Annotated in this window: 51 protein-coding genes and 3 pseudogenes; 36 read left to right on the forward strand and 18 right to left on the reverse strand. The window is 51.6% G+C overall.

Annotated elements, in window-relative coordinates; all coding sequences use genetic code 11:
- The 11 genes and pseudogenes from O71_RS27085 to O71_RS05220 form a co-directional block, all read left to right on the forward strand.
- Positions 1 to 332 (forward strand): annotated as a pseudogene (locus tag O71_RS27085) (gamma-glutamyltransferase); the annotation flags it as partial.
- A gap of 256 nt (positions 333 to 588) precedes the next feature.
- Entirely contained in the window at positions 589 to 1,665 is a 1,077-nt protein-coding gene (locus O71_RS05195; protein ID WP_040573701.1) for an efflux RND transporter periplasmic adaptor subunit, read from the forward strand.
- 2 nt (positions 1,666 to 1,667) lie between these two features.
- Positions 1,668 to 1,865: a hypothetical protein gene (locus O71_RS27090; RefSeq protein ID WP_369750886.1), complete on the forward strand. Its 198-nt coding sequence runs from the start codon at positions 1,668 to 1,670 to the stop codon at positions 1,863 to 1,865.
- The gene (locus O71_RS05200; RefSeq protein ID WP_369750887.1) at positions 1,844 to 2,926 is read left to right on the forward strand and encodes an ABC transporter permease; all 1,083 of its coding nucleotides are present in this window, start codon (positions 1,844 to 1,846) and stop codon (positions 2,924 to 2,926) included. Before O71_RS27090 ends, O71_RS05200 begins: the two co-directional genes overlap by 22 nt.
- Before the next feature lie 26 nt (positions 2,927 to 2,952).
- Positions 2,953 to 3,632: pseudogene (locus O71_RS05205) on the forward strand (ABC transporter ATP-binding protein).
- A gap of 147 nt (positions 3,633 to 3,779) precedes the next feature.
- Complete coding sequence (locus O71_RS05210; protein WP_007654005.1) at positions 3,780 to 4,979, forward strand: anhydro-N-acetylmuramic acid kinase; 1,200 nt, start codon at positions 3,780 to 3,782, stop codon at positions 4,977 to 4,979.
- A 52-nt stretch (positions 4,980 to 5,031) separates the two neighbouring features.
- Entirely contained in the window at positions 5,032 to 5,646 is a 615-nt protein-coding gene (locus tag O71_RS26325; protein WP_202800201.1) for a carboxypeptidase-like regulatory domain-containing protein, read from the forward strand.
- The gene (locus tag O71_RS26330; protein ID WP_202800202.1) at positions 5,634 to 7,118 is read left to right on the forward strand and encodes a TonB-dependent receptor plug domain-containing protein; all 1,485 of its coding nucleotides are present in this window, start codon (positions 5,634 to 5,636) and stop codon (positions 7,116 to 7,118) included. The genes O71_RS26325 and O71_RS26330 overlap by 13 nt, the downstream gene beginning before the upstream one ends.
- Positions 7,115 to 8,041 (forward strand): TonB-dependent receptor domain-containing protein, encoded by a 927-nt coding sequence (locus O71_RS26335; protein WP_202800203.1) that lies wholly within the window; start codon positions 7,115 to 7,117, stop codon positions 8,039 to 8,041. The genes O71_RS26330 and O71_RS26335 overlap by 4 nt, the downstream gene beginning before the upstream one ends.
- A gap of 27 nt (positions 8,042 to 8,068) precedes the next feature.
- Positions 8,069 to 8,452, forward strand: coding sequence for a hypothetical protein (locus O71_RS24560; RefSeq protein WP_202800204.1), 384 nt, complete (start codon positions 8,069 to 8,071; stop codon positions 8,450 to 8,452).
- A gap of 23 nt (positions 8,453 to 8,475) precedes the next feature.
- A complete protein-coding gene (locus O71_RS05220; RefSeq protein ID WP_202800205.1) occupies positions 8,476 to 9,384 on the forward strand; it encodes a RagB/SusD family nutrient uptake outer membrane protein in 909 nt (302 codons plus the stop codon).
- An 87-nt stretch (positions 9,385 to 9,471) separates the two neighbouring features.
- Here O71_RS05220 and O71_RS05225 read toward each other — a convergent pair whose 3' ends face one another.
- Positions 9,472 to 9,993, reverse strand: a complete 522-nt coding sequence (locus O71_RS05225) for a GAF domain-containing protein (RefSeq protein ID WP_007654006.1) — start codon at positions 9,991 to 9,993, stop codon at positions 9,472 to 9,474.
- A 292-nt stretch (positions 9,994 to 10,285) separates the two neighbouring features.
- Here O71_RS05225 and O71_RS05230 point away from each other — a divergent pair, with 292 nt between their 5' ends.
- The gene (locus tag O71_RS05230; protein WP_007654007.1) at positions 10,286 to 10,966 is read left to right on the forward strand and encodes a hypothetical protein; all 681 of its coding nucleotides are present in this window, start codon (positions 10,286 to 10,288) and stop codon (positions 10,964 to 10,966) included.
- Positions 10,967 to 10,978: 12 nt separating this feature from the next.
- Here the strand turns inward: O71_RS05230 and uvrA are convergent, their stop codons facing one another.
- Positions 10,979 to 13,522 (reverse strand): excinuclease ABC subunit UvrA, encoded by a 2,544-nt coding sequence (uvrA, locus tag O71_RS05235; protein ID WP_007654009.1) that lies wholly within the window; start codon positions 13,520 to 13,522, stop codon positions 10,979 to 10,981.
- Positions 13,523 to 13,760: 238 nt separating this feature from the next.
- Between uvrA and O71_RS05240 the strand changes: the two genes are divergently transcribed.
- The 3 genes from O71_RS05240 (at position 13,761) to O71_RS05250 (ending at position 15,855) form a co-directional block, all read left to right on the forward strand.
- Positions 13,761 to 13,940, forward strand: coding sequence for a DUF1059 domain-containing protein (locus tag O71_RS05240; protein WP_007654011.1), 180 nt, complete (start codon positions 13,761 to 13,763; stop codon positions 13,938 to 13,940).
- A 261-nt stretch (positions 13,941 to 14,201) separates the two neighbouring features.
- Positions 14,202 to 15,353 (forward strand): zinc-dependent alcohol dehydrogenase, encoded by a 1,152-nt coding sequence (locus O71_RS05245; RefSeq protein WP_007654013.1) that lies wholly within the window; start codon positions 14,202 to 14,204, stop codon positions 15,351 to 15,353.
- A gap of 13 nt (positions 15,354 to 15,366) precedes the next feature.
- Positions 15,367 to 15,855: a hypothetical protein gene (locus O71_RS05250; protein WP_007654015.1), complete on the forward strand. Its 489-nt coding sequence runs from the start codon at positions 15,367 to 15,369 to the stop codon at positions 15,853 to 15,855.
- Between the two features lie 63 nt (positions 15,856 to 15,918).
- Here the strand turns inward: O71_RS05250 and O71_RS05255 are convergent, their stop codons facing one another.
- Positions 15,919 to 16,287 (reverse strand): hypothetical protein, encoded by a 369-nt coding sequence (locus O71_RS05255; protein ID WP_007654017.1) that lies wholly within the window; start codon positions 16,285 to 16,287, stop codon positions 15,919 to 15,921.
- A gap of 86 nt (positions 16,288 to 16,373) precedes the next feature.
- Entirely contained in the window at positions 16,374 to 17,219 is an 846-nt protein-coding gene (locus tag O71_RS05260; RefSeq protein WP_040573710.1) for a hypothetical protein, read from the reverse strand.
- Between the two features lie 224 nt (positions 17,220 to 17,443).
- Here O71_RS05260 and O71_RS05265 point away from each other — a divergent pair, with 224 nt between their 5' ends.
- Positions 17,444 to 18,382 (forward strand): DUF389 domain-containing protein, encoded by a 939-nt coding sequence (locus O71_RS05265; protein WP_007654021.1) that lies wholly within the window; start codon positions 17,444 to 17,446, stop codon positions 18,380 to 18,382.
- Position 18,383: 1 nt separating this feature from the next.
- Here the strand turns inward: O71_RS05265 and O71_RS05270 are convergent, their stop codons facing one another.
- Genes O71_RS05270 through O71_RS05280 form a run of 3 tightly spaced genes read right to left on the reverse strand, consistent with a single transcriptional unit; the run spans position 18,384 to position 24,161 of the window.
- The gene (locus O71_RS05270) at positions 18,384 to 19,802 is read right to left on the reverse strand and encodes an efflux transporter outer membrane subunit (protein WP_007654030.1); all 1,419 of its coding nucleotides are present in this window, start codon (positions 19,800 to 19,802) and stop codon (positions 18,384 to 18,386) included.
- Positions 19,803 to 19,812: 10 nt separating this feature from the next.
- Positions 19,813 to 22,989, reverse strand: a complete 3,177-nt coding sequence (locus tag O71_RS05275; protein WP_007654038.1) for an efflux RND transporter permease subunit — start codon at positions 22,987 to 22,989, stop codon at positions 19,813 to 19,815.
- A 29-nt stretch (positions 22,990 to 23,018) separates the two neighbouring features.
- Complete coding sequence (locus O71_RS05280) at positions 23,019 to 24,161, reverse strand: efflux RND transporter periplasmic adaptor subunit (protein ID WP_007654040.1); 1,143 nt, start codon at positions 24,159 to 24,161, stop codon at positions 23,019 to 23,021.
- Between the two features lie 547 nt (positions 24,162 to 24,708).
- On the opposite strand from O71_RS05280, the gene O71_RS05285 reads away from it, so the two are divergent.
- From O71_RS05285 to O71_RS05295, 3 genes are all read left to right on the forward strand, one after another.
- The gene (locus O71_RS05285) at positions 24,709 to 25,212 is read left to right on the forward strand and encodes a hypothetical protein (protein ID WP_007654042.1); all 504 of its coding nucleotides are present in this window, start codon (positions 24,709 to 24,711) and stop codon (positions 25,210 to 25,212) included.
- A gap of 74 nt (positions 25,213 to 25,286) precedes the next feature.
- A complete protein-coding gene (locus O71_RS05290; RefSeq protein ID WP_007654044.1) occupies positions 25,287 to 26,006 on the forward strand; it encodes a hypothetical protein in 720 nt (239 codons plus the stop codon).
- Positions 26,007 to 26,276: 270 nt separating this feature from the next.
- Positions 26,277 to 26,732, forward strand: coding sequence for a PepSY-like domain-containing protein (locus tag O71_RS05295; protein ID WP_007654045.1), 456 nt, complete (start codon positions 26,277 to 26,279; stop codon positions 26,730 to 26,732).
- 94 nt (positions 26,733 to 26,826) lie between these two features.
- On the opposite strand, the gene O71_RS25225 is transcribed toward O71_RS05295, so the two are convergent.
- The 3 genes from O71_RS25225 to O71_RS25235 are packed head-to-tail and all read right to left on the reverse strand — an operon-like array spanning position 26,827 to position 29,251.
- Complete coding sequence (locus tag O71_RS25225) at positions 26,827 to 27,981, reverse strand: outer membrane beta-barrel family protein (RefSeq protein ID WP_369750889.1); 1,155 nt, start codon at positions 27,979 to 27,981, stop codon at positions 26,827 to 26,829.
- Positions 27,915 to 28,322, reverse strand: coding sequence for a hypothetical protein (locus O71_RS25230; RefSeq protein WP_237717718.1), 408 nt, complete (start codon positions 28,320 to 28,322; stop codon positions 27,915 to 27,917). The genes O71_RS25225 and O71_RS25230 overlap by 67 nt, the downstream gene beginning before the upstream one ends.
- Positions 28,319 to 29,251: a carboxypeptidase regulatory-like domain-containing protein gene (locus O71_RS25235; RefSeq protein WP_237717719.1), complete on the reverse strand. Its 933-nt coding sequence runs from the start codon at positions 29,249 to 29,251 to the stop codon at positions 28,319 to 28,321. Before O71_RS25235 ends, O71_RS25230 begins: the two co-directional genes overlap by 4 nt.
- A gap of 320 nt (positions 29,252 to 29,571) precedes the next feature.
- On the opposite strand from O71_RS25235, the gene O71_RS05305 reads away from it, so the two are divergent.
- The 9 genes and pseudogenes from O71_RS05305 to O71_RS05345 all read left to right on the forward strand — a co-directional run bounded on the left by O71_RS05305 (position 29,572) and on the right by O71_RS05345 (position 39,559).
- Positions 29,572 to 30,048, forward strand: a complete 477-nt coding sequence (locus O71_RS05305; RefSeq protein ID WP_007654047.1) for a DinB family protein — start codon at positions 29,572 to 29,574, stop codon at positions 30,046 to 30,048.
- 65 nt (positions 30,049 to 30,113) lie between these two features.
- Positions 30,114 to 30,482, forward strand: coding sequence for a hypothetical protein (locus O71_RS05310; RefSeq protein WP_007654049.1), 369 nt, complete (start codon positions 30,114 to 30,116; stop codon positions 30,480 to 30,482).
- A gap of 99 nt (positions 30,483 to 30,581) precedes the next feature.
- On the forward strand, positions 30,582 to 31,943 hold the full coding sequence (locus tag O71_RS05315) for an HTTM domain-containing protein (RefSeq protein WP_007654051.1): 1,362 nt from the start codon (positions 30,582 to 30,584) through the stop codon (positions 31,941 to 31,943).
- A gap of 118 nt (positions 31,944 to 32,061) precedes the next feature.
- On the forward strand, positions 32,062 to 33,516 hold the full coding sequence (locus tag O71_RS05320; protein WP_007654053.1) for a S41 family peptidase: 1,455 nt from the start codon (positions 32,062 to 32,064) through the stop codon (positions 33,514 to 33,516).
- 14 nt (positions 33,517 to 33,530) lie between these two features.
- A complete protein-coding gene (locus tag O71_RS05325; RefSeq protein ID WP_007654055.1) occupies positions 33,531 to 33,740 on the forward strand; it encodes a hypothetical protein in 210 nt (69 codons plus the stop codon).
- A gap of 105 nt (positions 33,741 to 33,845) precedes the next feature.
- The gene (locus tag O71_RS05330) at positions 33,846 to 34,463 is read left to right on the forward strand and encodes a hypothetical protein (RefSeq protein WP_007654066.1); all 618 of its coding nucleotides are present in this window, start codon (positions 33,846 to 33,848) and stop codon (positions 34,461 to 34,463) included.
- A 79-nt stretch (positions 34,464 to 34,542) separates the two neighbouring features.
- Positions 34,543 to 36,290, forward strand: a pseudogene (locus O71_RS05335) (ABC transporter ATP-binding protein).
- 270 nt (positions 36,291 to 36,560) lie between these two features.
- Positions 36,561 to 38,768: an acylase gene (locus O71_RS05340; protein ID WP_007654067.1), complete on the forward strand. Its 2,208-nt coding sequence runs from the start codon at positions 36,561 to 36,563 to the stop codon at positions 38,766 to 38,768.
- A gap of 170 nt (positions 38,769 to 38,938) precedes the next feature.
- Complete coding sequence (locus O71_RS05345; RefSeq protein WP_007654068.1) at positions 38,939 to 39,559, forward strand: hypothetical protein; 621 nt, start codon at positions 38,939 to 38,941, stop codon at positions 39,557 to 39,559.
- Between the two features lie 61 nt (positions 39,560 to 39,620).
- On the opposite strand, the gene O71_RS24225 is transcribed toward O71_RS05345, so the two are convergent.
- Positions 39,621 to 39,797, reverse strand: coding sequence for a hypothetical protein (locus O71_RS24225; RefSeq protein ID WP_007654069.1), 177 nt, complete (start codon positions 39,795 to 39,797; stop codon positions 39,621 to 39,623).
- A 163-nt stretch (positions 39,798 to 39,960) separates the two neighbouring features.
- Here O71_RS24225 and O71_RS05350 point away from each other — a divergent pair, with 163 nt between their 5' ends.
- Positions 39,961 to 40,314: a DUF6152 family protein gene (locus O71_RS05350; protein ID WP_007654071.1), complete on the forward strand. Its 354-nt coding sequence runs from the start codon at positions 39,961 to 39,963 to the stop codon at positions 40,312 to 40,314.
- Between the two features lie 23 nt (positions 40,315 to 40,337).
- Positions 40,338 to 40,802 carry a DUF6644 family protein gene (locus O71_RS05355; RefSeq protein ID WP_007654072.1) on the forward strand — a complete coding sequence of 155 codons (465 nt, stop codon included), beginning with the start codon at positions 40,338 to 40,340 and terminating at the stop codon, positions 40,800 to 40,802.
- Positions 40,803 to 40,815: 13 nt separating this feature from the next.
- On the opposite strand, the gene O71_RS05360 is transcribed toward O71_RS05355, so the two are convergent.
- From O71_RS05360 to O71_RS27095, 3 genes are all read right to left on the reverse strand, one after another.
- Positions 40,816 to 41,949: an ATP-binding protein gene (locus O71_RS05360; RefSeq protein ID WP_007654074.1), complete on the reverse strand. Its 1,134-nt coding sequence runs from the start codon at positions 41,947 to 41,949 to the stop codon at positions 40,816 to 40,818.
- Positions 41,950 to 42,010: 61 nt separating this feature from the next.
- Positions 42,011 to 42,835 (reverse strand): proline iminopeptidase-family hydrolase, encoded by an 825-nt coding sequence (locus O71_RS05365; RefSeq protein WP_007654076.1) that lies wholly within the window; start codon positions 42,833 to 42,835, stop codon positions 42,011 to 42,013.
- 14 nt (positions 42,836 to 42,849) lie between these two features.
- On the reverse strand, positions 42,850 to 43,026 hold the full coding sequence (locus tag O71_RS27095; protein WP_369750888.1) for a hypothetical protein: 177 nt from the start codon (positions 43,024 to 43,026) through the stop codon (positions 42,850 to 42,852).
- A gap of 127 nt (positions 43,027 to 43,153) precedes the next feature.
- On the opposite strand from O71_RS27095, the gene O71_RS05370 reads away from it, so the two are divergent.
- The 3 genes from O71_RS05370 (at position 43,154) to O71_RS05380 (ending at position 45,228) form a co-directional block, all read left to right on the forward strand.
- Positions 43,154 to 44,293: a DUF3616 domain-containing protein gene (locus O71_RS05370; protein WP_007654078.1), complete on the forward strand. Its 1,140-nt coding sequence runs from the start codon at positions 43,154 to 43,156 to the stop codon at positions 44,291 to 44,293.
- Positions 44,294 to 44,401: 108 nt separating this feature from the next.
- Complete coding sequence (locus tag O71_RS05375; protein WP_007654079.1) at positions 44,402 to 44,722, forward strand: helix-turn-helix transcriptional regulator; 321 nt, start codon at positions 44,402 to 44,404, stop codon at positions 44,720 to 44,722.
- Positions 44,719 to 45,228, forward strand: a complete 510-nt coding sequence (locus O71_RS05380) for an SRPBCC domain-containing protein (RefSeq protein ID WP_007654080.1) — start codon at positions 44,719 to 44,721, stop codon at positions 45,226 to 45,228. Before O71_RS05375 ends, O71_RS05380 begins: the two co-directional genes overlap by 4 nt.
- Positions 45,229 to 45,351: 123 nt before the next feature.
- Here the strand turns inward: O71_RS05380 and truA are convergent, their stop codons facing one another.
- Positions 45,352 to 46,137 carry a tRNA pseudouridine(38-40) synthase TruA gene (gene truA, locus O71_RS05385; RefSeq protein WP_007654081.1) on the reverse strand — a complete coding sequence of 262 codons (786 nt, stop codon included), beginning with the start codon at positions 46,135 to 46,137 and terminating at the stop codon, positions 45,352 to 45,354.
- A gap of 12 nt (positions 46,138 to 46,149) precedes the next feature.
- Positions 46,150 to 47,712 (reverse strand): alpha,alpha-trehalase TreF, encoded by a 1,563-nt coding sequence (gene treF / locus O71_RS05390; protein ID WP_007654083.1) that lies wholly within the window; start codon positions 47,710 to 47,712, stop codon positions 46,150 to 46,152.
- 187 nt (positions 47,713 to 47,899) lie between these two features.
- Between treF and O71_RS21455 the strand changes: the two genes are divergently transcribed.
- The 3 genes from O71_RS21455 to O71_RS21465 are packed head-to-tail and all read left to right on the forward strand — an operon-like array spanning position 47,900 to position 51,878.
- Positions 47,900 to 49,309, forward strand: coding sequence for a hypothetical protein (locus tag O71_RS21455; RefSeq protein ID WP_051017707.1), 1,410 nt, complete (start codon positions 47,900 to 47,902; stop codon positions 49,307 to 49,309).
- 11 nt (positions 49,310 to 49,320) lie between these two features.
- Positions 49,321 to 51,399: an Eco57I restriction-modification methylase domain-containing protein gene (locus O71_RS21460; RefSeq protein WP_051017708.1), complete on the forward strand. Its 2,079-nt coding sequence runs from the start codon at positions 49,321 to 49,323 to the stop codon at positions 51,397 to 51,399.
- A gap of 56 nt (positions 51,400 to 51,455) precedes the next feature.
- Positions 51,456 to 51,878, forward strand: coding sequence for a TaqI-like C-terminal specificity domain-containing protein (locus tag O71_RS21465; RefSeq protein ID WP_007654084.1), 423 nt, complete (start codon positions 51,456 to 51,458; stop codon positions 51,876 to 51,878).
- Positions 51,879 to 52,025: 147 nt separating this feature from the next.
- Here the strand turns inward: O71_RS21465 and O71_RS05400 are convergent, their stop codons facing one another.
- Together O71_RS05400 and O71_RS05405 are read right to left on the reverse strand one after the other, a co-directional pair.
- The gene (locus tag O71_RS05400; RefSeq protein ID WP_007654085.1) at positions 52,026 to 55,430 is read right to left on the reverse strand and encodes a DEAD/DEAH box helicase; all 3,405 of its coding nucleotides are present in this window, start codon (positions 55,428 to 55,430) and stop codon (positions 52,026 to 52,028) included.
- A complete protein-coding gene (locus tag O71_RS05405; RefSeq protein WP_007654086.1) occupies positions 55,427 to 56,257 on the reverse strand; it encodes a Hachiman antiphage defense system protein HamA in 831 nt (276 codons plus the stop codon). The genes O71_RS05400 and O71_RS05405 overlap by 4 nt, the downstream gene beginning before the upstream one ends.
- Between the last annotated feature and the right edge of the window lie 50 nt (positions 56,258 to 56,307).

Raw genomic sequence — 56,307 nt, forward strand, 5'->3', positions numbered from 1 at the left:
AACGGCCAACTCCACCTGATCATCGGCAGCATGGGTGGGTCCACTATCATCACCACCGTGTACCAGATCATCCTGAATGTGACAGTGCATAACATGTCGATGCAGGGGCTGTAAACGCCGGTCGCTTTCACCACCAGTGGAAACCAGACTGGATACTCTGCGAGTGGGGAGCACTGGGCTTTGGCACAGGACTGAAGATGTGGTGGAGAGGACACAGAATTGCCCCCAAATCAGGAGGAATAGGCAGGGCGGCAGGTATACTGGTGCGCCCGGATGGCAGATTGGAGGGTGGGGCAGACCCCAGAGGGGATGATGCGGCGGCTGGTTTCTGAATATCCTTATCTGTTAAATAGAGAAGCTAAAAGCAGGGCTGTCAGGAGATGAAACAGGGAGCAGCTTTTTTTGAGATAATTTTGAATTAATCTGGCTGACCGGAGTGCATTGCTCTTCTGAATGCCTTACATTTGAAGCGTAACACGAGCCTGTTAAGATAGGCCGGGGATACCCTTGCAGCGGCCACTAATCTGCTTTCTGGTAAAGCGTGAGTCCGCCTGCAACTATGTCCACTACGCACAAAAAATCAAGACAATGAAACGGTACTTTCAACTGGCCTTTCTATTGGTTTGCCTTGCCTCCTGCGGCGGGGATAGGGAAACGACTCAGCCCACGGTGGAGGATATTACAGAGTCGGTCTACGCATCGGGTGTGGTGAAGAGCCGCAACCAGTACCAGGTATACCCGGTGGTGAGCGGCATCATAGAGGAGATACTGGTGACCGAGGGAGATACCGTGCAGCAGGGGGAGGTGCTGGTGCGCATCGGCAATGAGGCTGCCCGGCTGAGTACCGAAAACGCCCGCCTGGCTGCTGAGTACGCCCGTGTGAGCGCCAATGCTGAGAAACTGGCCGAGTTGGAGGAAAATATCGAGCTGGCCCGTAGCCGTATGCGCAACGACTCCCTGCTGCTCGTGCGCCAGCGCAACCTCTGGGAAAACCAGATCGGAACCCGCGTGGAACTGGAACAACGGGAGCTGGCCTACAAAAACTCCGCTACAGCCTACCGCTCCGCACGCCTTCGCTACAACGACCTTAAAAAGCAGCTCGATTTTGCCGCCCGTCAGTCACAGAAAAACCTGCAGATCAGTCAAAGCCAAAGCAGCGACTTTACCGTGCGCAGCGAAACCAACGGCAAGGTATACAGCATGCTGCGCGAGAAAGGAGAACTGGTGAGTCCGCAGGTGCCTATTGCCGTGCTGGGCGATGCCGAGGAGTTTATACTCGAGCTGCAGGTGGATGAATACGACATTGCCCGTGTGAAGCCCGGACAGCAGGTGCTGCTCAACCTAGACAGCTACCGGGGACAGGTGTTTGAGGGGCGTATCACCAAAATAAACCCGGCTATGAATGAGCGTACCCGCTCCTTTACCGTGGAGGCCGAATTTGTGACCATGCCCGATGCGCTCTACCCCAACCTCACCACAGAGGCGAACATCGTCATTCAAGCTAAAAAGGATGCCCTCACCATACCCCGCGACTACCTGGTGGACGGCGCCTATGTGCTGAAAAGCAAAGACGAGCGGGTGCCGGTGAAGACTGGCCTGAAAGACTACCAGAAGGTGGAGATAGTGGAAGGTTTGTCCAGAGAAGATGTGATTGTGAAGCCGTAGCGATGAATTTCAGACTGATATTCAGTATTGCAAAATCCTTGTTGCTGGCCCGCTGGCGGCAGACGCTGGTGGCAGCCGTGGGTGTGACCTTCAGCATTGCCATGTTCGTGACGCTGCTCGGTTTTATGAACGGTCTCAACGACATGCTCGACAGCCTGATCCTGAACGTACCCCGCATGTGCGGCTCTACAACGAGATAAAACCCAGCGAGAATCAGCCGGTGAATGAAGTCGACCAATACAAAAACTCCTACAATTTTATCAGTTCAGTGAAGGCAGGCATCACCCGGCAAGAGATCTATAACAGCGGCCCTATCCTGCAGACTGTGAAAGCTGATGAGCGGGTGCTTGGCGCTACTCCCAAGCTGCTGGCCCAAGTCTTTTACAATGAAGGCACCATTGATATCACCGGCGTGATCAACGGGATAGATGTGGAGGAGGAAAGCCGCCTGTTCAATTTTCAGGAATACGTAACATCCGGCGATGCCATCGATGCAAAGAACGTAGCCAATAGTATCATACTCGGCAAAGGTCTGGCAGAAATACTGGTAGCCGATATAGGCGATGTAGTGCAGGTAACCACGGCACAGGGGGAGCGATTTCCGCTGAAGGTGGTAGGCTATTTCCAGTCAGGTATACAGGAGATCGACAAGGTACAGAGCTATGCCTCCATCGCTACTACTCAAAAGCTGCTGGGGAAGCCTGCCAACTACATGACCGACATCCAGGTGAAGCTGCATGATCTGGAGCAGGCTCCGGTCGTGGCCCGCGAGTATGCGCAGCTTTTTAAGGTTGATGCCGAGGACATACAGACCGCGAACGCCCAGTTCGAAACAGGCAGCAACGTACGCTCGCTCATATCCTATGCCGTGGGTGTGACGCTGCTGATCGTGGCGGGCTTTGGCATTTTCAATATCCTCAACATGATGATCTATGAGAAGATGGACTCCATTGCCATACTCAAGGCCACTGGCTTTTCTGGTCGGGATGTGAACCTGGTTTTCCTGGTCATTGCTATGAGCATCGGCTTTTTCGGCGGTATGATGGGGCTACTGTTCGGCTTTATTTTCTCCGCCATCATCGACAGCATCCCCTTCAACACCTCCGCATTGCCTACCATCGAAACGTACCCGGTTAACTACGATCTGATCTACTATTTCATTGGTGGGTCTTTCTCGCTAATCACGACGTACTTTGCCGGTTTCTTCCCGGCCCGCAAGGCAAGCAAGGTAGACCCGGTTGAGATCATCAGAGGCAAATAAGAGGCATGAAAGGCAGAGACGAAAACATGCAGGAAGTCATACTTGAAGCGCGACACGTCAACAAGGCGTTTCATGACCCTGTGACGGTGCAGGTGCTGCGCGATATCACTTTTACAATAAATAAAGGAGAGTTTGTGTCGGTAATCGGAAAGTCGGGCTGCGGCAAGTCCACGCTGCTCTACATCCTTTCCACCATGGATACCGACTATACCGGCGAGTTGTACATAGACAATGAACTGATGTCAGGCCGCCCGGACCCCGAACTGGCCCGTATCCGAAACGAGAAGATTGGCTTCGTTTTCCAGTTTCACTACCTGCTCAACGAGTTCACGGTGCTGCGCAATGTCATGCTGCCTGGGCTGAAACTGGGCAGGTATAGCGAGCAGGAGGTAGAGCACCGCGCCATGGAGCGGCTCAAAATGCTGGGTATAGACCAACTTGCCAAACAGTCGGCCTACCGCATTTCAGGAGGGGAGAAGCAGCGGGTGGCCATTGCCCGGGCTCTCATCAACGACCCCATATCATCATGGGGGACGAGCCTACCGGTAACCTCGACAAGCGTAACAGCGACATCGTTTTCAATATCTTCAAGGAGCTTACCGAGGAGCACAACCAAACCCTGCTCATCGTGACCCACGACCCGGAATTTGCCGAAAATACACACCGTATCATCGAAATGGAGGACGGGCGGATTATCCGGAGTTAAGAAAACAGGTCAGAGCAATAGCCTATTTGTGAGTTTCTGCATGATTATGCTGAAATTCGCTCCCATATATATTACCTAAGCCTTATATATTTCGTATGAAGAATCTATGGTTCTTTAGGCTGTTAACACCCTTATGTTAAATTAATTATGAACAAAATGCTGGAGCAGCTTTTCAAAGTTGCTGGTAAAGAGAAAAGAACCATTATTGGCCTGATGTCAGGCACTTCCTTGGACGGCCTCGATATTGCACTCTGTGAGTTTGAGGGAAATGGTACTCAAACCCGCATGAAGCTGCGTGAATTTGTAACCATGCCCTACGATGAAACTTTTAAGCGGGAAGTAAAGGCAGTCTTTTCTAAAAGGGAAGTTGACCTGGAGCGGGTTTGCCTGCTGAACGCCTACATCGGGCGCTTCCACGCCGACCTCATCAACAAAAGCCTGCAGACGTGGGGAGTGGAATCTGCTGATGTGGATGTGATTGCCAGTCATGGACAAACCATTTACCACGCACCAGCTTCGCTGCATGGTGTAGCAGGCATGCCAGATGCGACACTCCAGATTGGCGATGGCGATCATATTGCGATGGGTACAGGCATCATCACCCTGAGCGACTTCCGGCAGAAGCATGTGGCGGCAGGGGGCGAGGGCGCACCACTGGCGGTGTACGGAGACTACCTGCTCTTCTCGGAACAGGACCAGAACCGGATCATGCTCAACATAGGGGGTATAGCCAACTTCACGTTTCTGCCAGGCGACCTCGATACGAGCCGTATCTTCTCGACCGATGTAGGACCTGGCAATACGCTGATGGACGCTTATGTGCAGCAGCAGTTTCCCGGCACCTACTACGACGCCGATTCCGCCATCGCATTGAAAGGTACCTATAACCAGGCGCTGGTGGCATCTCTCCTTTACCATCCCTTCTTTGAGCAGGACTTTCCTAAAACGACCGGCCCCGAACTGTTCAACCTGTCATACCTGGCAGAGGCACAGCGCAGATCCGATACGGAGCACCTGTCCCCGGAAGATGTGATGGCGAGCCTGAACCGGTTTTCGGCAGTGGCCATCAGCGGGGCACTGACACGTTCACTTGGTGATTCTGACTTTGAAATTTTCCTGAGTGGCGGCGGTATGCACAATCCACTGCTTATACAGAACATAAAGGCGCTTTTGCCAGGTGCTACTGTGCGCGACACAGCCGAGCTTGGCGTATCGCCGGATGCAAAAGAAGCGGTGCTGTTTGCCACCCTGGCCAACGAGTGCCTGGTGGGAGAGCCTATTGAGTTCGGTCCAGGTAAGAGGCGGGTGCCTTCTGTACTGATGGGGAAAATCAGTTTGCCGGAGTAAATTCTGAACATCAATACATCATAATTATACACAGTACAAAATAAGAGGCACTATGAGAAAAATTTACATGATTGGGAGGGTCTCCGGAAAGGCTATCCTGCTGTGTTTCCTCCTGTTGGTTGCTGCCTGTCAGCTGGCCATCGCCCAGGGTGCACGCTACACCATTACGGGTACCGTAACCGATGCCCGCACCAAGTCACCGCTGCCAGGCGTGGTGGTAAAGTTCCAGAACAACAACATCGCCACGGCCACCGATGTGAACGGGGAATACAACCTGCCAGCAGCGCTACCCCCGGGTAGTTATCAGCTCACGTTCTCGTTCATAGGTTTCAGGCCGGAAGTACGCCCCATTACCCTGGGCGATCAGCAAACGGTGCAGGTAGACGTGCAGATTCGGGAGGATATTGTGGGTTTGGATGAAGTAGTAGTGACAGGAACATCAGTAGCAACCAGCAAAAAGCAGCTGGGCAATGCCATCTCCACCGTCTCTGCTGCCTCACTCGAAAACAGCGTGGCCACTTCCGTAGACCAGGCCCTGGCAGGTAAGGTGGCCGGTGCGCAGATCAGTCAGAACTCCGGTAACCCGGCCGGTGGTATTTCCGTGCGACTGCGGGGTACCAGTACTGTGGTAGTTCCGGTGACCCGCTTTACATTGTGGACGGGGTGATCATCAACAACAGCTCACCCGAGCTGATTGACCTGGGAGGGTATGCGCAGAACAGATTGGTGGATATTAACCCAAATGATATTGAGCGGATTGAGATCATAAAAGGCGCAGCAGCTGCTGCTATATACGGTTCAAGGGCCAGCAACGGGGTGGTGCAGATCTTTACCAAACGCGGTGTGGAGGGTGCCCCTAAAATTGCGGTTTCCACCCAGTTTCGTGTAAATGAAGTGCGCAAGACGCTCGATTACAACCAGTACCCTTTCCGCTTTGTCAACAACATCGCCTCAGACCTCACCCAGGAGCCTGTTACGCGATACGACTTCCAGGACATGATTTTCAGGACAGCCTTCGGTACTGAAAACAATGTGTCGCTTTCAGGGGGTAGTGCAAATACCCAGTACTTTATGAGCGGCAATTTCCTGAGTAACCAAGGTATCATTGACAACACTTCCTTTAAGCGGGGAGGTGCCCGCTTGCGCCTTGACCAGACGGTGAATAACTGGGTGTCCGTTTCCTTAGGAGCCAATTACATACTCAGTGACAGCGAAGAGATTCCGAACGGTGGTCTGCTCGAAACGTATGGTGCACTGACCGGATTTATTTTCAGTAATAACTTTATCAATCCAGAGCCGGTAAATGGGATTTACCCTTCGACGGCACCAACTGCCATTCTGCGCCGCACCAATCCACTTGAAGCGATCAACCGCTTTGATTTCGGACAACGCACCAGCCGCTTTATTGGTGACTTTCAGCTGAACCTAACCCCGGCCAATGGCTTGAATATTAATTATGTAATTGGATACGATAACTCCACTCAGATTGCGACGGGCTTCATACCAGTTGGCAACACGACCCCATCCTACGATGCGGGCTACTCTCGCCGTGCCGACCGCACTTCATATCTGCTCAACAATGACCTGAATGTATCTTACCGTACCTTACTGACCGATTGGCTGGAGTCAACGACAGGTATAGGCGGTACGGTGCAAACCGAACAACACTACACGACAGCTATAACAGGCACTCAACTCGGACCTATTGCCCGCACCAGTACAAGCGGCGCAACTGTGGTTTCAAATGATAGCCGGGTGGACCTCAACATCATGGGCTTTTTTGCGCAGCAGACTTTTGGCATCGGCGACCGTTTCTTCCTGACGGGTGCTGGCCGCTACGACGTATCCTCTGCGTTCGGAGAAGAAGACCGGTGGCAGTTTTACCCAAAACTGAGCGGAAGTTACCTCGTTTCGAATGAGAGTTTCTGGCAGGGGCTCAGTGACATTATACCCATTTTCAAATTGCGGGCCTCCTACGGACAGGCAGGTAACCTGACAGCCATAGGCGCTTATGAGCGCTATACCAATTACAACCCTGTTTCATTGCCTGGTCTTCCCGGCGTGATCCCATCCACACTCTTAGGTAACACAGGTATAAAACCAGAGCGGCAGGTCGAAACAGAATTCGGCGCGATATGAGTTTTCTGGATGGCAGACTAGGGCTGGAGTTTTCTGTCTATAAAAAAGATGTGAAAGACCTGCTGCTATTCATCGGGTTGACGCCTTCTTCCGGTTTCCTTAACCAATACGCTAACATTGGCACAATGACGAACAGAGGCTTTGAACTGATGCTCACAGGCGCACCTGTTCAGACGGAGCGTGTACGCTGGACCTCGACTTTGATCTACTCCCGCAACCGAAACGAAGTGAACGATATACCTGGTGGTGTGTTGCCATTCCCGGGTGGTTTCGGGCAGGTGGCGGCTGTTGACGGTTATCCGCTTGGTTCATTTTACAGCACCTATTTCGCCCGAAATCCGGATGGCACGCTGCTGCTGACCCCCACCGGTCTGCCACAGCCTGAGCGTGCAGGACGCAACCCCGAAAACGGGCAGCCCATCGGCGCCACAGTGCCAAAAGTGATCGGTGACCCTAACCCCGACTGGACAGGCTCGTGGGTGAACGACATCTCAGTGGGTGAGCGCCTGTCATTCCGCACCCAGTTTGATGCGGTTTACGGTTTCGATGTGTTCAACTTCACGCGCCGTGTAGGTGAGCGAGACCTGTATGGCGGACTGGCTGGTTATGAGCCGGAGCTAAGAGGAGAAGTGCCGAAAGGAACCTCTGCTGCGCTGTTCGGGATATTTGAGAATTACATTGAAGACGGCTCCTTTATCAAGTTGAGAGAGGTATCAGTGGCTTATAGCTTCAAGCCAGCTTTCCTGGGAGGTAATAACGTGCGGCTCAGCCTGGCTGGGCGTAACCTGTTCTCGATTGACGACTACAGTGGCTATGACCCGGAGATAAATGCCGCCGGTCAGACCAACGCCGTGAGGGGCTTTGACTTCGTGGAGGTACCGATCCCCAGAACCTACGCCCTGGGACTCAACTTTACCTTCTAATTCTTCTTCAACCTAATGAAAAACAACATGAAAAATATAGTTTCATACTTAAAAGCAGGTTTGCTCTCGGGTTGCCTGCTGCTGTCGAGCGGTTGTGAGCTGGATATACCCAACCCCAATGCTGCCAGCGACATCGAAGTACTAAACTCCCGCGAAGGTATTATCGCCCTTAGTGTAGGGGTGCGTCAGTTTTACTCAACATCAGGGTTAGAAGCCGCTTTGCTCTACCCGGGCGTGACGGGGCGTGAAATGAAAGGGGTGGCCACTTTTACAAACGTGCTGGAATTGGAAGCGGGTGGATCTGACCTGCCAACATTCAATGGCAACGTACTGGGACTCTGGTCACGCATGCAGCGTGTGATGGTGATGAGTGAGCAGATACTGGAGAACGCTCCCAATATACCAACCTGACAGGAGGGACGCTGAGCGGGGTGATGGCGCATGCGCACCTGTTCAATGCCATGGCGCTCGGCAACCTGGCTATCGCATTTGAGCAGGCGAACCTGGAAACCAGCCGTACTGATAGAGTAACCTTCAACTCGAGAGCTGAGGTATTGGCAGCCGCCATCGCGCACCTGAACGAAGGCATCGCCCTGATAGAGGCTACGCCCATCTCACAGGAATTTACGACGCAGGTCACAGGTCCTGCTTTCAACCTCCGTAATACGCTCTACGCTTATAATGCCCGCTATAATCTTTATGCGGGCAATTACGAAGCAGCTATTTCTAATGCCGATAAAGTGGACCTGACAGTCCGTTCTGAGTTTGTGTACAGCACGCTGAGCCCGAATCCAATCTACAATACTGTCTTTGTCCTCGCCTATTTCAGACCACGTGATCAATTTGGTTTGCCCGATGCACTGTTTGAGGAAGGGGATGATCGGTACCCGTTTTACATGACAGAGCCGGGTGCTGATGTGTTAGGAGACCGGGTGATGACCCTGGCAGGTTTTTTCAACACGCAAACTTCCAGCATTCCGGTATACCTGCCAGACGAGATGAAGCTGATCAAAGCTGAAGCGCTCCTGCGCAACAATGGTTCTCTGGACGAAGCGCTTGCACTGATCAACCAAGTAAGGACACAGACGTCGGGTGATCCTTTTAATGTGCATGCCGGCTTGCCTGCCTACAGTGGTCCCGTGACGAGAGAGGCACTGCTGCTGGAGGTATACAAGCAGCGGTCAGCAGAGCTATACCTAAGCGGACAGAAGTGGGAGGACAGCCGCCGTTTCGACCGGCCGGGGCCACCTGATAACCTGGCGGAACGCAACCGCAATTTCTACCCGTATCCGGATCAGGAGCGTCGCAACAACCCGAACACACCGAACGATCCTGCTATTTAAAGCATTGCGCTATACCTGTTTGTGATAAAACAAAAAAACCTCTACTGTTGCAGCAGTAGAGGTTTTTTAATGGACTAATGTCTGTATTTAAGACTTATGCTGCTGGATCAACTCCTCCTCAATGGCAGGGCTCAGCACCAACACGAGGTGTTCGGCAAAGGCGGCATTTTCGATTTGCTTGTCACTCATCAATGCGATCAACCCAACCGGCTCGCTGTCCTCTGACAGGAAAATGCTGCCCAGGTAGCTCTCGATGTTTAACTCCTGCAGCTCCATGTCATGCGGAAAGTAGCGCTGTACGTTATTGGGATAATAGCAGAAACGCTGGGTCATGACAGCATCGCAAGGAGTGTATTGCAGGGGGTAGGTGATATTGGGCTGCTGCTCCCCATTTTTGAGAAATACGTTTGTTATGACATGATTGCCATCAAAACTTAAGCTGCCGATCAGCACATACTGTACCTGTGTGTACGCTGCAATAAAGTCTGCGGCCTGCTGCAGGAAAGACTCGTCGCGCGGCTGCGTGGTAAGCGAGATAGCGGATTCCAGTATCCGGTGCTCATCTTCCCCAAGCGCATAATTCCAATGATGCACGAATCTGTATTCCATCGCACAAAGTAAAAAAGTAATAATTTACAAATTTATACATTTATACGATATCAGTCCAGTAAGTTAAATATCAATTTGCTAAGTACTTGTGTTGATGTATGAATAAGGTAATCTGGCCTAAGTATTAGATTTTTACATTGTTATGTATTCGCTCCGTAAACACTAACTTTGCAATCACATTATGATTTTCGGGTAAATCATCACGCAGTCAGGAATGAAAAGAACGCTTCTCAATAGATCTGGTAGTAAAGTTATATTTTTCTTTTTCGCGCTGGTATTCAGCAGTCAGGCAATGGCGCAGGTAAACTACAAGGGCGGCTCCAATGTGCAGCTACTCTATGGCCGGGACCTGAATCAGTCCGGGCAGCTCGCTACCGTCACACTGGAACACTTTGGTGATCTGGGTGCTTTGGAGCAGTTTGGATTTGCCGATCTCTTCAATGATGCCAGCCTGGCCGCCCCAAACCTATACCTGGAGTGGTATCCTAAACTGAGTCTGAGCCGTGCCTCCGGGCGTACTATAGGTATGGGCCCGATTAGCGATGTGCTGGTAGGGGGCGGTATCAACGTGCTGTTCGGTGGTGATGAGGATTTCTTTGTCTACACGGCAGGACCGGCTTTTAAATTCCGTTTGCCCGGCCAGGGACTGTTGCAACTGGAAACCTACTATTACAAACAGCATGGAAGTGAGTACAGCGGTACGTACCAGTTCACACCCAGCTGGGACATTCCTATCCCGCTTTCAGAGCGTCTGCGCTTCCGCTTCCGGGGTTTCATGGATTTTATCGGCGACCGCGGACCGGGCACCACACAGTACCTGACGCAACCACAGCTGCATGTGGACTTAGGCAATTTCTGGGACAAACCCGGCAAGGTATACGTCGGCTCGGAGTGGCGTTACTGGCGCAATGTGGTAGGTATAGCGGGACTCAACGAGTCGATCCTGCAGGCGAATGTTCTGTTTGCTTTATAAGAGCTTGATTAATTACCGCTTTGACAGCGCCTTCAAATAGGGCGCTGTTTTGCTTTCTTTTGATTTGGCGATAAGGGCAGGAGGCCCTGCTGCGACAATATTGCCACCTTCTTCACCGGCACCCGGCCCAATGTCAATCACCCAGTCACTGGCAGCTACTACCCGCATGTCGTGTTCTACCACAATAACTGTGTTGCCGGCATCTACCAAATAGTGGAGCTGGGTCATCAGCTTGTCAACATCAGCTGGGTGCAGACCGGTAGTCGGTTCGTCCAGAATGTACAGGGTGTTGCCACGCTGAGAGCGCTGCAGTTCGGTGGCCAGTTTGATGCGCTGCGCCTCCCCACCCGATAGCTCAGTGGCAGGCTGTCCGAGTCGCAGGTAGCCCAGCCCCACCTCTCGGAGCATGGTAAGCGCACGGTGCACAACCGGCTCTTCATCAAAAAACTCCCAGGCCGCGTCCACCGTCATATCCAGTACCTCGGCGATGTTCTTGTCGCGGTAAGTCACTTCTAGGGTTTGGGCATTGTAACGGGCGCCGTGGCAAACGGGGCAGGGGGCGTATACGCTCGGCAGAAAGAGCAGCTCCACCATCACGAACCCTTCGCCCTGGCAATTCTCGCAGCGTCCTTTGGCTACGTTAAAAGAGAAGCGCCCGGCATCGTAGCGGCGCTTTTTGGCCAGCGGCGTACTGGCGAAAAGCTTACGGACATGATCAAACAAGCCGGTATAAGTGGCCATGTTGGAACGGGGTGTTCTGCCGATCGGCTTCTGGTCGACGCGCACCAGCCGTTTGATCTCCTCCATACCTGCTGTGATATGGCCTCCGGTCGTAACAGGTATGTCACGCTCTAATTCGTTTCCTTCCTCTTCCTCTACAGGGAGCTGATGCCCCAGATGAGCGGCCACCAGTTCCACCAGCACCTGACTCACCAGGCTGGACTTGCCTGAACCTGATACGCCGGTCACAGCTGTGAATACCCCAAGCGGAAATTCAGCAGATAGACTGTGCAGGTTGTTGCGGCTCACATCGCTAAGTTTCAGCCAGCCTTTTGGAACACGCGGATCGGAGTTGAATCCTTTTGCTTCTCTAAATAAATACTCGCCTGTACGGGATGCTTCTACCTGCCGCAAACCTTCAGTCGGGCCACTGTACAGGATCTCTCCACCTTTCTCTCCGGCAGCAGGCCCTACATCCACAATCCAGTCGGCATGGCGGATCACGGCCAGGTCATGCTCGACGATAAACAGTGAATTCCCTGCCTTTTTGAGTCCATCGAGGGCGCGGAGCAGCGCTACTTTGTCAGCGGGGTGCAGGCCAGCGGAAGGTTCGTCGAGCACATAGACCACGCCGAAGAGGTGCGAGTAAAGCTGCGTGGCCAGACGCAGGCGCTGCAGTTCGCCCGGGGAGAGGGTAGGGGTGCTGCGCTCCAGTGACAAATAGCCCAAACCCAGGTCGAGCAGCACTTCGATGCGGGCACAGAGGTCATCCGCAATGCGCTTGGCTACGATGGCCTGCTCCGGATGCTCAGTTTCCGTACGGGCATGCCCCGGCTCGGTACCCTGCGCAAAAGGCTTCAGCACAGCCTGCACTCTTTTCAGCGGCAGCCGTGAAAGCTCTGTGATATCATAGCCGGCAAACTTGACCGACAAAGACTCCGGCCGCAGGCGCTTGCCCTGACAGGTGGGGCAGTCGGTGCTGAGCATGTACTGCATCACCCGCTTTTTCATGAGCGGGCTGTTGGTGTTGGCAAAGGTGTGGAACACGTGCCGGCGGGCGCTGCTGAAGGTGCCCATGTAGTTGGGCTCTTCCTTGCGCTTGAGGGCGCGGCGTGTCTCTTCGGGGGTATAGCCAGGGTATACCGGCACGACAGGCTGCTCGTCTGTGAACAGAATCCAGTCGCGGTCTTTCTGCGGCAGCTCACGCCAGGGCTTGTCCACATCGAAACCCATCGTTACCAGGATGTCGCGCTGGTTCTGTCCGCCCCAGGCAGTGGGCCATGCAGCGATCGCCCGCTCCCGAATGGTAAGGGAGTCATCCGGCACCATCGATTTTTCGGTGACATCATACATTCGCCCCAGTCCGTGGCAGGTAGGACAGGCGCCCTCGGCAGTGTTGGGAGAGAAAGCTTCGGCATAAATAATGGACTGTCCCTCCGGGTAGTCGCCGGCCCGGGAGTAGAGCATGCGCAGCAGGTTGGAGAGTGTGGTGACGCTGCCGACCGAGGAACGGGTAGTGGGCGTGCCGCGTTGCTGCTGCAGGGCCACGGCAGGGGGAAGCCCGTCAATAGCGTCCACTTCGGGCACAGCCATCTGGTGAAACAGGCGGCGGGCATAGGGTGAAACCGATTCCAGGTAGCGACGCTGCGCTTCGGCATAGAGTGTCCCAAAGGCCAGACTCGACTTACCAGAACCTGATACGCCGGTAAAAACAACCAGTGCATCACGAGGTATCGACAGGTTGATATTCTTGAGGTTGTGCTCCCGCGCTCCCCGTACTTCCACAAATCCTTTAAACTGTCTGCTTGTGCCCTGGTTTTGTTTGTCTGAAATCATACGCCTTTGTGAATCACTTTGCTGCGAAGGTATAGCTTCTTAGCGCAATTGAAAATGATTGAGTGTACGGAGGATTTGGTTTTATGATAAGGTATAGCCGCTTCACAAAATACGGCGATATAGCAATTCTGAATAGATTGTGATTAATATAACTTATTGATAAACAGTTAGGTATAAATTAGTTGAATCATTTGATTTATTACACAAAATCCAGTTCATACACCAAACCATCTACATCATGAAAACACTAAAATGCAGGGATGTCGGTTTTGACTGCAATGCCGAGATAAAAGCGAACAGCGAACAGGAAGTGCTGGCACAGGCCGGAAAACATGCACACGATGTGCATCACGTGGATGTGACGCCCGAAATGGCCGAGCAGATTAAAACCAAGATCAGGGATGACGGTCAGCGGTAAGTCCAGCTCCAGATCACCATTTTTCAGTAAGGAGTGGCACAGGCATTGGTCTGTGCCATTTTTGTGTTGAAGAGCAAAATGAAAACAAGCTTTGCAGCCTTTTTAAGCCTGTTGTATAATAGTATAGGTATATAGGTATTTCTTTTAAAAATCCAATTATCGTAACCATTAAGGTATAGAGTAGTATTTATTTAAACATAATTCAGAAGCCTGTACAGGCGGAAGAGAAACACAATTTGAATACAAACTGAAAACAAACTTATGCTGGCAATGAACTATCGCGGGCCGCAACGGGTCCGCATTGACGAAAAACCAGAGCCCAAGATTCTGCATCCCCAGGATGCCATTGTGCGCGTGACGCGCTCATGCATCTGCGGCTCTGACCTCCACCTCTACAATGGCAACGTACCCGATACCCGTGTGGGTATGACCTTCGGACACGAATTTATAGGCGAAGTAACTGAGATCGGCTCTGAAGTGCAGAAGCTGAAAGTAGGCGACATGGTGATCGTGCCCTTTAACATCGCCTGTGGCAAATGTCATTTCTGTAAGCAGGGCCTGTTCGGCAACTGCCACGAATCCAACTCGCAGGCGACCGCTGTAGGTGGTATCTTTGGTTACTCACACACAGCAGGTGGTTATGACGGCGGACAGGCCGAGTATGTGCGCGTACCCTATGCAGATGTAGGGCCAACTGTTATACCTCCAGGGATGGATCCGGACGATGCCGTGCTGCTGACCGACGTGGTGCCTACTGGTTACCAGGCTGCTGAAATGGGCGGCATTCAGAAAGGCGACACAGTGGTCATCTTTGGCGCTGGCCCAATTGGCATCATGGCCGCACGCTGCTCCTGGCTATTTGGAGCTGGCCGTGTGATCGTGATCGACAAACTGGAATACCGACTGGAGTTTGTGCGCAACTACGCCAACTGCGAGGCTTACAATTATGAAGAGATGGATGATCCGGTGGTGTTCGTTAAGAAGACCACGGACTGGATGGGAGCAGATGTATGCATCGATGCCGTTGGTGCAGAAGCAAGCGGTAACCTGATGCAGACAATCACAGGTCGCAAACTGCTTTTACAAGCAGGCTCTGCTACCGCAGTTCACTGGGCTGTGAACTCGCTCAAGAAAGGTGGTATCTTGTCAATTGTCGGAGTGTATGGCCCTACGGATAACCTCGTGCCGATCGGTAATGTGGTGAACAAAGGCATCACGATTCGGGCAAACCAGGCCTCTGTGAAACGCCTGCTGCCGAAGCTGATCGACCATGTACAGAATGGCGTTATCAACCCGAAACCACTGATCACACACCGTGTACCACTGGAGGACGTGGCCGATGCTTACCACATTTTCTCAGAGAAACTGGATAATTGCATTAAGCCTGTACTTATTCCACCATCAGCCAGATAGAAAGGAGACAATCATGGAAAATAAGACACCAAAAGACTATTCACATATAAAAAACTGGGGCATAGATGCCGATCCGAAAAACGATCCGACCTACCCCATGAAACACCGCACCGACGCGGAGCAGGAAGGCTACAGCTGGGATCGTCCGACACAGCAGGACATCAACATCGAAGTGCTGCATTCTAACGAGCGCCCTAACGTGACAGCCGTTTTCGGCACTTCCATGCCACCAAGCGGCCTCAGCGGTATGATCCGGCGCTTTGCCTTCAAGCATAGCGAGAACAGCTACCTGCACTGGCTGCCACTGCTGATGGCAGACCGCGTGAACGTGGTAGAAGGCGTGATCGAGGACTTTGCAGGTGGCAAGGTGCCTAACATATTTGCCGAAAAAGGATGGAAGGCTGACTGGGAACACAACCGCAGCGGCCTGATCCAGAAAGTAGGGGTGCTGGCACTGGTTACGACCGCTGCCGTCGTGCTACTTACGCGCAAAAAGGATTAGCTGAAGGGTTAGACAATAGCCAAGAGGAAAGGCAGCTGCCGCATGGTAGCTGCCTTTCGTGTTTTAGCCGGTAACCGGAAGCTGCACCTTCCCGAGCGCATCGATAATCTCTGCTGCTTTGTCCGGACTGTACTGGCTGCGGATCGCGTCTTCGTTTATGACAAAAGCGGGAGCAGCCGGGTCTCCGTCAATGGTATAGATCGTGCCTGTCAGTTGTTCAGCATCATGGCTCGTTTCCTGCACAACCTGACTGATAAGTGACTTGGCACGAGAGTCAAAGGCTGTCCAGATGAGCCGCTCCGTATCTTTCCCAACTTTGAACTTGTCCGGAAACCGGCTTTGCGCTTCCTCTTCAATTGCTTGCGGGTCTAATTCATTTATTTCGCATATCTGCTCGAACACAGCCATGTCTCTGTTGATCTGATCTTCCATGGTTTTCTTTTGTCTATTGGTCTGCTTACGTAAAGGAACCATTAAGAGTCGGAGCCTGAAGGTATGTGAGTGCGACAGAATGCACTCTAGTCCCATTCGATGATATCGTCATCCTCTTCATCTTCCTCAAAGTATAGTTCGTCAGCGCTCATCTCGTCTTCTTCCCAATCATCGGTTATGTATACCTCGTCCACCAATGCATCGGCTGTATCCTCCGCTTCTTCTGTCATGCTGTCGTCCGCATGGTGCTGCAGGAAATCACGCAGCACAGGTACAGCCTCAAAGCCTGCCTCGGTGAGCGGGATCAGTTCGCCGCGCTGCAGAAAGCGGTTGGCGTCGAGCAGCACTTCGTAAATGGGCGTGTGGATGTGCTTCGGAATTTTGAAAAGCCGCTGATCACGCTTGTCGAATGGCGTTGGAACAGCGGAGGTATACAGGTAAGGGAGCAGGGTCTTGGAACAGCTGATGGCGATGCGATCGATGCGATGCTGTTGAAAATACTCCTGCAGGCGGCTGTTGATATTCTCAAAAAACTCAGCGGTTTCGCCCAGCCGCACCCGTGAGCCAGCCCTAGACTTACCTTTGGTCTTGAGGTATTTGATCTGGCTTTTGCCTTGCTTTTTGCGCACCATGTATGAGCGGAAAACCTTGTGGTTGAGGCAGCGCCCGTTCTCAAAATAACCCATGGCACAGTTACCCGCCTGAATCAGCAGCATCACATAGTGCACCTGCCCGGCTTCGGCTATACCTGTGCCGGCTTCAGCATAAGGCACCGGGATCGGCAGCCGAAACTGGGCCTGCGCCATACCCGCACCATCCAGTATGGTCAGCCGGTGCCTGTCACGGTCGTACTCTGTGCTGATTTCGGATGTATGGATGACCTGGAGGAGTTCGGCGGCTTTGTCGCGGGGCAGAAATCGGTTAGTAGGCATAAAACGGAGCGGCTTTGATATGCAAATTAACGCAATTTCCGGCCCTTCGGCTACCTTCTTGTTCAGCCTGTTCAACAGCCTCCGTACCAGGCATCCGGCAGACGACTCGGATAGGGATAGGTTAGGCCAGGTGGTGGAGGCCGGTGTGTCTGCGCTTTCTTGTAAGTCTGAATACATCCCTTTTGGTTCTTTACCGTTAAGGGTAAATCTAAAATTAGAGACTCATGGCACGGAATATAGATATAACAGTATCACCTGAGAAAACAGACAGGCTGCTGGCCGATCTTCAGGAAATAGACGGACTGGTGAGCATGCGGCTACAGAAAGGGGTGTCGATCAGCCCGCCGGGGGATGTGGTTTCGGCCACGGTTACCTCCCGGTCCCTGCAGGAGGTGATGCGCCTGCTCGACCGCTATGAGCTGGGTAAGCCTGCAGGTGTGTCAACCATGAGCAGTGAGCCCGACAGTTTAGTGGACGCCAAAAAATCGAAGGAGCTGGACCGCGACTGGGTGGAGGCCAGCTGGGAAGAAATGGAGACCATTATCAGTAAAGACAGCAACGCCAATACGATCCTGCTGTTTCTGGTGTGCGCATCAGGTATACTGGCGGCGGTGGGCATTGCCACCAATGCGATTCACGTAGTGATTGGGGGGATGCTGGTGGCGCCGGGTTTTATGCCGCTGATGCGCATGACGCTTGGCTGGACCTGCCAGTGCCAGATGGTATGGAAGAAGGGCCTGTGGGACTTTTTGCTGATCTACCTGATCCTGATCGTGTCGGCCGCCCTGACCTCGTTGCTGCTGCAGGCCCTTGGCTCAGACCCGTTACCGGGCAAGGCCGACTACTACCAGCTCTCGCAGCCACTCCTGAAGTACTGGACCACTGTTACGCCCACATCTGTCATCGCTTCGGCGGCGGCGAGTCTGGCGGGTGCCGTGCTGATTGCCACCAAGCGCTCCGTTTTCACGTCTGGCGTCATGATCGGCCTGGCGCTCGTACCTTCAGCATCCATCATCGGCATGGCACTGGTGGAAGGTGACGTTGAGACGATGGGGGCGGCTACCAAGCGCTGGCTGGTCGACATTGCCCTGATCCTTGGCATCTCATACCTGTTCTTCGCAGGTATAAAAGCGCTGCGACATAAGCGGCGCATCGCCATATAACTTATTCCCAGCCCCCGCCCAGGGAGCGGTAGAGATCGATCACAGCCATAAAGAGTTCTTTCCGGGCATTGGCTTTGCCCAGCTCAGCCTCCAGCACGTTGCCCTGTGCCGTGATCACCTCCAGGTAAGAAGCATAGCCTGCCATAAACAGATCGTTGGAAGTGCTGACGGCGTTTGTCAATACCTCCGCTTCCTGCTCCCGCAAGGTATAGGCCTGCCTGTAGTTCTCCAGTTTCTGCAGGTTGGTGGCCACTTCCTGGTAGCCGGTCAGAATGCTTTTCTGATAGGCGTGGAAAGCCTCCTGGTTAAGGGCTGCAGTGCGGTCAAAATCGGTGCGGATCTGGCGCTGTTGGAAAATGGGGGCAGTGAGACCACCCAAAAAGCCAAACACCAGTGACTGCGGCGTATTGAAAAGAGAGGGAAGGTGCCGGGTATGAAAACCGGCATATGGCGTGATGGTAAAAGCCGGCAGAAAAGCCGCACGGGCAGAGGCCACATCGGCTTTGGCTGCCACCAACTGCAGCTCAGCCTGGCGTATATCAGGGCGGCGGCGCAGCAGGTCGGAAGGCACACCGGCTTCTACCACCTCGGGCAGGTGCTGCTTCAGGATCGACTCACCCCGGGCAATGGGCTGCGGAAAGCGACCCAGGAGCAGGTTCAGCTGATTTTCAGTTTCCACGATCTGCTGCCGCTTTTCGAAGCCGCGGCTCTGGGTACGGAGCAGCTGCGCATGAAACTGCTGCACGGCCAGCTCGGTTGCCCGGCCACCGATCTTCTGTATCCGGATGATCTCCAGGGCATTTTCCTGCAGCTCAATGTTTCGCTCAATGGTTTCGAGTTCGTTGTCAAGGGCGAGCAGGTCGTAGTACAGCCGGGCCACCTCGGCTACCAGGGTGGTGGTAAGCAGGTGCTGCCCGTGTTCTGAGGCCATAAAACGGAGGTAAGCGGCTTTTTTCTGGTTCTTCAGGCGGCCCCACAGATTCACCTCCCAGGTGCTTTGCAAGCCCAGAAAATGATTCTGAGTTTGCGTAACGGTATTGCGGTCGCCGTAGATGGTGCCGTTGAGTTGGTTGTTGTAAATGTTGCCTGACCGGGCTCTGAAGCGGGCGTCGAGGGAGGGGAGCATCCGGCCGCTGGCGGCAACATAATTTGCCCTGGCCACTTCGATGCGCTGCACCGCCATCAACATATCCTGGTTGTTCTCGAGCGCCTGATCGATCAGCTGCACCAGATGCGGGTCATTGAAAAACTCTTTCCAGGAAATGTCGCCCAGGCTGGTGGAGTCGGTGCGCTCGTCAAAAGAGGCAGGCATGTCGGCCAGCGCAGGCAGCTCTGGTGGCGCAGCCACCTTGCAACTGCTGGTAAAAGCCAGTAGCAGGAAAATGAAAAAGTACTTATAGGTAGATGTTGTTGAAAACATAGTCAATAGCTTAGTTTTGAGAAACAGACATTTCCATTTCTTCTGTAACCGGATCCGGGAGTCGCTGCTTGTCCTTCTTCTTCGGCATCATGCTGGCGAACAACACATAGAGGCCCGGTATCAGGAAAACCCCCACAATGGTACCCACGATCATACCGCCGGCCGCTGCAGTACCGATCGACCTGTTGCCCAGGGCGCCGGCTCCTGTTGCCATGCAAAGCGGTATCAGACCGGCGGTAAAGGCGAAGGAGGTCATCAGCACGGGGCGTAGTCTGGCGGTAGCACCCTCTACCGCCGCCTGTAGCACGGACTTGCCTTCCTGCCGCCTTTGCACGGCAAACTCCACGATCAGAATGGCGTTTTTACCCAGCAGGCCAATGAGCATAATCAAGGCCACCTGCGCGTAAATATTGTTCTGCAGCCCCAGCACATAAAGGCCTGCAAAGGCGCCGAAAATACCGGCAGGCAGCGACAGGATGACCGGCAGTGGCAGCAGGAAGCTTTCGTACTGCGCGGCCAGGAGCAGGTACACAAAGGCAAGGCAGATCAGGAAGATGTAAATGGCCTGGTCGCCGGAGAGCACTTCCTGGCGGGTCATGCCATACCAGTCGTAGGTATAGCCGCGGGGCAGCGTTTCGGCCGCTACCCGTTCGATGGCGGCAATGGCGTCGCCGCTGCTGTAACCGGGTGCAGGGCCTCCCTTCACTTTGGCAGAGGTATACATGTTGTGGCGCGAGAGCTGTTCAGGTCCGTAGATGCGCTCCATGCTAATGAAAGTGGAGTAAGGGACCATCTCTCCCTGATCGTTCTTCACCTGCAACTTCAGCACGTCTTCCGGGCGGGTACGGTAGCGGGGATCTGCCTGCACCATCACATCATACATCTGCTCGAAGCGCACAAAATCCGATACATACAAGCCCCCGACCAAGGTCTGCAGCGTGTTCATGGCCTGCTTGATGGTGACGCCTTTTTTTGCTGCCATGTCCTGGTCCACATGGATCATGTACTGCGGAAAGTTCGGGTCAAACTCCGCACCGGCATAACTGATCTCCGGGGCTGCTTTCAAGGCGGCCACAAACTTTTTCGTCACCTCGTCCATGCGCTGCAGGTTGCCGCTGCCGGTGCGGTCGAGTACTTTCATCTGAAAACCACTCGAGTTACCAAAACCCGGTACGGTAGGGGGCATAAAGAACTCGATCTGTGCATCGGTAATATGCCGGGTCCTTTCCTCCAGCCTGCGGATCGTTTCGTGAATCGGTATGTCGCGTTTATTCCACTCCTTCAGGTTGACCATGGCCATGCCATAGGAGGCACCTGAAAGACCGGTGGAGAGGCTGTAGCCGGCCAGGGATGAGAAAGACTCCACTTCGTCCATACCTGAAACAGACTGGTTGATAAAATCAAGTGCCCGCTCAGTGCGCTCTACGGTGGCACCTGCCGGAGTGGTGATGTCGACATACACCACGCTCTGGTCCTCAACCGGAATAAAGCCTGTAGGTAAAATGCTGTTGATGCCCCAGGTCGCCGCAAAAAAGAACAGCAGCAGGGCCACCGTGATCAGCCTGCGCCCGGCCATGAACGAGATGCTGTTGCTATACTTCCGGGCGAAGGCATTGTAGGCATGGTTGAACCTACCAAAGAAGCGCTGCAACAGACTCTTTTTCTTCTTCTTTTCGTGATGTGTGTGGCGCAGCATAATGGCACAAAGAGCAGGAGTGAGGGTGAGGGCGTTTACACCTGATATCGCGATGGCGATGGCCAGCGTAAGCGAGAACTGGCGGTAGAAAATACCAACCGGCCCCGACATAAAAGCGACAGGTATAAACACGGCCGACATCACCAGCGTGATTGCGATGATGGCGCCGCCGATCTCCCGCATCGCAGCGAAAGTAGCCTCCCGTGGCGGCAGGCCTTCGGTTTCCATTTTGGCGTGCACCGCCTCCACCACCACAATGGCATTATCTACCACTATACCGATGGCCAGCACCAGCGCAAAGAGCGTGAGCAGATTGAGTGAGAAGCCCAGAAGGCCCATAAAGAAGAGCGTACCGATCAGGGCCACCGGGGCGGCCAGCGCAGGTATAAGCGTAGAGCGGAAATCCTGTAGGAAGAGAAACACGACCAGGAACACCAGCACGAAGGCTTCCAGCAGCGTCATCAACACATTTTTGATGGAGGCGTCGAGGAAGCGCGAAACATCATAGGTGATCTTGTAATCCATACCGGGCGGGAAGGTACTGCCCTTCAGCTCCACCATACGCTCCTTCACCCTATTGATCACGTCGCGGGCATTGGAGCCGGGCCGCTGTATGATCATGATGGAGGCGGCCGGTTGTCCGTCGGTCTTGGAGATACGGCCGTAGTTCAGGTTGCCCAGTTCCACATTGGCCACATCCCGGAGCCGGAGCACCGAGCCGTCTTCATTCGCCCGGATCACCAGCTTCTGGTACTGCTCGGGTTCGAAGAACTTGCCGGTATAGCGCAGCACATACTGCAGCATCTGGGGCGTTTTGCCGGAGCTTACCCCTACCTGGCCGGGAGCGGCCTCTATGTTCTGGTTCTGGATGGCCTGGATGACATCGTCGGTGGAGACTTTGTAGGCGGTCATGCGGTCGGGCTTGAGCCATACCCGCATCGAGTAATCCTTGGTGCTCATGATCTCTGCAAAGCCTACGCCATCCACCCGCCGCAGCTCCTGCAGAATGTTGAGGTCAGCGAAATTGTAGATGAACTTCTCGTCCAGCTCCGTGTCCTCGCTCGTGACGTCGATGTAGAGGAGCAGGCCTTCCACTTCTTTCTCGGTGCTCACACCCGCCTGCACGACTTCTTCGGGCAGGTCATTCACAACGGTCGACACGCGGTTCTGCACCTCTACGGCAGCCATGTCCGGGTCGGTACCCGACTCAAAATATACCTTGATACTGGACGTACCTCTGTTACTCGATACCGAAGACATGTAGGTCATGCCCGGCACCCCGTTTATCGCTTTCTCGAGCGGCGATGTAACCGTGTTGGCAACCACATTGGCATTGGCACCCCTGAACTTGGCACGCACCGAGACAGAGGGTGGGGCAATATCCGGGAAAAGCGCGATCGGTAAGGTATAGAAGGCCAGCACCCCCAGCAGTGTGATCAGCAGGGAGATAACCAGTGAGAGAATAGGTCTGCGTATAAAAATATCAAACATGTGATCGTGTTAAGTCTGTCTGTTCATCATTACAAGGTTCTGGCGATCAGGCTGTCCATCCCTACCAGTTTTGGCTTGATCTGCGTGCCGGGCTCCACGCTTTGTATACCTTCCAGCACGATCCGGTCGCCTGGCTTCAGGCCTGACTCTACAATGTAGAAGGAAGAGAAGCGGGTGCGGGGAACGAAGCTGCGCATGCTCACCTGGTTCAGGGAGTCGAGCAGGAATACATAGTTTTTGTCCTGTAGCTCAAACACGGCTTTCTGAGGCACCAGCACCGCGCCTTCCACTGCGTTGGAGAGCACGATGTTGCCGGTAGCGCCGTGCTTCAGGAGTTTATCCGGATTGGGGAAGCGGGCTCTGAAAGCGATGGAACCGGTGCCCGATTTGAATTCACTTTCCACTGTCTCGATCTTGCCCTTATGCAGGTAGGGAGTGCCGTCCGCAAGCACCAGTTTTACGCTGTTGCTGTTCCTGTTCGGATTGTCTTCTTTTGTTTTGATGTACTGCAGGTACTCGTTTTCCGAGACGTTGAAGTAGACAAAAATGGAGTTGATGTTGGAGGCCGTCGTGAGCAGGGTGCCCTGCTCGATCAGGCTGCCCATGCGGTGCGGGATGCGGTCGATGATGCCGTCGAAAGGAGCTTTGATGCTGGTATAGGACAGGCGGATGGAGGCGTTCTGGGCGGAGGAGCGTGCCGCTCTGATGCGGGAGTTGGCGGCCTCCAGTTTTGCCTGCGCCACGTCTATCTCTGTTTTGGAGACTATGTTCTTCTCTACCAGCAGCCGCAGTCTGTCTATCTCCAGCTTGACGCCTTTCGCCTCTGCCAGTGCGCTCTGCAGGTTGGCCTGGGCCTTGGCGAGTTCCTCCTTGTATTCATCATCGCTGATCTTAAACAGCAGCTGGCCTTTTTTTACTTCCTGTCCTTCGTCTACCAGCACCTTCTCCAGAAAGCCCGGCACGCGGGCCCGCAGATCCACATTCTGCACCGCCTGTATGTCTGCCACATACTCGTGGTGCAGCACAGTGTCTTTTGCGATGATCCGAATGACGGGCAGTTCCTGCTCAGCTTTTGTTTCGTCGGCCGCCTGGCTGTTGGCCGAACAGGCGGCCAGTATGCCGGCACTGATAATGGAGAGAAAATAAGATTTGACCTTGCGCGTATAATTCATGGTTTTTGACACGGTTTCCTTCTTGGCAGAGGAGGCCGCATCAAAACACAGTAGAGGTCAATCCAGGTGATAGGTGCTACCAGAGCGGTAAAAAAATCATATTGGAGCTTCGCAGGTATATGGTCAGGAGCTCGTGTGGTGGTAATATAATTTTGTTAAGTTCCGGATTGACATAATAAAATAATCAGCCAACCTCTTTATACCAGAAATATTAAAGAGATATTAAAATTAACGGCCATTTTGCCTCAAATGTTTACCTTTTTTAATATGTTCTCCTAAATGTATGATTTTCTGTTAAAAGCATGTTAATGGTATTAATTTTAGATGCGCCGGTTGTTTTGGGAGATGTGTGATCAGTAGCTTATACCTGTTTTATAATATCTTGATAAAGTGCCAGCAGGCTGGTAACCCCAGGTATAATTCTGCTAAACTTCATTTTGCTGATGGCCCATTCAAAAACCAACTGATATTTAATGAAATATAGTGCCAATTAGATGCTTCTTTCCGTATGACAGCATGAAGTGATAGAAAACAGACCGTGCTACACATGAGATGGACGATATGCCTGGTATTGCTCCTCTGTTCCTGCGCTACCCAGCGGCAGGACAGCGCTCCTGTCGCCTCTAAGCCAGGCCTTCCTAAATTATATGCCCCGGCTGTATATGCCAAACCTGATCTCGGTTCGCAACGGCTCCGAATAGAAACTGATCGAAATGGTATACTGAAAGAGCAGTTTGCAGGAGCGGAGCAGCCATTAGGAACAGATGCTTCCGCTCGCATAACAGGACCTTACCCTGTCTACAAGGAGATCTTCCGTACTCAAACTGTATACCTGACTGATACGGTTGCGCTTGACTCTCTACACCGTGAGTTGCAGATCGAGCAGCTGGCCAACCAGGCCATTCGCAAAAGATTGAAGTCTGCTGAAGGCGAGCGTGACTTCTGGCAGGAAAAGAATGAGCAGAAATTCTGGACCCTGATCGCCATGGCTGTCTTTGCCTTTCTTTACATCCTGTTCCGGCTGCTGGCTTCCCGTATCAAAGAAACCTGAGGCTTTGCTGCATAACCGTATACCGCTACCCTCGTTTAAAAAAGGAAGTATCATGTTAAAACAGACGAAAAACTATGAACAGACGAGACAGAGATCGCTACGATTACGACAATTATGACCGGGACTACAGCAGCGGCGCCGGTTATAACCGCAACGACGAGCACTACCACAGCGCCCGTAACCTCACCAATGAATTTGAGCAGGAGTATCGCAGCCACCACCGTGGCATAGATGACGACCGCTATGGCAGGGGCAGCAATCGGAATGACAGACGGCATAGCTACCACGAAGGGAACATGGGCGATGCCTATGAGCGTATGCGCGATAGGAGAGGTTCCGACCGCAGCGATTCCAGCTTCCAGATGAACCGTGGAGAGCGCGACATGGGCAACCGCAACTACGAAAACCGCTCTCGCAGCCAGGGTTGGTCTGACTCAGATCCATATGGCAGCTCAGGCAGGTATAGCCAGAGAGATGATGACTATAACCGTGACATGGATAGCCGTGACCGGTTCAGAAGCCAGGGCAGCAGCGACCGTATGGGACAGGGACGCAGCCGCATGAGCCAGGATAATCTGCGCGAAGGCTATGGTATTTCGGATTACAGCCAAATGCGCCAGTCTGAAATCCGCTCCAGCAGAGGCATTCCCAATGCGGGTATTACCAGCAGCTTCGAAGATGATTACGGCACCGACTTTGACCGCGACCGTAGCTATGGCGTTTCATCCGGCAACTTCGGTGGCTATGGTGCACAGCGCGGTGGCTATAGACGCGACCGAAACGACCGCTATTAAATAGATTTGACTTAAAAACAGCAATGATACAGCCGCCGCTCTCATTAGGGGAGCAGTGGCTGTTTTTTTTGTTAATATTGGCTAACTGACTTGTACTATGTTTTGATAATGGGCAATTAACCGGCTCATTTCAGAACATTCTGGTAGGAGGGTGGTATAAGAAAAGAGAATTTCAAGGGTTGATATATTCTGTTAAGTAAGCGTAAGCGAACACAGAATTATCAACCTGTTTATCTTTTAAACCAATTATAACCTAAACGAAGAAGAGCTATGAAAAAGTTAGTTTTAACCCTGGCCCTGGGATTCGGTATGAGTACTGCCGTGTTTGCCCAGGACAACGTGCCGGAACGCGTAAAGACAAGTTTTAACAACAGCTATGCCCAGGCGAGCGATGTAGAGTGGAAAGCTAAAGATGATGCCTATTATGCCAAGTTTGAGATGAACGGCACCGACCACTGGATCATGTACAATGCAGATGGTACCATCAAAAAGCAGGGGCGTGAAATTGAAGTGAACGAGCTGCCGCAGGCAGTGCGAAACACCATTAGCCAGCAGTACGCCAACCGTACCATTGAGAAGGCCAAAACAGTAGAGAAAGATGGCCAGACCAGGTACATGGCTAAGCTCGAAGGCGATGACGAGGATCTGAAAGTGGTGTTCAATGCCGATGGTAGCGTAGAAAAAGAAAAGGATAAAGATAAAGACAAGAACAAGCGCAAATACTAAGGTATAGGCGCGGTCTATAACACAGAAAAGGGCAGTCCGGATGGGCTGCCCTTTTTTATGACAAAAATTTGCAGGCTATACCTGACGATCGGTACTAGCGACCGCCTTTGTCGTCGTTGTTGATCTTTTTGCTGCGCTTGCCGCCGTTGGTGTTCATCTGTCCGAAGCGCCACTCAAATGACAAGCGCACCGAGCGGTTGAAGTTGAAGGAGCGGGACTCGTAGGCAAAGGTTGGGTCGTTGCGCTGGCCGGTCTGTTTCATGCTGCGATTGAATGGGTTGTTCACACCTAGCGTGACACTTGCCTTCTTATCCCAGAATTCCCGCTTGGCTGCAAAGCCGTACCAGTGCCAGCCCGAGTTGCTGCTCTGCAGGTTCAGCCAGCCGGAGCTGTAGTTGCCGTAGGCCTGTATGGAGTAATCCCTGGGCAGTTTGTAAGTCGTGTTCAGGTTCATGCTCCACACCAGGCCGGAGTTGCTCAGGTTGCGGGCCGGACTTTCCACATCAAGGTAGCGCAGGTCGGAGCCGCCGCTCATGTTCCAGCTCTTGTTCAGCTGCCCCGACAGGTTGAGGTTCAGGCCATAGATCTTGCGCTGTGCCACGTTCTGAGGCGACAGCACCGATACGCCATTTTCATCAACCTGCGACAGGTACTCAATGGCATTGTCTGTATAGCGCCAGTAGAGAGCCGTGTTGATGTTGAGGCCCTTGTCGGTGCTCATGCTGTGGCCCAGTTCTACGGCATGGTTCAGTTCCGGGTCCAGGTAAGGGTTGCCGGTGCGCAGGTTCAGCGTGTCGCTGGCGTCTACCCAGGGGTTGAGGTACCAGATGAGCGGCCGCTGGATACGCTGGGTATAGCTGGCTTTCAGGGTATGCTCCTTTATCCCTTTCGACACCGAGATGCTCGGGATCAGGTTCGTGTACTGGTTGCTCATCCTGGTATTGGTACTCTCAAAATCCCCTGAGATATCGGTGTGCTCCAGTCGGGCGCCGGCCTTGATGTTCCACTTCGATTTGGTGCTCAGGTGCAGGGAGGTATAGCCGGAGTATACCCGCTGGAAGTAGCTGAAATCATTCGACTGGCTCGGGTCAGGCTCCATCGGGCTCACGCCGTCCGTCGACTGCAGCACCCGGAACTCGCTGCCGATATCGCGGCGGATGGCCTTGGCGCCCACTTCCAGCTTCAGGCTGGTCGTGTCACGGCGTCCGTTGAGTTTAAAGGGATGGTATAGTCGGTCTGCAAAGTATATTCCTTGTTCCGGCTGAGGTTCTTGCTTTGCTGCCGGAAGGTCAGCTCTTCGCCGGAGGTATAGTTCCCGACCTCGTACTCGTAGTTGTCGGGCATGCGACTGTACTGCGACAGGATGGAGAGCTCCTGCTCCGGCTTAAAGGTTTTGGTATAGCCCAGGTCCAGCTGTCCGTTGCCGTAGGGGTTTGTGTAGCTCCTTTCTGAGCGGAAATTCTGGAGCAGGTTGCCATTCGCATCATGGAGCCTGTTCAGAATGGTATTGTCGTTCGGGAAATCTCCACCCCATACGTTGGCTGAGAAGTTGATGCGGCTTGTGGAGTCCGGGTCGTAGTCGATGCTCATTTCGCCGTTGCCACCAAAACCGGTGTTATCAGCCAGGTAGTTTGCTCGAAAACAGAAACAGGCTCCCCGTTTACCAGGTTGGTACGCGTACTCTCCATGCTGTATTTGTTGCGGTATTGGTAACCGCTGGCCGAAAGCGAAATGCCAAGCTTCTTTTTGCGGTAATTCAGGTTGGTGCCCAGGTAGCGGTTCAGGTTGCCGGTCGTCACGTTGGTGGAGCCGTTGAAGCCCTGCAAGCCCTTTTTAGTGATGATGTTGATGACACCCGCCGAGCCTTCCGCATCGTAGCGGGCACCCGGACTCGTGATCACCTCCACCGACTTGATGTTATCGGCAGGCATCTGGCGGAGCGCCTCGGCCAGGTTGCGGGCCATCATGCCGGATGGCTTCCCGTTCACGAGCACCTTGATGTTGCTGTTGCCGCGCATCTGTACATTGCCGTCGAGGTCTACGGTGAGTGTAGGCACTTTGCGCAGCACGTCCGCCGCATTGCCCCCGGCATTGGAAGCGTCTTTTTCGGCATTGTACACCAGTTTGTCTCCCTTGTCTTCCACCAGCGCCTTCATGGCCGTCACTTCAACGGCAGCCAGTATTTTACTGTCAGAGTTGAGCGGAACCTTACCGAGTTGTAGCACAGGCTGCTCGGCTGTCAGTGTGATGGGTAATTTTTTAGGGCGGTATCCCAGGAAAGTAAGCTCCAGGGTATAGCTGCCCAGGGGCAGATTGGCGAGCTCGAACTTGCCTTCGCCGTCCGCCGCCGTTCCCGATATCAGTTTGTCGCCATTTTTGAGCACGGCATTGGCATAGCCGATGGGGGCTGCCGTCAGAGAGTCACTGAGCACGCCGCTCAGTTTGCCCGGATGGGCCATTTGCGCCATCGTGCTACCTCCAACCAGCACCAGGAGCAATAAAGTAAATAACTGTTTCATAATTTTATTTTGTGGAAAGATCAGGTTACAAATTGACAAACAGAACCCCGGGCAAAGCCAAAGGCTATACCTGCAGGTGGGTGAAAACTTGTTGAATTGGTGTTTTACTGATGCGAATTTGAACTATAGATGTATGCTCTAGTCCGATAGTTGCCTCTGCCACTCAAAAATTTTTTATTTTTTTCAGGATGTGGCCAAAAGGCTGCAAAAACAAGGTATAGCAGGTGCTCTAAAAAGGAAGTAATCCGAATCACAAGGCCTGCTGCACCCATCTCAGTTCTAAACAGGTATAGCAGTTATGAGTAAGTCAAAAGAAACCCATGAAAGAGGAAAAACTAGTACGCGACCATCTGGAAAAACTAATGCGAATGGGGCAGGCCTACCGTCCGATGGATGAGCTGCTGCAGGGGCTAAGCTTAGCGGAAGCAGGGCGGCAGGTAGAGGAACTGCCTTATACCATCTGGCAACTGCTCGAGCACCTGCGTTTCGCCCAGCACGACATCCTGGACTTTTGCCGCAACCCCGATTACCAGGAGCCCGACTGGCCCGACGATTACTGGCCAGCAGACGTAGCCCCAGCCGATGAGGATGCCCTGAAACAGACCCTGCAGGCGATCAACCGGGACCTGGAGGCCATGGTGCAGCTGGTGCAGGATACGGAGCAGGATCTCTTTGCACCCATACCGCATGGCAACGGACAGACGCTCCTGCGCGAAGCCATGCTGGTGGCCGAGCACAATGCCTACCATCTCGGACAGATCGTGGTGCTGCGGCGACTGTTGGGTGCTGATCTGTGAAGCAGGGCTTAGCACTGGCCTATACCTGCCGGCTTTCGTAAAATAAGCAGAGGAGGGGTGTGGAAATGGAACAGATCCGGCAACAGGATGTATACCTTCGCAAACAGAAACTGCTGCTCATCAAAGTAGTACATACCCTGGTGTGGGTGTTCTACAATGTCGTGATCTTTTACCTGCTCTATGCCGTTATCACCAACCGGATCGACAAATGGGTCTGGATCTGCCTGGGCCTGATCGTGCTGGAGGGCCTTGTGCTGCTGGTGTTCAACAAAATGTGCCCCATCACAGTGGTAGCCCGGCGGTATTCAGATTCCACCAAAGACAATTTCGATATTTTTCTGCCTAACTGGCTGGCCAGGTATAATAAAGAGATCTACACCACGATTGTTCTCATCAGTGTGCTTATATTAGCCTACCGTTTGGTGTTGGGGTAAGTTGAAAGAGCATGGCTATACCTGGAGCAGGTAAGTTAGGCGAAAAGCGGTCATCATGCACAAACTGGCTTTGTAAGAAGTCATACATCCTGAATCGCTATGCAGCAGCTTCTCAAGCCGATCGGCATTTATCCGCTGGTTTATTTTCGCATCCTGTTCGGGTTGCTGATGTTCTGCGAAGGTATAGGCGCCGTGCTCATCAACTGGGTGCAGGAGCACTACGTGGAACCGACCATCCATTTTGGCTACATCGGCCTGGAGTGGATAAAGCCGCTGGCTGGCAATGGCATGGTCTACCTGTACCTGTTCATGGCGCTGCTGGGCTTCCTCATCATGGTGGGCTGGCGCTACAAGCTTTCTTCTTTTCTGTTTTTCCTGCTCTTCGGCTACAGTTTTTTTAGCGAAAAAACACACTACCTCAACCACCACTACCTCATCTGGCTCATCAGCGGACTGATGGTGACCCTGCCTGCCCACCGCAAATACTCCCTGGATGTGCGCAGGCGGCCGGAGCTGGAAACAGAGGTGGCCCCGCAGTGGACGCTCTGGCTCTTCCGGGCACAGCTGGTGCTGGTGTACTTTTACGCCGGGGTAGCCAAACTGCAACCCGACTGGCTGGCCGCTAAATCCATGAGCATCTGGATGTCCGCCAAAACACACTTCTACGTCATCGGTCCCTACCTGAACACCCCGGCTATGATACAACTGGTGGTGTGGGGAGGCCTTGTTTTTGACTTCCTGATCGGCTTTGCCCTGCTCTGGCCCCGCACCAGGATGGTGGCTTTCTGGGTGGCCTTCGCTTTTCACATCTTCAACTCGGCGGTGTTTCATGTGGGGGTTTTCCCATACTTCATGATCGCTGCCAATGTGCTGTTCTTTAGCCCTGAGCAGATCGCCCGCTGGTTTTTCAGGAAAAAGATCTCGCCTGAACTCCTGCAGGATGCACCGCTTAAACAGCCCCGCTGGCAGCTGCGGCTGGGTGCGCAGTTCTGCCTGCTATACCTGGGCTTTCAACTGCTCTTTCCACTGCGGCACTTCTTTATTCCCGGCGATGTGAACTGGACCGAAGAAGGGCATCGCTTCTCCTGGCGCATGATGCTGCGCACTAAACGCGGGCACGTGTACTACCAGGTAAAGGACCCGGCTTCAGGGCATGTGCTATACGTTTCTCCTAACGACTACCTGGTGCGGGAGCAGCTGAAAGAACTGCCCAAGCATCCGGATATGATCTGGCAGTTTGCGCAGTTCCTGAAGCTGGAATTTCAAAAGAAAGGGATAGCCAATCCGGAGGTATATGCCATCTCCCGCCTCAGTCTCAATGGCTACCCGGCGCACCCTATCGTAGACCCTACCGTGGATCTGGCAGCTATACCTTATACCTGGGGTGCCAAAAGCTGGGTGACGCCACGGCCCGAGGCAGACGGTTGGCCCTGGGTGAAAGAGATCATTTCAGAAAAGTGACCAGCTATACCTGTTTTGTACAATACTGTTATTTTTTATCGGATTCTCTCTTAATCTGCGTAGCTTTCAGCCAAATAAGGAGGGAAGGATAGCGTATAAACCACAGAAAAACAGCAGCATGAAAAGTAACTTGTATAGCAAACCCATCCAGCTTTTGCTGTTCTTTTTGATGCTGTCAGCAACCGGACGCGCGATCGCACAGCACAAGACGATCAGATTTGCCGCTACGGATGTGAAAGCCGACATGGCCTATGCCTACGAAACACTGCAAAAGGCCCATTACAACCTTTACGCCTATGTGAGCAAGCGGGAATATGACGCAGCCTATGACGATTTGGTAAGGTCAATCCGCAAAGACTCCCTCAGCATGCTCGAGACGACCATGCTGATGCAGCGGCTACTGGCGATCGGCAACGTAGGGCATTGCGAGGTCGATTTCCCGGCAGGATCTTACATCACTTACGCCACGCAGGGTGGCACCGTGTTTCCGCTTGAACTAGCCTTTGAAGAGGGCAAAGCCTTCGTCCGCAAAAGCTATGTGCCGGATTCCAGCGTGCGGGCAGGAGATCAGCTGCTGCAGCTCAACGGCAAACCGATCCGGAAACTAAAGGCCGCGATCCATCCCTACCTATCGGCGGAGCGCCCTTATTTCAAAGATGCCAAACTCGAGTTCTGGTCTTTTCCCCGCTACTACTGGGCCGTGTTCGGGCAGCAGGAGTCCTTTAAAGTGAAAGTGAAAAGTGCCACTGGTAAGCGCAGCACCCATATACTGGAGCCAATCACGGTGATGGGTTACGAAGCCAGTCGGGGAGGGGAGATCCTCAAAAACGAACGCTCTTTCAGGTATATCGGGGATGTCGCCTACCTGCACCCCGGTCCTTTCAGCTCACCGGAGCCAGACGGGGAGGCGCAGTTCAAGGCCTTTGTGGACAGTGCCTTTGCGGACATCAATTCACGCCAGGCCCCTTACCTGATCCTGGACCTGCGCAACAATGCCGGTGGACACAATACCTTCAGCGATCACCTGATAGCCTACTTTGCTGACAAGCCTTTCCGCTGGTTCTCGGAGTTCACCGTCCGGACCAGTGAGGTGCTCAAGGTTCAAACCCGCAAACAGTACCCCAAGGCTATACCGGACGACTATACCCGCCAGATCCTGGAGACTCCTGATGGCGACACCTTCGCCTATGCCCAAACTATGCAACAGCCGATGCCGGAGAACCTGCGATTCAAGGGCAAGGTATATGTGCTCGTCAACCGGCAGTCTTATTCCATGGCGGCGGTGAGCGGCGCCCTGATCCAGGACTATGGCTTCGGGGAAATCGTGGGTGAGGAGACCGGCGACACACCTACGCTCTATGCCGCGCAGTTCAGTTTTCAGCTGCCCCGCACGAGTGTGGAACTCAAAGTGCCGAAAGGCTACATCGTGCGGCCAAACGGAAACGAAAAACTTGCCGGCCTCATACCTGACCACCTCGTGCGCGACCACCTGCTCGACGACGAAGATGAAGTGCTTCGCTATACCCTGGAAAAGCTCATTCAGGCCCAGCGGACCTCCTCCGCCCAACAGTAAATCAGACCCAGCCTATGTCCCGAAAATCAAGTAGCGAACCGAAGTCTGCCAACAGCCGCCTGACAAACGCCTGTACCAGCTTGCAGGTATCCGGGCAGTTGGTGCGCTTTTACCCAACGGCCTTGCTGCCAAAAACAAGCCGCGATTCCGACGATGACCAGTCGGGCGGTTACAGCAGTCTGGTCTGCTATGCCCACCTGCGGGAGTTCCGGGAAGGGTTCTGAACGAGTTTGCCAAACATGGTGAACGTACCTGCATTCCGGGCGTAGGTGTTTTCCTTTTATTTCGTGCTACGTATAAATAAGGTGGTGATTTTAAAATGCTTAGCTATGAAAAAAATGTTACGTATCTGGGGGCTGATGGCCTTCGTTTCCTTCCTGAGCCTGTCGGCCTGCGAAGAAGAAGACGGCGCTGATCCTGCTGTCGATCTCTCGTTCTCATCGTCCGAGTTTTTGCTCGATGACCTGGATGCCCTGGCAACGCCCCACCTACGCGATGGCTGCGACGAAAAAGCATTCAACCTCCATACGGTAGCCACTGCCAAAACTGACCGGCAATCGCTTTCCTACATCTTGCCTACTTTAGGTTTGCAGACCAATCAGGCTGCTACCATCAGGGACTTTGCACTGGACCACCAACGGTCCACTTCCACGCATCGCGGCAGCGTCAGCATCATACACCAGGAAATACTCATGCGGGCCAACGCCGAGCGTGACACCTACGTGAAAGCCTACAACGAAAAGCGCATCAGTTTTGAGCAGCTGGAGGCAAAGCTCCTGACCCTACGTGAGCGTGTGGAAGCAGAGCTACAGAAGCATGAACAGAAACAAACGCACATGCGGGTGCTACGCGAGCACCGCACCGGTCTGATGCAAAACATTGAAACCGTGCTCAACCCGACCCAACTTCAGCAGTGGAGCAACTGGCGGCGCAGCATTCCCTCATAAGGTATAGCACACAGCTTAATTGAAACGCTCACAGCAGGTATACCTGCTGTGAGCGTTTTTTTGTCGTATCTTCACCCCCATGTCCAAATCGAAAAAACTCCAGAACGTTACAATTGCAGAAGTATTCCGGACTATCATCTGGCCGCGCCGGAGGTATCTTGCGGTCGGGTTAGTGCTGATCGTTATCAGTCGCCTGGCTGGTCTGGTGCTGCCCGGTGCAAGTAAGTTTCTCATCGATGATGTGATCCCGACCGGTGACAGCACCATGCTCAAATGGCTGATCGGGCCGTGCTGACAGCCATTGTCATTCAGTCGGTTACTTCCTTTGCGCTCACCCAGATACTGAGCGTGGAGGCCCAGCACCTCATCTCGCAACTACGCGCCAAAGTGCAGCGCCACATCATGCAGCTGCCCATCCGCTTTTTCGACAATACCAAAACCGGCGAACTGGTATCGCGCATCATGACGGATGTGGAAGGGGTGCGTAACCTCGTCGGTACCGGCTTTGCGCAGATGATAGGCGGCGTCCTGACCTCGCTCATCTGCCTGGTGCTGCTCATTTACATCAGTCCGCTCATGACAGGCTTTGCACTCATTCCGGTGGCCATTTTTGGGGTGATCTCCCTCAAGGCCTTCGGTAAGATCAGGCCGATCTTCCGGGAGCGCGGCGTGATCAATGCTGAAGTGACCGGTCGCCTGACCGAAACGCTGGGCGGGGTGCGTGTGATCAAAGGTTTCAATGCGGAGGCGCAGGAGATCAGGACATTTGAAGATGGCGTAACACGCCTTTTCCTGAACGTAAAGCAGAGTCTGACCACGACCAGCATGGTGACTTCGGCCGCTACCTTGCTGCTGGGCTTTGCTTCGGCGGGCATCATGGGTATTGGCGGCTACCTGATCATGAAGGGCGAGATGACCTTTGGAGACTTTCTGGCCTTCACGCTATACCTGGGTTTTATGATTGCCCCGATCCTGCAAATGAGCAATATCGGGAGCCAGTTTACGGAAGCCTTCGCCGGCCTCGACCGTACGCAGGAAATCCTGAACACTCCCCTCGAAGACGAGCATGGGACCCGCACACTCAAACTCGATCAGATTCACGGCGACATCGTGTTCGACCGGGTGGCTTTTGCCTATGAAACCGGCAAAGACGTGGTGAAGGAAATCAGCTTTCGGGCGCCTGCCGGTTCTGTCACGGCGCTGGTAGGAACTTCTGGCTCCGGCAAAACGACCATCGCAGGCCTGGCCGCTTCTTTCCTCAATCCTGACAGCGGCACGATTACCGTAGACGGTCACGACCTGCAGACGATCAGTCTGCAAAGCTACCGCAGCCAATTGGGCGTGGTGCTGCAGGACGACTTTCTGTTTGAAGGCAGCATCCGGCAGAACATTCTTTTTCCGCGGCCCAACGCTACAGAGGAACAACTGATGCAGGCGGTACACGCAGCGCACGTGCAGGAGTTTACCGACCGTTTCCCGGAAGGGCTCGACACGCTGATCGGGGAGCGGGGCGTAAAGTTATCAGGCGGACAACGGCAGCGGATTGCAATAGCACGCGCCATCCTGGCCGATCCGCGCATCCTCATCCTGGACGAAGCCACCTCTAACCTCGATACGGAGAGCGAGAGCCTGATACAGGCCAGCCTTAAGACCCTGATGCAGGGCCGCACCACCTTTGTGATCGCCCACCGCCTCAGCACGATCCGGCAGGCCGACCAGATCCTGGTGATCGAGCAGGGTCGTATCACGGAGCAGGGACGTCATGAAGAATTGCTGGAGAGGCAGGGGAGGTACTACCAACTCTATACCTATCAGGCGAGAATATAACGCTGTATCTGAAGTGCATGTGTGGGCTTTATACCTTCTTTTGCAAAGTCAGCAGGAATAGCTGCCTTTGCGATACAGTATTTGCCATTTACTGCATTTTCGGTTTGCAAATCCGGAAGTGCGTGCCAGTCTATACCTGTCAGCGGGTCAGGTAACGGAAGCTTTGCGTACTTGCTTCTGGTGTGTTGTGCACCTGCTGCGGTTTCCTGTGTAATTTCAGAATTATGCTTAAATTGGTAGATCGAATTTCAGCTTATCTACCTTAAAACCATGAACTATCTCTTCAGGCCCCAGGTCTTCCTGCTGCTTTTATTCCTCTTCGTTTCCTCCTGCGCCACCAACCCTAAAACCGACCCCGCAAGCGAGGTCGCGAAGTGGGAGGAGCAAGCTGCCCGTGTTACCATCATGCGGGATGATTTTGGCGTGCCGCACATCTACGGTAAAACCGATGCCGATGCCGTGTTCGGGCTCTTGTATGCTCAGTGCGAAGATGACTTTAACCGCGTGGAGCGCAACTACATGTGGGCAATTGGCCGACTGTCGGAGGTAGAAGGAGAGGAGCAACTTTACAGCGACCTGCGTGCCCGTTTGTACATGACAGAAGAAGAGGCGAAAGCGGAATATGAAAGAAGTCCGGCGTGGCTGAAGGAGCTGTGCCAGGCCTTTGCGGACGGCATCAACTACTACCTGCACACCCACCCGGAGGTGAAGCCGAAACTGCTTACCCGCTTTGAGCCCTGGATGCCGATGTACTTCAGCGAAGGCTCCATCGGTGGCGACATCGAGAGCGTTTCCACTAAAGGCATCAAGGCGTTTTATGAAGAAGACCGGTCGCTGGGGCTGAACAGCCAGGGACACGGGCTAGTACAGCCGGCCTTGCTGGAAGAGCCGAAGGGCTCCAACGGCTTTGCCATCTCGGGCAAGCACACGGCCTCCGGCGACGCCATGCTGCTGATCAACCCGCATACCTCTTTCTTTTTCAGGGGCGAGGTGCATGCGGTGAGCGAAGAGGGGCTGAACGCCTACGGCGCCGTGACCTGGGGGCAGTTCTTCATCTACCAGGGCTTCAACGAAAAGACCGGTTGGATGCACACTTCTGCCTATGCCGACGTGATCGACGAGTTTGAGGAGACCATCGTGCGACAGGACGGTAAGCTGTTTTACCGGTATGGCGAAGAGCTGCGCCCGGTGGAGACCAAAGAAGTAACACTGGCTTACAAAGACGGTGGGGAGCTGAAAGAAAAGACCTTCACGACCTACCGCACCCACCACGGACCGATCACACACATGAACGGTGACAAATGGGTGGCCACGGCCCTGATGTGGAAGCCGGTGGATGCCCTGATCCAATCCTATACCCGCACCAAGAAAAGCAACCTGAAGGAGTTTAACGAGATGATGCAGATGCGCACCAACTCCTCCAACGCCACCGTGTACGCCGACGCCGACGGAAACATCGCCTACTACCACGGCAACTTCTTTCCGAAGCGCGATACCTCTTTCGACTATTCCAAGCCCGTTGACGGCAGCAATCCGAAAACTGACTGGAACGGTCTGCACACGCTCGATGAAACGATCCGCATCATGAACCCGCCGAACGGCTGGATCCAGAACTGTAACTCCACACCTTATACCGCCGCAGCTGAGTATAGCCCGAAGAAAGAGGACTACCCGGTTTACATGGCACCATCACCTGAGAACTTCCGCGGTGTGCACGCTATCCGTTTGCTCAAAAAGGCCGAGAACCTGACCCTCGACAAACTGATCGATCTGGCCTATGATCCTTACCTGCCAGGCTTCGAGGTGTTGATACCCGGACTCGTGAAAGCCTATGATGCCCAAAAGCCAAACGACCCCAAACTGAAGGCAGCCATCGACGTGATGCGCAACTGGGACTATGCCGTGTCGAAAGAGTCAGTGGCGATGTCGCTGGCGCATTTCTATGCCACCAACCTGCTGCGCGACGGCTCTGCGCCAAAAGGCCATATCATGGAGCGCTTCGACTACTATGCCAACACAGCACCGGCAGCGGAGCGACTGGATATTTTCAGCAAGACCATTACCGAACTGGAGCAGGACTTCGGACAGTGGAACACGCCATGGGGTGAAATCAACCGCTTCCAGCGCCTGACCGGTGACATCAAGCAGCCTTTCAATGATGCGGCTCCGAGCATACCGGTGGGTATGGCTTCCGGCAACTGGGGAGCGCTAGCTTCTTATGGAGCCAACCGCTACGACACCAAACGTCTATACGGCACTTCCGGCAACAGCTTTGTGGCCGTGGTGGAGTTTGGCGACAAGGTAAAAGCCAAGACCATCCTGGCCGGCGGACAGAGCGGCGACCCTAGTTCTCCACACTTCAACGACCAGGCCGCCCGCTATGCCAATGTGGAGTTCAAAGATGTAGCCTACTACCGCGAAGACGTAGAGAAAAGAGCCAAAGCCACTTATAAACCGGGGCAGAAGCAGAGCAAATAGCAGGTATAAAATGATCTGAATTGAAAAGGTCCGGGCTGTTGAGTCCGGACCTTTTTTATGTGGCGATTGTGGGAGAGCATTTGCCCCTTATGGGAACAAAAACTAAATGACATTCCATTTTCACAGCAATTTTATTTCTCTATCTTGCATAGTAAAATAACTATATACCTATGAACAAACTTAGATTTGTAATGATGTGGTGCCTGCTATTGGGCATCCTGGTTTCATGTGGCGACAAGGAGGACGATGCTTCACCGGCAGCAGCCGTAGAGCTGGATTACCTACCCGATACGAAAGGCTCTACCTGGAACTATGGCGGCACTAACCCTTACTCTCTTACCGCCACAGGCAATACCAAGGTAGTTGATGGGAAGACCTATTCAGAGTTCGAAACAAAGCAGGGAAATGAAACAAGAAAGTCTTATCTGCTGAAAGAAAAGGGCGTGTATACCGGTATAGGAATGGACCCAAGCTTGTCCAACGACATTTCCCTGACATTTCTGAAAGAAGAAACACCAGTGGGTAAAGCCTGGTATCAGACTAATACCATCAATGGATTTGAGACCAAAATGACCTTTACGATCATTGCAAAAGACATCACCAAAACAGTAGAAGGCAAGACCTATAAGGAGGTGATCCATGTGCAGGCTAAAACGTCTGTTATCTTCATGGACATGGAGATAGATTCGGGCGTCAACACAAATTACTACTGGGCCAAAGGGGTAGGCCTGATCCTGACAGATGCCGGTCAGCATGGAAACATTCCGCTTATGACTTACAGCATCAAGTAACAGCGAGCATCCATAAAGCTCGTAAATTAAAAAGCCCCTGCCGAAAGCAGGGGCTTTATTTTTATTTAACCGGTACGGGTATCAGCTCACGCTCGAAGTACACCAGGTCCCGCTGCGATGGATTACCATTGACGGTGCAGTAGTAGATGCGCTTCAGGTATTGTCTGATCGTTAACTTTAGATCCGGATTCACTTTTGCGAACACTTCAGATCCGATGGGGAATGTGTTTTCTAACATATCCTAAGGTACGCAGTTTAATCCATTATCACCGGGTTATTCCGATGTATTTTACAGAAGGTGCCACAGGGTAAGATCAGAAGTGTTATCTGCCCCAGCCCATACCTGCACCTTTTCCTGTTTTCTGCGTTTTTAACTAGGTATCACTATTAAATTTATACCTATGATGCTGCCTGCCAAACTACTTCTGATTCTATTACTGCCCTTCTCTGTGGCGCTCTCCACGCTGCATCACGGCTGGGCAAATTACGACCAGACCAAAACCCTGGACTATACCGGCCTGGTGGAGGAAATCACGTATGAAAACCCGCATGGGATGTTAAAGCTACAGCACGAGGACAAGACCTGGACGGTAGTGCTGGCACCGCCCAGCCGAATGAACTCCCGTGGCCTGAGCAGGGATATGCTGCAGGCCGGCGACTCGGTGCGGGTGGTGGGCTATCCGCATAAGGAGGTGAAAGATGAAATGCGGGCTGAGCGGATCTATGTAGGAGATAAGAAGATCGAACTTCGCTAGCGGTGACCTATACCTTGGCGGGAATGCTGCAGGGGCTGGAAGCATCAGCGCTGGCCAGTGCTATCCGGCAATCCACCTGGCTATACCCGTTCCTGGAGATCGTGCATATTCTGGGCATTGTGTTGCTGGTTGGCGGTGCTTTCCTCTTCGATCTGCGCCTGCTGGGCCTCTCCCGAAAACTGCCTGTACCGGAACTGGCCCGTCATGTATTGCCCTGGTCTAGGAGAGGGCTATACCTGATCATACCTTCCGGTATACTGCTGTTCAGTACCAATGCGGTGGCCCTGGCTGCTGATTCCGTTTTTCATATCAAGATGATCGGGCTGGTAGTGGGCGGAATCAATGCCGGTATATTTCATCGGTACATCTTTGCTGCAGCGCCGGAATGGCAACATGGCAACACGCCCCGGCCTGCTAAAGCGGTGGCGCTTTGCTCCATTGTGGTATGGGTGCTGGTGATTGCCTGCGGACGTTTGCTGGCATATTAGCTTAGAAGAGACCTTATACCGCTGCCGGAAAGTAGAGCCTGAATTCTGTGCCGACATTCTCTTCACTTTCCACTTCTATTTTGCCGCCGGCATTCTCCACGATGCGCTTCACCATATAGAGCCCGATGCCGGTGCCTTCCACGTGGTCATGAAACCGCTTGAACATGGTGAACAGCTGCTGTTGCTGACGGCTGTTGACGCCCAGGCCATTGTCTTTGATGCTGAGCAGTACACTGGACCCTTGCAGGCGGGTGCTTAAGGTGATGAGGCAGTCACGGTCCGGCGCCTGAAACTTGATGGCATTGCTGATCAGGTTGTATAAGATGCTCCTGAAGTTCTTGCGCGAAAACTTCAGCTGGTATACCTGCAGGTCGGTATGGATAAAGCAGTCTTTCAGCTTATCCGGCTTGTTCAGGTCGGCCATGATCTCATCATATACCTCCTTGATGTTGATCACTTCATCCGAGGCGCTTTCGCTGAACCCTTTCTGCATCCTGCTGATCTCAGTCAGGTCGGCAATCGTTCGCTTGAACCGGTCAACCGAATCCACCACATGCTGCACGATCTCCTCAATTTCATTGTTCAGCGCGTTAACCGCTACTAGTTCCTTTTTCAGAATACCCATCAGCGCCTCAATGTTCATGATCGGAGACCGCAGGTCATGGGAGGCTGTGTACACGAAGGTGTCCAGGTCGAGGTTGATGCGCTGCAGCTCGGTATTCTTGTGCTCGAGGGCGCTCTGCTGGCGAGCAGCGAGTTTATCCTGCAGCGCTTTCTGCTCGGTTAGGTCGCCGGTGATCTTCGTAAATCCAATGTGTTTGCCATCGGCAAAAATAGGGGTTAGTTTAACGGTGGCCCAGAACAAAGAACCGTCTTTTCGCCTGCGCCAGTCTTTCGCTTCGTAAACGCCGTTTTCCAGGGCAGATTTCATTTCCAACTCGGGTTTGCCCGCCTGCTGGTACTCCTCCGGGAAGAGCATGCCATAAAACTCGCCAACAAATTCTTCTTCCTTATACCCCTTCAGTTGCTCTACGCCCTGGTTCCAGGTGGCAATAATACCCTCGGTGTCCATCGCGAAAATGGCATAGTCTTTTATCTGCTGAATAAAATAGGAGTTGATCCTTTCCGGATCATGCAGTGGATTCATGGGTAAAAAGCGAAAGTTCTAAGCTATTTACTCTATTCCCATGGCACAGGTTATGGCAATGCTACCGATCCACGTCCTTCATAAAATTCACCAGTCCTTCAAAGTAGGTTTTCTGATCGTCATAGAAAGCCATGTGGCTGCCTTCGGGGCAATGCAGGTAACGGCCGTTCGGAAACTGCGTGGCCATCCACTCCATGTGTTGCGGGTCCATGGTGTCGTGCTGACCGCCGATGGTGAGTGTGGGCACCTTTATATCGGACAGGTGTTGGGAGCGGTCCCAATTCAGCAGTGAGGCATTTCCCCGGATGCCGAACTCGCTTGGGCCCTGCATCTGCACGTAGATGCTTTGGTTCATGTGGTCGAGCATGCGCAGTGCCGGGTCCGGCCATTCTTCCAGCGGCATACGCAGGGCATGCTGGGTATAGAAGTGCGGCAGCAGGAGCTCCATGTAGCGCGGGTTCTCAAAATCGTTGTTGGCCTCTATCTGCTTGATCTCGGCCAGCACCTCGGCTGGCATCTTCGGCCCCAGCACCTCGTCGGCATAGCGGTTGTAGGCAGGTACGCTCGACATCATATTCGAGATGATCAGGCCTTTGAGGTGCTGCTGGTACCGGAGCGCGTACTCCATGGCCAGAATGCCGCCCCAGGAGTGGCCCAGCAGGTATAAATTGCTCTTATCCAGTTGCAGCGCCTGCCGCACCTGTTCCACTTCCTCCACAAATCGGTCGATTTCCCAAAGGCTGGTATCGTCGGGCTTGTCGCTGTAGTGGGAGCCCAGTTGGTCGTAGTAGTAATACTCGATGCCCTCCTTTGGCAGATAACTATGAAAACACTCAAAAGCCTCGTGCGTGCCGCCCGGTCCGCCATGCAGCAGGAGCAGCTTCATGGTTGGGTTGTTACCTACCCGCTTCGTCCAGACAAAAAACTCACCTTTCGGGGTATGATGGTGATCCGGCGAGCCCCGCCGCTCAGTTCGTGTTCCGTACCGGCGTAGTTGTGGTAATCGGCTACGGAAGGCGTAGCGCTGCCTGAGTTTTCGGAAGGGGAGAGCTGGCGAATGGAAAGGCGTGATTTCATGGTTTATTGTTTAAGGTGAGCAGAAGGAATATGTACGGTGAATATACACAAAGTATGGCTTTGTGTTGCTGGGTATTGCAAGCGTATGTATACCTTGACAGGTGCTACTTAAATACTATCTTACAACATGCCTGAACAAATCAAACTGAACTTTTCCCCGGACCTGAGCCTGAATGCCGAAGGCAAGCATGTGCGCGACGGGCTTTCTACCGCCATGCTCACTGGCGATAATTTATGGCTGAGCTGCGATGAGCGTACTAGCATTGAGCGCCTCACCCGTTTGCCTGACGGAGCCTTTGGCAAGCACCACTCCTTTGATGTGCATGCCTACCTCGACCTGCCGGCGCAGAACCACAGTGAGATCGACATAGAAGGTATGGGCATGGCCGATCATTACCTCTGGCTGGTGGGTTCCCACAGCCTGAAGCGAAAAAAGCCGAAGCGGCACGACTCCATCGCCAAACAGATCAAACGTCTGGCGCAAATCAAAAGCGACCCAAACCGCTACATCCTGGCGCGCATCCCTATACTTCAGGATCCTGAAACGGGTGACTATACCTTGTACAAAGAAGTGGCGCACCCCGACCAGCCCGGTAAAATGCTGCGGGCGGGGCAGTTGCGGGGCGACAGAACGAGCAACCTGCTAACCGAATTGATGGAGCAGGACGAGCACATAGCGCCTTTCATGAACATACCCGGCAAAGACAACGGCTTCGACATAGAAGGACTGGCCGTACACGGCAGCCGCATCTTCATCGGACTGCGTGGTCCGGTGCTACGTGGCTGGGCCATGGTGCTGGAAGTGGAGCCGGAGGAAGACGAGGCGGGCATCCTGCACCTGAAGCAGCTGACAAAGGAAAAACCTTACCGGAAGCACTTTCTGAACCTGCGGGGCAAAGGTATACGGGAACTGCGCATCTTCGGAGACGACGTGTACCTGCTGGCCGGTCCCACCATGGACCTCGACGGCGTGATTGCCATCTACCGCTGGCGCAATGCCGTGAACGGGCACACGGAGCAGGTGGTGCATAACAACGAGTTGGAGCGGCTGTGTGAGGTGCCGCACGGCACAGGCGAGAACACCGGTAAAGACAAAGCGGAAGGTCTTGCCATACTCGACGACAAGCATGTGCTGGTGGTATTCGACAGCCCGGCGGAGGAGCGAACAGTGTGTGCAAACGATGTGCTGGCAGATATTTTAAGTATAGGGGAAGCTGATCTGATAACGAGGGTTCGATACAAGTATTCCAGCATAATGCCTGGTTAAAAGGCGCTTATTCAGTAAGTTATACAAAAAAAATAGCTGAAATAATTTGCGCAACCGATTAGTTGCACGTATATTAGCAAACAAACGGTTGCATATTTAGACTGACACATGAGAAGAGATGTTTTCCAGGCGATAGCTGACCCCACCCGAAGAGCCATTATTGGTTTGATTGCCCTGCAGGCCATGACGCCGAATGCTATTGCCGAACATTTTGACACCAGCAGACAAGCTATTTCAAAGCACCTGCAGATCCTGACGGAGTGCCAGCTTGTGAAACAGGAGCAGCAGGGGAGGGAAATTTACTATCAGCTGGAAGTAGCTAAAATGAAAGAGATTGACAAATGGCTGGACCAGTTCAGGAAGATCTGGGAAGACCGTTTCAACGAACTTGACAATGTATTATCAAACCTAAAACAAAAGAAGCCATGAAAAAGGACCTTGAATTCGAGTTTTCCGTGAACAAGGAAAACAAAACGATCACCGTTAAAAGAGAGTTTGCAGCAGAGCTCCCGCTGGTGTGGGATGCTTACACTAAAAGCGAGATCCTGGACCAATGGTGGGCGCCCAAACCCTGGAAAGCCCGCACCAAAACGATGGATTTCAGAGAAGGCGGCCACTGGCACTATGCCATGGTGGGTCCGGAAGGGGAAGAGCACTGGGCATTGGCTAATTACAAGACCATTGATCCTAAAAAGCGTTTTACCGCACTGGATGGTTTTGCTGATGCGGAGGGCGTGGTAAATACAGAAATGCCGCAATCAAATTGGGAGGTAAGCTTTACACCCAAAGATGAGGTGACCCTGGTAGAGAACCTGATCACATTCGATGACCTGGCACAGCTCGAAACCACCATCCAGATGGGCTTTAAAGAAGGCCTGACCAGTGCCATGGAAGGCCTTGACGAACTACTGGCTGCTCAGAAACAGGAGGCATAAGCGTCTGGCAGCGGCGGCAAAGAATCATATTGAATAACATAAATAAAAGCGGGGCTGGTGCATCACCGGAGAGCCCCGCTTTTTTAGTTTAATGCATATCTTAGATTGTCTGCCAGCTGGCAGCTATACCTGCAGGAAGGCAGGAGAGAAGCCAGGGCGGGGCGGAATATCCAGGAAAGGGTAGCTTACTTTGGACAGGTATAGCCCCTGCGGATAAGCCGGTGTCAGGTGCTTGGGTGCTGCCTCCAGCGCCAGGTAACTTTCGAACTCGGACAAGCTGAGCACGCCGTTTCCGACTTGCAGCAGCTTGCCCACGACGATGCGGATCATGCGACTCAGAAACCGGTTGGCCGAAATGTGAAAGCGCAGCCTGTCTCCCTGCTGGTTTGTCAGCCAGCGGGCTTCTGTTACATGGCAGATGGTGCTGTCGTGATCTGCCGGCGTAATACAGAAGTTCCGGTAATCGGTGTAAAGGAGGAGCAGGGCAGCGGCCGCCTGCATGGCATCCAGGTTCAGGTTCCGCACCAGGTACAGGGCGCTTGCCTCGTGCAGAAAGGGATCTTTGTAGGTATGGATAAAGTAGTCGTAGCTTCTTTTGCTGGCATCGAAGCGGGCGTGGGGCAGGCCCTCCACCGGGATGATGTCGAACACGGCGATATCGGGCGGCAGTACTTTGTTCAGCCGGAACAGCATATCAAAGTCCCAGGGCTGCGCGACATCCAGGTGAAAAAAGAACTGGCTCGCATGTACCCCGGCGTCTGTTCTGCCACAACCCACGATCGCTACCGGCTGCTTAAGAATCTTCTTCAGACACTCTTCCATCACCTGCTGCACGCCGATACCGTAAGGGTGTCGCTGCCAGCCTTTGTAGTGCGTGCCGCTATAGCCGATATGAAAGAAGTAGCGCAAGGATATTCTCGATCAGGAATTATGCATCATCCATAAATAGACGCCGTTCGTCCAGCCAAAGCCATCCTGGTTGGGGTATTCTCCTCCTCCGGCTTCCGAGCCGGGGTCTACCACGTTGTATTTTTCCATCATCTTGCCGGTGGCCTTAAAAGCCTGATCGTTCAGGGCAATCCATCGCTTTTTTAATTCTTCAGCGGTAGCATCAAAGCCATAATTAAGTAGCCCCACATACGTCATGTACTGCATCGGCGCCCAGCCATTCGGATAATCCCATTGCTGCCCACTCTCGTGGAGAGAAGAAACGACGCCACCCTTTTTCAAGAAACTGTTCACAATATGTTCGTGCACTTGCTGTGCATGCTCTTTGCTGGCAATTTTGAAATACAGCGGGAACACCCCAGCCAGCGACATGATTTTAGTGGATTGATTTGCGTTCGCATCATAATCCATGTAAAATCCCTTTTCCTCATGCCAGAAATGTTTGAGCATGGCCTCTTTGCGCTTCTCCGCCTTTTGGAGGAAGTAGGACGAAGGCTCTGAAAAAGAGCTGTGCGCATACGCCTCCGATAACGTTAGTTCCAGATCGTAGAGCAGGCAGTTCAGATCTACAGGGACAATATCGGTTGTATAAATGGTTTCCATTTTCGTCTCTTCTCTGAACCAACGGCAGCTAAAGTCCCAACCCGATTCACAGGCTGCTCTTATGTGTCTGTAGAGTGTTCCGGGCTCCACGCCAGCCGGGGCTGCGTGATGCGCCATTTCTACATCCTCCACATACGACTCAGGGCGAGGGGCCGGAAGGTCGTCCCAGTAACGGTTCAAAACACTGCCGTTCGGGCACCGGACTACCCTGCGAAAATACGTCTCCTTTTCCGAAAGGCGAAAGTATCCGTCCATCCAGTAGTTATATTCTTTTTGCAGGTGGGGGAGATATTTTGTGTAAACATCCGGTCCGTCAATCTGGGAGAGTAGCCGTATGATCCGGGCAAAAAATGGCGGCTGTGAACGTGTCAGGTAATAACTGCGGTTCGCATTCGGAATATGGCCATAGGTATCAATCATATAAGCAAGATTTTCCACCATCTCTCTGATCAGTTCATGCTCCCCGGCACATTGCAGGCCCAGCATGGTAAAGTAGCTGTCCCAGTAATACAAGCCTCTGAACCTTCCGCCCGGAACGATATAGGATTTGGGGACAGGCAACATAGAGCAATTCGTTTGGGAGGTGCGTGTCAGCAGGGGCCAAAGCTGTTGGATATGCTCTGTAACAGGCAGTTGCTGGTTGCTTTCGTACTCCGTATTGATAGGGGAAGGGATTTCAAAATATTCACAGACAAAATCCTTCAGATCGAAATCTTTCTTATGCTTTTCGATTTCGTATAAACTAAGAATTTCTTCCGGGGCACGCTTGGGAAAACAGTCGGCAAACGTGATGGAATCAGGAAATACATGGTTCATCTGAACATCATGAAATAGCGGTCCGAATAACTGATCGGGTGGTAAAATGGCCGGAACGACACTGTATATCTGCGGGGGCTCTATAGCGCTCATTTGTTTTAGGTTTTCAGTATTCACGCAATTCTGGCTTTTAGGTTAAAGTGTTTTTATGGGGTAAATGTTTTAGGGGTATATTTACGCTAGTGCGAGCTTGCAGCTCGTACTGTTACTCTTAGCCAGGACACTTAGCCAGCGCTCTTATAAATATTCATAATTTTTAATTCCTTATGAATGCTTATCTTGCTTTACAAATCCACGGCACCCCATGCAGCACAACATCCTTCGTCCGCGCCAGGCACTCAACAAAGCGTATCTCCGGCTCAAGACCTCCCGCTCCGAGATGGAGCAATTCAAGGCAGCGCTGCGGTCCCTGCTGACCAGCATCGACCTGAGCGAGAGTGAGGAGCATGTGAAGAACCATTTGCGCGACTTCCTGAAGTCGGCTTTTTACGATAAGTATGGCGTGAACACCAAAGGCAAAACCGACCTGGTGATCCATACCGGAGCCGATACCAAGAGCCCTGCCGGGGTGATGCTGGAAGTGAAGCGGCCGGGCAACAAAGGCGACATGCCCACCACCGACAACCTGAACTACAAGGCCATGCACGAACTGGTGCTCTACTACCTGCGCGAACGGGTGGAGCACAAGAACCACGACCTCAAGCAGCTCATCATCACCAATGTGCACGAGTGGTTTGTGTTCGATGCCCTGGAGTTCGACCGCCTGTTTTACCGCAACGGACAACTCAAAAAAGACTTTACGGAGTGGAGCCAGGGCAAGAAGTCCGGCAACAGCACCGACTTCTTCTACAAAGAGATCGTGGCCCCTTTTATCGCCGGGCTTTCCGAGAGCATCAGCTATACCTGGTTTAACCTGAAGGAATACGAGAAGCCGCTCAAGAACAAGGACCTGAAGGACGATGTGAAGCTGGTGGCCCTCTACAAACTGCTCTCGCCGGCGCACCTGCTCAAAGAGCCGTTTGCCAACGACGCCAACTCGCTGGACCCCGGCTTTTACCTGGAGCTGCTGCACATCATCGGGCTGGAGGAAGTGAAGGAGGGAGGCCGCAAGCTGATCCGCCGCAAGGCCAGACCCGATGCCGGCTCGCTGCTGGAGGCGGCTTACCAGAAACTGAAATCCGAAGACCTGGTGTCGGGACTCGACAACCCCTATACCTACGGCAACACCCGCGAAGAGCAGCTCTTTAACGTGGCGCTGGAGCTGTGTATCACCTGGATGAACCGCATCCTGTTCCTGAAGCTGCTCGAAGCCCAGCTGGCCAGTTACCACCAGGGCGACAAGGTATACGCCTTTATGAACCCGGAGTACCTGCGCGAGTTCGACGACCTGAACGAGCTCTTTTTTGATGTGCTGGCCGAGCGACCGGAGAGCCGCAGCGCCAACGTGCGCGACAGGTTCCGGCACATCCCATACCTGAACTCTTCGCTGTTTGAAACCACCGCGCTGGAGAAACACACACTGCGCATCTCGAACCTGAAAGACAACAGCCGCCTGGCGCTCTACACGCGCACAGTGCTGCGCGACGGAGCCGGCAAGGTGCTGAGCAAGTCGCAGGCCGATATGCGCACCATGGAGTACATGCTGCGCTTTTTGGGCAGCTACGACTTCGGGCCGAGGGCAAGGAGGCCATACAGGAGGAAAACAAAACGCTGATCACGGCCTCGGTGCTGGGCCTGATCTTCGAGAAAATAAACGGCTACCGCGACGGCTCTTTCTATACGCCCGGCTTTATTACCATGTACATGAGCCGCGAGGCCATACGCCGTGCGGTGGTGCAGCGCTTCAACGAGTTCTATACCTGGGAGCTGGCCGATTTCGACGCGCTGCGCTTCCGGCTGATGGCCAACCACACGCAGCAGTCGGCGCTGGAGGCCAACCAGATCCTCAATAGCCTGCGCATCTGCGACCCGGCGGTGGGCTCGGGGCACTACCTGGTGAGTGCGCTCAACGAGCTGATCGTGATCAAGGCCGAGCTGCGGGTGCTGCTCAACCGGCAGGGCAAGCCCCTGCACTATGGCAGCATCGAGGTGCAGAACGACGAGCTGATCGTGACCGACTACTACGGCGAGCTCTTCAGCTATACCGTGCACCAGCACCCCGACGGCCACCGCAGCATCAACCCGCAGGTGCAGGAGCTGCAGGAAACGCTCTTCCACGAAAAGCAGACGATCATCGAGAACTGCCTCTTCGGTGTGGACATCAACCCGAACTCGGTCAAGATCTGCCGCCTGCGCCTCTGGATCGAGCTGCTGAAGAATGCTTATTATTGTCAGAATCAGGATTTACAGGATTTTAAGATTAACAGGATTTCCGCAGAGAGTAATTCTTTAAATCCTAAAAATTCTTTACGTTCTGAATCCTGGAAATCCTCTAATCCTGAAAATCCTGATTCAGACAAATTTACGCAGCTTCAAACACTCCCCAACATCGACATCAACATCAAGCAGGGCAACTCGCTGCTGAGCCGTTACCCGCTGACGGCCGACCTGCACGAGGCGTTTGGCAAGAAGGGGCACAGTCTGCAGGCTTACCGCGAGGCGGTGGGGGAGTATAAGCACACCAATTCCAAAGAGACGAAAAAGCGGCTGGTACATTTTCTGGAGGAGATCAAACAGGGCTTCCGGACCACGCTGGCCAACAACGACCCGCTGCGCCAGCGCATGGCGAAGCTGCGTGGCACCATTGCGGCCGTGCAGGACCCGGATCTTTTCGGGGCGGTGAAGGTAGACAAAACCAAGCTTGCCAAAATGAAAAAGGAGCTGCAGAAGCTGGAAGCGGAGCGCGAGCAGATCGAGACGAACAAGGTATACGAGGGCGCTTTTGAATGGCGTTTTGAGTTTCCGGAAGTGCTCGACGAGCAGGGCAATTACCGCGGCTTCGATGTGGTGATCGGCAACCCGCCGTACATCCGGCAGGAGGAGCTCGGCGACTTTAAGCTATACCTGAAAAAGCACTTTGCAACCTTTGCCGGCACTGCCGACCTGTATGTATACTTTGTGGAGCGGGGCATCGACCTGCTGCGCGAAGGCGGCCAGTTCAGTTACATTGTGCCGAACAAGTGGATGCGGGCTGGCTATGGGCAGGCGCTCCGTGGCTGGGTGCAGACCTATACCTTGCAGCAGCTCCTCGACTTCGGCGATCTGCCGGTGTTCGAAGAAGCCACCACCTACCCGCTCATTGTGTCGGTTACCAAAACGGCTCCCGCAGAAGAAGACTATACCTTGCAGGCCGCAGGTATAGACACCCTCTATTTTGAGCGCGGACTGTCTGAGTACCTGCAGAACAACGGCTATTGGGTACAGGCAAATCTGCTGCCTGAATCGGGTTGGTCGCTCTCCGACAGCACCTCCCAGCAACTGCTCGAAAAGCTGAAGAACACAGGTATACCATTGGGGGAGTATGTGGAGGGGAAAATTTACCGTGGCGTGCTCACTGGGTTGAACGAAGCTTTTGTGATTGATGAAGCTACGAAAGACAGATTGATTGCGGAAGATCCGAGAAGTGCAGAGGTGATTAAACCGTTTTTAGCTGGACGGGATGTGAAGCGGTATATGCCACCGAAGTCTGATAAGTATTTGATTTTGTTCCCAGCTGGTTTCACGAAAGAAAGAGCTGGCAATGTGAATGAAGAGCAAGCCTGGAAGTGGCTTCAGGAGAACTTTTCTGCTCTGGCTAATTATCTATCACTTCATGAAGAAAAGGCTAAGAAGCGGCTGATCAAGGTAATTTTTGGTGGGAGTTAAGAGCTTGTGCTTACTATAATGAATTTGAAAACCCTAAGATTATTATACCTGCAATCGTGAGAAAAGGAAGCTATACCTTCGATATCGATGGCAATTACTCAAACGATAAAACTTCAATTATCGCGCTAGATGATTTATACCTTCTAGGCTTGCTCAATTCTGAAGCCGTGGATTTCTTCCTTAAATCTATCTCTTCTACAAAGCAAGGCGGTTATTTCGAGTACAAGCCAGTTTATGTTTCACAACTCCCCATCGCCCAAGCCGACGAAGAAACGAAAGCAGGTATACTGGCATTGGTAGAGCAGGTACTGGCGGCGAAGCAGGCCGATGCCAGTGCTGATACGGATGCGCTGGAAGCTGCGATCGATCTGCAGGTATACCGCCTCTACAACCTCACCTATGACGAAGTGCTGCTCGTGGAGCCAGGCTTTGCTATGCCGCGGGAGGAGTATGAAGCTGCTTTATACTTGAGTAATTAAGGATTCAACTGGCGTAGTCTAAACTGTAAGATTTTGGGCTAGTGGGAGCTTGTCGCTTATAATCTCACTAGTGATGAAGGTATGGCTACGTGGAAAAGAAAAGCACGAGCTGCAAGCTCGTGCCAGATTATTAAATTATTGATCATGCTAGATTTTTGACATTCTTACTGAGATGCTGTTGTAGGTAGTTTTTGAGGTAACACTTGTAACTAAAAGATTATACTCTTCTTCGTTGATATCGATTTCGACAGCAATTAATTTGGAGAATTCTCTAGGAACAAATCCTATTTGGATATTATCTTTTAAGATTGTTATAGCATAGGTATCGTAAGAATTCGAGTGATCACGAGAATAAGTCAAGTTTTCACCCACTTTAACTGAAAGTGAGGAAACTCTTCGGTCCACTTCATAGGCTGTGCCACGTATCTCAAAATCGAAAGTTTCGGGGATGTTACCGCCACGATTAGAAGACAACGTCATAGCAGTATAAAGGACATTCTTGCTATCGTACTGATTAATTTGGAAACTTAAAACATCTTCAGTAGTTAAATTGGATAGCCATTTTATAAATGCCCTTCCTGATAATCCATCTGATTTTTCAGCTAGAAGTAAAGCTATGTCTCTATTTTTGATACCTAAAGATCTGGCTAAACAAGCTGTTGAGTTGTTAAGGCCATACTTTACAAATGTCTGCAAGTTATTTATACCTTCAGGTAATTCATCCCTGCTCACACCTAGTTTAAAAGTTAAAATAGTATTGAAAGAGGTGATACCCCAAGTGTAACGATAATAAAATCCTTGAGAAAGTAATATATTTAGTAATAGCTGATCATCACTGATCTTTTGCCATTCCTCTTGAACTGTCTTGATGTCATTACCGTTAATCCATGATTTTAGTGTATCAATGACTTTAAAGGCATCAAGCCCTGCTTTTTTGAGTTTATCTATGTATACCTCATATATTTTTCCTTCGCTAAACAGTTTTGTTATTGACTCTAATAAACCTAAATAATCATCCGCTTGAACCTTTGTTTTAAGTTCTTCAATATTAGCGTCAATATAGCCCGCTATCGCTTTATTACTTTCAACAGAAAATCCTGTTTCACCGAAGACAGGTAATAATTCTGCAGGAACCTCATCTCTTATTTTTGTGATAGTTTCCCTAAAAGATCTTTGTAGAGGCTCAATATTGGTTCCTCTTTCTGCGGCCTGTATCTTAAACAAACTATTATCGATAATTCTTTCTACCAATAATTCTGTTTCAGTCTCAACAGATTCTTCAATTAAGAGGTTGAGAAGGTAAGGTTCTGAAAGAATTTGAATATTATGGAGAAGTGTGTCGAAATCTATCAATCTTTTAGAACGTTCATCTAAGACTTTATAAAAGATACTATGTGCTTCTTCTAAATTTCGTTTGTTAATGTATTTATTATAAGCTCTTCTGTCAGTAGGGCTATTTATTACAAAAATGATTTGCCCTTCAGTTTCTTTACAGGCTCTTCCAGCACGCCCAACGATATTCCAAAAATCTCTTACTTTGAGTGGGATTTTATGTGAAATCAAAGTTGAATGAATAATGAGGTGCTTAATTGGAAAGTTTAACCCTTGACCAATTGTATTAGTAGAGATAAGAACCTTCAGATTGCCAGAGTTATAATCAGTTTCTACTGATTGTCTAACTTGTTCAGGGAGATCGCCAAAATGAATTCCAATTCCTCTTTCCAAGCATTTCGGAATGTATGAATCTTCTGGGAACCATTTTGCAGCAAAGAAATATGATTCACGTTCTTTATTCTTTACAAAAGATGTAGGCACTTGTTGACCACTTTCTTCAAGTTTATCTAAAATGCTTATAAATGCTTCCCCAACTTGCTTAGTGTTTGCTACTTGAGCACAAAAGACTAAACACAAACCATCTTTTGATAGCTCAAGAGCAAGGCTTGCTGAAGTTTGAGCTTTATTGGTACCATTAGGAAAAGAAGAAGCATATTGTTTTTTCTTAATGATTGCAGGTACGAAAGCTCCTCTTTTCACTCTTGTTCTTTCGTCTTCTGTTTCAATATCAGCAAATGTTATTCGTCCATTATCACCCTCCCAAGTAAAGCTTCCTATAAGTTTTCTTGTAGGTTCCCATTGTTCATCCTGAGGGGTATCATAATCGTTCAATGATCTAATAACATTCTCTTTCTTGTTACTTAGCCAAAGTGAATACTCATCAGCATTGGTAGGAGGCATTACAGCGGATATAAAAAGTGTCTTTATTTCCGGTACTTTGATTCTTATTTTTATTAGTAAAAATTCTACTAAACTGGCACGAGTACTAATTTCTCCTACAATATGACCTTCATCTATAACAAGTAAGGATACATTATCAAAGTAGTCAGGATTTAATCGAAACAACAGATCTATTTTTTCAGGGGTAGCAATTAGAACATCTGTGTCTTCCAATATAATCTGCTGAAATTCATCTATTTCATAGCTTCCAGAAAGTGATGAAATAGAATAACCTAATTTAGACAGATAATTAGATAGTTCTATTTCCTTTTCATTTGTTAGTGCTCTGAAAGGAGCTATGTAAATACATTTCTTGTCAGGATGCTTTATGAGGCTATTAAGAATTGTGATCTCTGCAATGAAAGTTTTACCTGCACTTGTTGGCATTTGAATAACGAAGTTATCATCTGATAATACCTGCTGTTGAACTGCACGAAGTTGAGAAATCCAAAACTCGAATTTTGAAGTTCTTTTATCTATTTCTTTAATTCCACTACTTGTATATAAGTCATGTGTTAGAAGCTTTACATACTTTTTCCAAATAAGGCTATTTCGTATACCTTCATCTTGTCTTAGATTTTCCCAAATTGATCTTTCAAGATAAATCTCTAAACGTGCTTTTAATAAAAAAAGTAGGTGTGAAATGTGAATGTTTCTAGTATCCAAGAAGAACTGATAAGACTTATTTATTGATGACAAAAAATCATTTTCATCAAAGTATAGTATGTTGTTATACCATTTACTAATAGCTTCATCAAAATACTTAATGCCAACCTTATTTGACTCGCTTCGATTAATTAGAGTTTTAGCTTTTGCAATATTTTTATTAAGTATAAGTGTAATGTGGCTTAAAATATAATTATCTTCTTGAAGCAGGTTATGTTGCTCCTTACTTGTGAGGCTATAATTTAAAATGTCTCTTATTAGACATTGAGCATTGGCTTGATACCCCGCTAAATCGTAGCTTAATGAAGAAAGGATTTTTGAAAAATCTCTATCATATTCTTCAGAGATCAAGCCTAAATACTCATAAATTTCTGCGCTTTCTTTAAGACCTCTTGAAGCTAGCCTTCTATTAGCATTTTCGCTTAAAAGTATACAAGAGCTTGTAGATAAAAAGAGGGCCCTGTTCCAAAGGAATTCTTCATTATAGGTTTTAGTAAACTCAACACTTAATCTTCGAGCTAGGATCTGGTTTTTGTAATTTTTATAAAAGTAATCATTTAAGACTTCTTCTAAGTTTGCTTCAATAGACGCAATGAACTCCTCTTTTCTCATTTTTCAAATACAAAATTTACAGCTTCATCAATAGCCTTTTTTTTCATCTCTACTATTAGACGTCCTAAATTTTTTATAAGTACAACAGTTACATTTAAAGGGCTTATACTTGGAGGTAAGTCCTCTAAATCTGTGATTATGTTACTTAGGAATTTTTCTCTTTCGATTACAAAGAAGAGTTCATAATTGCGGTTATACTTATTTGGATTCTTAACTACATCTTTCCATTTCGTCGCTTCCTCAAAGTCATGCTTTTCGTAATTCAGTCTTAAAAGGAAATCTGCAATACCATATGTTGGAGATTGTTCTTCTTTTAATAAACTATTATGAGCAATCACAGTAATATATTGTCCAGGTTCACCTGAGACCGGATATTCCTTTGCTAGTTGTAATTTTGTTTTGATCTCATAGTAATAGAAATCTGTTAATGGGGCTACTGAATTATGAGCTACCATGTCTGTGCTGAAAACAGACTTATCTTTATTAAACTTCCATCTCATTTTTCTAAGAGGGACAGTCAAACCTTGAAAATAAGTAACGATTAGATAAGCTAATATTTCTCCAAAATCTCCTTGAGTAACATTTTTACCTAATTGATGCTGATCAGTAGAAAAGACTTGCTTATTTATGTAATCTATTAATTCTTGTTCACTACTTTCCTCATACATGAACTTGAGGAAATCAAGGTGTCTATATGACTCTATGATTTCTTTACCAAGAAAGCTCTTTACATCCTCATCAATATCTTTTCTTTCAGAAACATTGATGAGTTTAAATTTATATGGGCAAGGATTTAACTCCTCATATTCTAGCCATTCGTTAATCATGATATCTTGCTTAATTAGAATATATGTGAAGTTAGATTAAATAATCTAGT

This window comes from Pontibacter sp. BAB1700, assembly GCF_000277005.1.
GTDB classification, from domain to species: Bacteria; Bacteroidota; Bacteroidia; order Cytophagales; family Hymenobacteraceae; genus Pontibacter; species Pontibacter lucknowensis.

Coding starts and splice junctions, on each gene's coding strand:
- O71_RS05195 (WP_040573701.1), top strand. CDS start 589: ATGAAACGGTACTTTCAACTGGCCTTTCTATTGGTTTGCCTTGCCTCC.
- O71_RS27090 (WP_369750886.1), top strand. CDS start 1,668: ATGAATTTCAGACTGATATTCAGTATTGCAAAATCCTTGTTGCTGGCC.
- O71_RS05210 (WP_007654005.1), top strand. CDS start 3,780: ATGAACAAAATGCTGGAGCAGCTTTTCAAAGTTGCTGGTAAAGAGAAA.
- O71_RS26325 (WP_202800201.1), top strand. CDS start 5,032: ATGAGAAAAATTTACATGATTGGGAGGGTCTCCGGAAAGGCTATCCTG.
- O71_RS26335 (WP_202800203.1), top strand. CDS start 7,115: ATGAGTTTTCTGGATGGCAGACTAGGGCTGGAGTTTTCTGTCTATAAA.
- O71_RS24560 (WP_202800204.1), top strand. CDS start 8,069: ATGAAAAATATAGTTTCATACTTAAAAGCAGGTTTGCTCTCGGGTTGC.
- O71_RS05220 (WP_202800205.1), top strand. CDS start 8,476: ATGGCGCATGCGCACCTGTTCAATGCCATGGCGCTCGGCAACCTGGCT.
- O71_RS05225 (WP_007654006.1), bottom strand. CDS start 9,993: ATGGAATACAGATTCGTGCATCATTGGAATTATGCGCTTGGGGAAGAT.
- O71_RS05230 (WP_007654007.1), top strand. CDS start 10,286: ATGGCGCAGGTAAACTACAAGGGCGGCTCCAATGTGCAGCTACTCTAT.
- uvrA (WP_007654009.1), bottom strand. CDS start 13,522: ATGATTTCAGACAAACAAAACCAGGGCACAAGCAGACAGTTTAAAGGA.
- O71_RS05240 (WP_007654011.1), top strand. CDS start 13,761: ATGAAAACACTAAAATGCAGGGATGTCGGTTTTGACTGCAATGCCGAG.
- O71_RS05245 (WP_007654013.1), top strand. CDS start 14,202: ATGCTGGCAATGAACTATCGCGGGCCGCAACGGGTCCGCATTGACGAA.
- O71_RS05250 (WP_007654015.1), top strand. CDS start 15,367: ATGGAAAATAAGACACCAAAAGACTATTCACATATAAAAAACTGGGGC.
- O71_RS05255 (WP_007654017.1), bottom strand. CDS start 16,287: ATGGAAGATCAGATCAACAGAGACATGGCTGTGTTCGAGCAGATATGC.
- O71_RS05260 (WP_040573710.1), bottom strand. CDS start 17,219: ATGCCTACTAACCGATTTCTGCCCCGCGACAAAGCCGCCGAACTCCTC.
- O71_RS05265 (WP_007654021.1), top strand. CDS start 17,444: ATGGCACGGAATATAGATATAACAGTATCACCTGAGAAAACAGACAGG.
- O71_RS05270 (WP_007654030.1), bottom strand. CDS start 19,802: ATGTTTTCAACAACATCTACCTATAAGTACTTTTTCATTTTCCTGCTA.
- O71_RS05275 (WP_007654038.1), bottom strand. CDS start 22,989: ATGTTTGATATTTTTATACGCAGACCTATTCTCTCACTGGTTATCTCC.
- O71_RS05280 (WP_007654040.1), bottom strand. CDS start 24,161: ATGAATTATACGCGCAAGGTCAAATCTTATTTTCTCTCCATTATCAGT.
- O71_RS05285 (WP_007654042.1), top strand. CDS start 24,709: ATGAGATGGACGATATGCCTGGTATTGCTCCTCTGTTCCTGCGCTACC.
- O71_RS05290 (WP_007654044.1), top strand. CDS start 25,287: ATGAACAGACGAGACAGAGATCGCTACGATTACGACAATTATGACCGG.
- O71_RS05295 (WP_007654045.1), top strand. CDS start 26,277: ATGAAAAAGTTAGTTTTAACCCTGGCCCTGGGATTCGGTATGAGTACT.
- O71_RS25230 (WP_237717718.1), bottom strand. CDS start 28,322: ATGAGCATCGACTACGACCCGGACTCCACAAGCCGCATCAACTTCTCA.
- O71_RS25235 (WP_237717719.1), bottom strand. CDS start 29,251: ATGAAACAGTTATTTACTTTATTGCTCCTGGTGCTGGTTGGAGGTAGC.
- O71_RS05305 (WP_007654047.1), top strand. CDS start 29,572: ATGAAAGAGGAAAAACTAGTACGCGACCATCTGGAAAAACTAATGCGA.
- O71_RS05310 (WP_007654049.1), top strand. CDS start 30,114: ATGGAACAGATCCGGCAACAGGATGTATACCTTCGCAAACAGAAACTG.
- O71_RS05315 (WP_007654051.1), top strand. CDS start 30,582: ATGCAGCAGCTTCTCAAGCCGATCGGCATTTATCCGCTGGTTTATTTT.
- O71_RS05320 (WP_007654053.1), top strand. CDS start 32,062: ATGAAAAGTAACTTGTATAGCAAACCCATCCAGCTTTTGCTGTTCTTT.
- O71_RS05325 (WP_007654055.1), top strand. CDS start 33,531: ATGTCCCGAAAATCAAGTAGCGAACCGAAGTCTGCCAACAGCCGCCTG.
- O71_RS05330 (WP_007654066.1), top strand. CDS start 33,846: ATGAAAAAAATGTTACGTATCTGGGGGCTGATGGCCTTCGTTTCCTTC.
- O71_RS05340 (WP_007654067.1), top strand. CDS start 36,561: ATGAACTATCTCTTCAGGCCCCAGGTCTTCCTGCTGCTTTTATTCCTC.
- O71_RS05345 (WP_007654068.1), top strand. CDS start 38,939: ATGAACAAACTTAGATTTGTAATGATGTGGTGCCTGCTATTGGGCATC.
- O71_RS24225 (WP_007654069.1), bottom strand. CDS start 39,797: ATGTTAGAAAACACATTCCCCATCGGATCTGAAGTGTTCGCAAAAGTG.
- O71_RS05350 (WP_007654071.1), top strand. CDS start 39,961: ATGATGCTGCCTGCCAAACTACTTCTGATTCTATTACTGCCCTTCTCT.
- O71_RS05355 (WP_007654072.1), top strand. CDS start 40,338: ATGCTGCAGGGGCTGGAAGCATCAGCGCTGGCCAGTGCTATCCGGCAA.
- O71_RS05360 (WP_007654074.1), bottom strand. CDS start 41,949: ATGAATCCACTGCATGATCCGGAAAGGATCAACTCCTATTTTATTCAG.
- O71_RS05365 (WP_007654076.1), bottom strand. CDS start 42,835: ATGAAGCTGCTCCTGCTGCATGGCGGACCGGGCGGCACGCACGAGGCT.
- O71_RS27095 (WP_369750888.1), bottom strand. CDS start 43,026: ATGAAATCACGCCTTTCCATTCGCCAGCTCTCCCCTTCCGAAAACTCA.
- O71_RS05370 (WP_007654078.1), top strand. CDS start 43,154: ATGCCTGAACAAATCAAACTGAACTTTTCCCCGGACCTGAGCCTGAAT.
- O71_RS05375 (WP_007654079.1), top strand. CDS start 44,402: ATGAGAAGAGATGTTTTCCAGGCGATAGCTGACCCCACCCGAAGAGCC.
- O71_RS05380 (WP_007654080.1), top strand. CDS start 44,719: ATGAAAAAGGACCTTGAATTCGAGTTTTCCGTGAACAAGGAAAACAAA.
- O71_RS21455 (WP_051017707.1), top strand. CDS start 47,900: ATGCAGCACAACATCCTTCGTCCGCGCCAGGCACTCAACAAAGCGTAT.
- O71_RS05400 (WP_007654085.1), bottom strand. CDS start 55,430: ATGAGAAAAGAGGAGTTCATTGCGTCTATTGAAGCAAACTTAGAAGAA.
- O71_RS05405 (WP_007654086.1), bottom strand. CDS start 56,257: ATGATTAACGAATGGCTAGAATATGAGGAGTTAAATCCTTGCCCATAT.